At 73.4% G+C, this 53313-nt stretch carries 56 protein-coding genes, 1 tRNA gene, 1 other RNA gene and 2 pseudogenes (1 of these 60 only partly in view); 43 read left to right on the plus strand and 17 right to left on the minus strand.

Annotated features, from left to right (window positions below):
* The 10 genes from pruA to ACFY23_RS05730 all read left to right on the plus strand — a co-directional run.
* A protein-coding gene (pruA, locus tag ACFY23_RS05685) for an L-glutamate gamma-semialdehyde dehydrogenase (RefSeq protein WP_350685629.1) crosses the window boundary here: on the plus strand, positions 1-510 show its 3' end. Its footprint begins 1119 nt before the window's first position; 510 of the gene's 1629 nt are visible here — the last part of the coding sequence; the start codon falls outside the window, past its left edge; its stop codon occupies positions 508-510.
* 133 nt (positions 511-643) lie between these two features.
* Positions 644-1447: a tryptophan 2,3-dioxygenase family protein gene (locus ACFY23_RS05690; protein ID WP_350685628.1), complete on the plus strand. Its 804-nt coding sequence runs from the start codon at positions 644-646 to the stop codon at positions 1445-1447.
* 117 nt (positions 1448-1564) lie between these two features.
* The gene (locus ACFY23_RS05695) at positions 1565-2080 is read left to right on the plus strand and encodes a PadR family transcriptional regulator (RefSeq protein ID WP_350685626.1); all 516 of its coding nucleotides are present in this window, start codon (positions 1565-1567) and stop codon (positions 2078-2080) included.
* A 158-nt stretch (positions 2081-2238) separates the two neighbouring features.
* Entirely contained in the window at positions 2239-3360 is a 1122-nt protein-coding gene (gene prfB, locus ACFY23_RS05700; protein WP_350685624.1) for a peptide chain release factor 2, read from the plus strand.
* 117 nt (positions 3361-3477) lie between these two features.
* Positions 3478-4158 (plus strand): cell division ATP-binding protein FtsE, encoded by a 681-nt coding sequence (gene ftsE, locus ACFY23_RS05705; protein ID WP_091097362.1) that lies wholly within the window; start codon positions 3478-3480, stop codon positions 4156-4158.
* A 65-nt stretch (positions 4159-4223) separates the two neighbouring features.
* The gene (ftsX, locus tag ACFY23_RS05710) at positions 4224-5099 is read left to right on the plus strand and encodes a permease-like cell division protein FtsX (RefSeq protein ID WP_350685623.1); all 876 of its coding nucleotides are present in this window, start codon (positions 4224-4226) and stop codon (positions 5097-5099) included.
* A gap of 135 nt (positions 5100-5234) precedes the next feature.
* Positions 5235-5714, plus strand: coding sequence for an SsrA-binding protein SmpB (gene smpB, locus ACFY23_RS05715; protein WP_350685622.1), 480 nt, complete (start codon positions 5235-5237; stop codon positions 5712-5714).
* A gap of 104 nt (positions 5715-5818) precedes the next feature.
* Positions 5819-6194, plus strand: a transfer-messenger RNA (tmRNA) gene (gene ssrA / locus ACFY23_RS05720).
* A 223-nt stretch (positions 6195-6417) separates the two neighbouring features.
* Positions 6418-6888, plus strand: a complete 471-nt coding sequence (locus ACFY23_RS05725; RefSeq protein ID WP_350685621.1) for a hypothetical protein — start codon at positions 6418-6420, stop codon at positions 6886-6888.
* Positions 6889-6927: 39 nt separating this feature from the next.
* Positions 6928-7902 (plus strand): hypothetical protein, encoded by a 975-nt coding sequence (locus ACFY23_RS05730; RefSeq protein WP_350685620.1) that lies wholly within the window; start codon positions 6928-6930, stop codon positions 7900-7902.
* Between the two features lie 48 nt (positions 7903-7950).
* Here the strand turns inward: ACFY23_RS05730 and mdlC are convergent, their stop codons facing one another.
* Both mdlC and ACFY23_RS05740 read right to left on the minus strand, forming a co-directional pair.
* Positions 7951-9546, minus strand: coding sequence for a benzoylformate decarboxylase (gene mdlC, locus ACFY23_RS05735; protein ID WP_350684927.1), 1596 nt, complete (start codon positions 9544-9546; stop codon positions 7951-7953).
* 60 nt (positions 9547-9606) lie between these two features.
* A complete protein-coding gene (locus ACFY23_RS05740) occupies positions 9607-10410 on the minus strand; it encodes an S-methyl-5'-thioadenosine phosphorylase (protein WP_350684928.1) in 804 nt (267 codons plus the stop codon).
* 150 nt (positions 10411-10560) lie between these two features.
* Here ACFY23_RS05740 and ACFY23_RS05745 point away from each other — a divergent pair, with 150 nt between their 5' ends.
* From ACFY23_RS05745 to ACFY23_RS05770, 6 genes are all read left to right on the plus strand, one after another.
* A complete protein-coding gene (locus tag ACFY23_RS05745; RefSeq protein WP_350684929.1) occupies positions 10561-11151 on the plus strand; it encodes a YqgE/AlgH family protein in 591 nt (196 codons plus the stop codon).
* A 90-nt stretch (positions 11152-11241) separates the two neighbouring features.
* A tRNA-Ala gene (locus ACFY23_RS05750) sits at positions 11242-11314 on the plus strand.
* Positions 11315-11779: 465 nt separating this feature from the next.
* Positions 11780-12229, plus strand: a complete 450-nt coding sequence (locus ACFY23_RS05755; RefSeq protein WP_350684930.1) for a hypothetical protein — start codon at positions 11780-11782, stop codon at positions 12227-12229.
* Positions 12230-12463: 234 nt separating this feature from the next.
* On the plus strand, positions 12464-12682 hold the full coding sequence (locus ACFY23_RS05760) for a hypothetical protein (protein ID WP_350684931.1): 219 nt from the start codon (positions 12464-12466) through the stop codon (positions 12680-12682).
* 25 nt (positions 12683-12707) lie between these two features.
* Positions 12708-13256 (plus strand): GNAT family N-acetyltransferase, encoded by a 549-nt coding sequence (locus ACFY23_RS05765; protein WP_387035841.1) that lies wholly within the window; start codon positions 12708-12710, stop codon positions 13254-13256.
* 73 nt (positions 13257-13329) lie between these two features.
* The gene (locus tag ACFY23_RS05770; protein WP_350684932.1) at positions 13330-13551 is read left to right on the plus strand and encodes a hypothetical protein; all 222 of its coding nucleotides are present in this window, start codon (positions 13330-13332) and stop codon (positions 13549-13551) included.
* A 29-nt stretch (positions 13552-13580) separates the two neighbouring features.
* Here ACFY23_RS05770 and mgrA read toward each other — a convergent pair whose 3' ends face one another.
* The gene (gene mgrA, locus ACFY23_RS05775) at positions 13581-14576 is read right to left on the minus strand and encodes an L-glyceraldehyde 3-phosphate reductase (RefSeq protein ID WP_350684933.1); all 996 of its coding nucleotides are present in this window, start codon (positions 14574-14576) and stop codon (positions 13581-13583) included.
* Positions 14577-14697: 121 nt separating this feature from the next.
* Here mgrA and ACFY23_RS05780 point away from each other — a divergent pair, with 121 nt between their 5' ends.
* The 7 genes from ACFY23_RS05780 (at position 14698) to ACFY23_RS05810 (ending at position 22697) form a co-directional block, all read left to right on the plus strand.
* A complete protein-coding gene (locus ACFY23_RS05780; protein WP_350684934.1) occupies positions 14698-15195 on the plus strand; it encodes a hemerythrin domain-containing protein in 498 nt (165 codons plus the stop codon).
* 360 nt (positions 15196-15555) lie between these two features.
* A complete protein-coding gene (locus tag ACFY23_RS05785; RefSeq protein ID WP_350684935.1) occupies positions 15556-16800 on the plus strand; it encodes a histidine kinase in 1245 nt (414 codons plus the stop codon).
* Positions 16797-17465, plus strand: a complete 669-nt coding sequence (locus ACFY23_RS05790; RefSeq protein ID WP_350684936.1) for a response regulator transcription factor — start codon at positions 16797-16799, stop codon at positions 17463-17465. Before ACFY23_RS05785 ends, ACFY23_RS05790 begins: the two co-directional genes overlap by 4 nt.
* A gap of 77 nt (positions 17466-17542) precedes the next feature.
* A complete protein-coding gene (locus tag ACFY23_RS05795; protein WP_350684937.1) occupies positions 17543-18613 on the plus strand; it encodes a hypothetical protein in 1071 nt (356 codons plus the stop codon).
* Between the two features lie 69 nt (positions 18614-18682).
* Complete coding sequence (locus ACFY23_RS05800) at positions 18683-20137, plus strand: magnesium chelatase (RefSeq protein WP_350684938.1); 1455 nt, start codon at positions 18683-18685, stop codon at positions 20135-20137.
* Between the two features lie 2 nt (positions 20138-20139).
* Positions 20140-22095, plus strand: a complete 1956-nt coding sequence (locus ACFY23_RS05805; protein ID WP_350684939.1) for a VWA domain-containing protein — start codon at positions 20140-20142, stop codon at positions 22093-22095.
* A gap of 137 nt (positions 22096-22232) precedes the next feature.
* Positions 22233-22697, plus strand: coding sequence for a hypothetical protein (locus ACFY23_RS05810; protein WP_350684940.1), 465 nt, complete (start codon positions 22233-22235; stop codon positions 22695-22697).
* A 28-nt stretch (positions 22698-22725) separates the two neighbouring features.
* Here the strand turns inward: ACFY23_RS05810 and ACFY23_RS05815 are convergent, their stop codons facing one another.
* Positions 22726-23697: a GlxA family transcriptional regulator gene (locus ACFY23_RS05815; protein ID WP_387035176.1), complete on the minus strand. Its 972-nt coding sequence runs from the start codon at positions 23695-23697 to the stop codon at positions 22726-22728.
* Between the two features lie 82 nt (positions 23698-23779).
* Here ACFY23_RS05815 and ACFY23_RS05820 point away from each other — a divergent pair, with 82 nt between their 5' ends.
* Entirely contained in the window at positions 23780-25081 is a 1302-nt protein-coding gene (locus ACFY23_RS05820) for an MFS transporter (protein WP_350818937.1), read from the plus strand.
* Between the two features lie 40 nt (positions 25082-25121).
* Here ACFY23_RS05820 and ACFY23_RS05825 read toward each other — a convergent pair whose 3' ends face one another.
* The gene (locus ACFY23_RS05825) at positions 25122-25406 is read right to left on the minus strand and encodes a DUF427 domain-containing protein (RefSeq protein ID WP_350682980.1); all 285 of its coding nucleotides are present in this window, start codon (positions 25404-25406) and stop codon (positions 25122-25124) included.
* Positions 25407-25561: 155 nt separating this feature from the next.
* On the opposite strand from ACFY23_RS05825, the gene ACFY23_RS05830 reads away from it, so the two are divergent.
* From ACFY23_RS05830 to ACFY23_RS05875, 10 genes are all read left to right on the plus strand, one after another.
* Positions 25562-26962, plus strand: a complete 1401-nt coding sequence (locus tag ACFY23_RS05830; RefSeq protein WP_350682982.1) for an FAD-binding oxidoreductase — start codon at positions 25562-25564, stop codon at positions 26960-26962.
* On the plus strand, positions 26959-28302 hold the full coding sequence (locus ACFY23_RS05835; RefSeq protein WP_350682984.1) for a class I SAM-dependent methyltransferase: 1344 nt from the start codon (positions 26959-26961) through the stop codon (positions 28300-28302). Before ACFY23_RS05830 ends, ACFY23_RS05835 begins: the two co-directional genes overlap by 4 nt.
* Positions 28303-28391: 89 nt before the next feature.
* Positions 28392-28949, plus strand: a complete 558-nt coding sequence (locus ACFY23_RS05840; RefSeq protein WP_350682986.1) for a helix-turn-helix domain-containing protein — start codon at positions 28392-28394, stop codon at positions 28947-28949.
* Positions 28942-29820 (plus strand): SRPBCC family protein, encoded by an 879-nt coding sequence (locus tag ACFY23_RS05845; protein WP_350682988.1) that lies wholly within the window; start codon positions 28942-28944, stop codon positions 29818-29820. The genes ACFY23_RS05840 and ACFY23_RS05845 overlap by 8 nt, the downstream gene beginning before the upstream one ends.
* Before the next feature lie 309 nt (positions 29821-30129).
* Positions 30130-31092 carry a CHRD domain-containing protein gene (locus ACFY23_RS05850; RefSeq protein ID WP_350682990.1) on the plus strand — a complete coding sequence of 321 codons (963 nt, stop codon included), beginning with the start codon at positions 30130-30132 and terminating at the stop codon, positions 31090-31092.
* Positions 31093-31290: 198 nt separating this feature from the next.
* A complete protein-coding gene (locus tag ACFY23_RS05855) occupies positions 31291-32175 on the plus strand; it encodes a sugar phosphate isomerase/epimerase family protein (RefSeq protein ID WP_350682992.1) in 885 nt (294 codons plus the stop codon).
* Between the two features lie 48 nt (positions 32176-32223).
* Positions 32224-32457: a zinc-ribbon domain-containing protein gene (locus ACFY23_RS05860; protein ID WP_350682994.1), complete on the plus strand. Its 234-nt coding sequence runs from the start codon at positions 32224-32226 to the stop codon at positions 32455-32457.
* Positions 32458-32734: 277 nt separating this feature from the next.
* The gene (locus tag ACFY23_RS05865) at positions 32735-33217 is read left to right on the plus strand and encodes a hypothetical protein (protein WP_350682996.1); all 483 of its coding nucleotides are present in this window, start codon (positions 32735-32737) and stop codon (positions 33215-33217) included.
* Between the two features lie 184 nt (positions 33218-33401).
* On the plus strand, positions 33402-34514 hold the full coding sequence (locus ACFY23_RS05870) for a hypothetical protein (protein WP_350682998.1): 1113 nt from the start codon (positions 33402-33404) through the stop codon (positions 34512-34514).
* Positions 34511-36070, plus strand: a complete 1560-nt coding sequence (locus ACFY23_RS05875; protein WP_350682999.1) for a hypothetical protein — start codon at positions 34511-34513, stop codon at positions 36068-36070. Before ACFY23_RS05870 ends, ACFY23_RS05875 begins: the two co-directional genes overlap by 4 nt.
* Before the next feature lie 13 nt (positions 36071-36083).
* On the opposite strand, the gene ACFY23_RS05880 is transcribed toward ACFY23_RS05875, so the two are convergent.
* The gene (locus ACFY23_RS05880) at positions 36084-37013 is read right to left on the minus strand and encodes a S41 family peptidase (protein WP_350683001.1); all 930 of its coding nucleotides are present in this window, start codon (positions 37011-37013) and stop codon (positions 36084-36086) included.
* 241 nt (positions 37014-37254) lie between these two features.
* On the opposite strand from ACFY23_RS05880, the gene ACFY23_RS05885 reads away from it, so the two are divergent.
* The gene (locus tag ACFY23_RS05885; protein ID WP_350683003.1) at positions 37255-38013 is read left to right on the plus strand and encodes a MerR family transcriptional regulator; all 759 of its coding nucleotides are present in this window, start codon (positions 37255-37257) and stop codon (positions 38011-38013) included.
* A 34-nt stretch (positions 38014-38047) separates the two neighbouring features.
* Positions 38048-38332, plus strand: coding sequence for an antibiotic biosynthesis monooxygenase family protein (locus tag ACFY23_RS05890; RefSeq protein ID WP_350683005.1), 285 nt, complete (start codon positions 38048-38050; stop codon positions 38330-38332).
* Positions 38333-38392: 60 nt separating this feature from the next.
* Here ACFY23_RS05890 and ACFY23_RS05895 read toward each other — a convergent pair whose 3' ends face one another.
* Positions 38393-39643: a serine hydrolase gene (locus ACFY23_RS05895; protein WP_350683007.1), complete on the minus strand. Its 1251-nt coding sequence runs from the start codon at positions 39641-39643 to the stop codon at positions 38393-38395.
* 91 nt (positions 39644-39734) lie between these two features.
* Positions 39735-41270, minus strand: coding sequence for a gluconokinase (locus tag ACFY23_RS05900; protein WP_350683008.1), 1536 nt, complete (start codon positions 41268-41270; stop codon positions 39735-39737).
* Positions 41271-41586: 316 nt separating this feature from the next.
* Here ACFY23_RS05900 and ACFY23_RS05905 point away from each other — a divergent pair, with 316 nt between their 5' ends.
* Positions 41587-42726: a hypothetical protein gene (locus ACFY23_RS05905; RefSeq protein ID WP_350683010.1), complete on the plus strand. Its 1140-nt coding sequence runs from the start codon at positions 41587-41589 to the stop codon at positions 42724-42726.
* Between the two features lie 124 nt (positions 42727-42850).
* On the opposite strand, the gene ACFY23_RS05910 is transcribed toward ACFY23_RS05905, so the two are convergent.
* Positions 42851-43408 (minus strand): hypothetical protein, encoded by a 558-nt coding sequence (locus tag ACFY23_RS05910; protein WP_350683012.1) that lies wholly within the window; start codon positions 43406-43408, stop codon positions 42851-42853.
* A gap of 115 nt (positions 43409-43523) precedes the next feature.
* Here ACFY23_RS05910 and yidD point away from each other — a divergent pair, with 115 nt between their 5' ends.
* Positions 43524-43982: a membrane protein insertion efficiency factor YidD gene (gene yidD / locus ACFY23_RS05915; protein WP_350683034.1), complete on the plus strand. Its 459-nt coding sequence runs from the start codon at positions 43524-43526 to the stop codon at positions 43980-43982.
* A gap of 97 nt (positions 43983-44079) precedes the next feature.
* On the plus strand, positions 44080-44568 hold the full coding sequence (locus ACFY23_RS05920; RefSeq protein ID WP_350683014.1) for a hypothetical protein: 489 nt from the start codon (positions 44080-44082) through the stop codon (positions 44566-44568).
* An 80-nt stretch (positions 44569-44648) separates the two neighbouring features.
* On the opposite strand, the gene ACFY23_RS05925 is transcribed toward ACFY23_RS05920, so the two are convergent.
* The 5 genes and pseudogenes from ACFY23_RS05925 to ACFY23_RS05945 all read right to left on the minus strand — a co-directional run bounded on the left by ACFY23_RS05925 (position 44649) and on the right by ACFY23_RS05945 (position 47590).
* The gene (locus tag ACFY23_RS05925) at positions 44649-45101 is read right to left on the minus strand and encodes a SitI3 family protein (RefSeq protein WP_350683016.1); all 453 of its coding nucleotides are present in this window, start codon (positions 45099-45101) and stop codon (positions 44649-44651) included.
* 16 nt (positions 45102-45117) lie between these two features.
* Positions 45118-45540, minus strand: coding sequence for a hypothetical protein (locus ACFY23_RS05930; protein WP_350683036.1), 423 nt, complete (start codon positions 45538-45540; stop codon positions 45118-45120).
* 180 nt (positions 45541-45720) lie between these two features.
* Positions 45721-46245, minus strand: a pseudogene (locus ACFY23_RS05935) (DUF6244 family protein); the annotation flags it as partial.
* A gap of 73 nt (positions 46246-46318) precedes the next feature.
* On the minus strand, positions 46319-46828 hold the full coding sequence (locus ACFY23_RS05940) for a VOC family protein (RefSeq protein WP_350683018.1): 510 nt from the start codon (positions 46826-46828) through the stop codon (positions 46319-46321).
* 213 nt (positions 46829-47041) lie between these two features.
* Positions 47042-47590: a heme-binding protein gene (locus ACFY23_RS05945; RefSeq protein ID WP_350683020.1), complete on the minus strand. Its 549-nt coding sequence runs from the start codon at positions 47588-47590 to the stop codon at positions 47042-47044.
* 173 nt (positions 47591-47763) lie between these two features.
* On the opposite strand from ACFY23_RS05945, the gene ACFY23_RS05950 reads away from it, so the two are divergent.
* The 4 genes from ACFY23_RS05950 (at position 47764) to ACFY23_RS05965 (ending at position 51497) form a co-directional block, all read left to right on the plus strand.
* A complete protein-coding gene (locus tag ACFY23_RS05950; protein ID WP_350683022.1) occupies positions 47764-48894 on the plus strand; it encodes a sensor histidine kinase in 1131 nt (376 codons plus the stop codon).
* The gene (locus ACFY23_RS05955) at positions 48891-49523 is read left to right on the plus strand and encodes a response regulator transcription factor (protein WP_350683024.1); all 633 of its coding nucleotides are present in this window, start codon (positions 48891-48893) and stop codon (positions 49521-49523) included. The genes ACFY23_RS05950 and ACFY23_RS05955 overlap by 4 nt, the downstream gene beginning before the upstream one ends.
* Complete coding sequence (locus tag ACFY23_RS05960) at positions 49520-50197, plus strand: ankyrin repeat domain-containing protein (RefSeq protein WP_350683026.1); 678 nt, start codon at positions 49520-49522, stop codon at positions 50195-50197. The genes ACFY23_RS05955 and ACFY23_RS05960 overlap by 4 nt, the downstream gene beginning before the upstream one ends.
* A gap of 118 nt (positions 50198-50315) precedes the next feature.
* Positions 50316-51497, plus strand: a complete 1182-nt coding sequence (locus ACFY23_RS05965; RefSeq protein ID WP_350683028.1) for an aminoglycoside phosphotransferase family protein — start codon at positions 50316-50318, stop codon at positions 51495-51497.
* 36 nt (positions 51498-51533) lie between these two features.
* Here ACFY23_RS05965 and ACFY23_RS05970 read toward each other — a convergent pair whose 3' ends face one another.
* From ACFY23_RS05970 to ACFY23_RS05980, 3 genes and pseudogenes are all read right to left on the minus strand, one after another.
* The gene (locus ACFY23_RS05970) at positions 51534-52298 is read right to left on the minus strand and encodes a hypothetical protein (RefSeq protein WP_350683030.1); all 765 of its coding nucleotides are present in this window, start codon (positions 52296-52298) and stop codon (positions 51534-51536) included.
* Positions 52299-52397: 99 nt separating this feature from the next.
* Positions 52398-52793, minus strand: a complete 396-nt coding sequence (locus ACFY23_RS05975) for a hypothetical protein (protein ID WP_350683032.1) — start codon at positions 52791-52793, stop codon at positions 52398-52400.
* A gap of 94 nt (positions 52794-52887) precedes the next feature.
* Positions 52888-53115, minus strand: a pseudogene (locus tag ACFY23_RS05980) (restriction endonuclease); the annotation flags it as partial.
* Positions 53116-53313: the final 198 nt, after the last annotated feature.

Raw genomic sequence — 53313 nt, forward strand, 5'->3', positions numbered from 1 at the left:
AAGGCGTTCGACCGGCACACGGCCGCGCTGGAGCTGATCTCCGACGACGACGCGTGCCGCGTGCTCGCCGGCGGCACCGCCGACGACTCCGTCGGATACTTCGTCCGGCCGACGCTGTTCGAGTGCACCGACGCGGCGCACGAGACGTTCACCACCGAGTACTTCGGGCCGATCCTCGGCGTGCACGTCTTCGACGACGCCCGCTTCGACGACGTGGTCGGCCAGGCCGAGTCCATCGCGCCGTACGCGCTGACCGGCTCGATCTTCGCAACCGACCGCCGGGTGGTCGACGCGGTGGCCGAGAGGATGCGGTACGCGGCCGGCAACTTCTACATCAACGACAAGCCGACCGGCGCGGTGGTCGGGCAGCAGCCCTTCGGCGGCGCCCGGGCCAGCGGCACCAACGACAAGGCCGGTTCCTGGCACAACCTCGTCCGGTGGATGTCGCCCCGGACGATCAAGGAGACCTTCGTCGCGCCGACGGACCACACGTACCCGCACATGGGCTGAGGTGTAAGAAAGGGCACCTTCCTATCGCCTGGTGTATAGGAAGGTGCCCTTTCTTACCGGCACCCGCGGTGCATCGCCGGGGGCGTCCGCCGCCGGCGGGCGGGGGTGGGGCGGCGGCGGTACCGTGGCCGCTGTGACCCACCCCACCCCCGCGCACGACCCCCGCTTCGGCGAGCAGGGTGGCCTGCTCACCTACAGCGACTACCTGCGGCTGGCCGACCTGCTCGCGGCGCAGGTGCCGGAGTCCGACCCGGCCTCCCACGACGAGCTGCTCTTCATCACCATCCACCAGGTCTACGAGCTGTGGTTCAAGCTGCTGCTCGCCGAGCTGACCGACGCCCGGGACCGGATGCTGGCCGGCGAGACCTACCTGCCCCGGGTGCGGCTGGAACGCTGCCACGCGGTGGAGCGGGTGCTGATCGGCCAGGTCGACGTCATCGACACGATGACCCCGCAGGACTTCCTGGCCTTCCGCACCAAGCTCGCCCCGGCCTCGGGCTTCCAGTCCGCCCAGTTCCGGGAGATCGAGTTCCTCTCCGGCCTGAAGGACCCGGACTACCTGCGCCGGTTCCGGGGGCTGCCCGACGTCGAGCGGGAGCGGCTGGAGCGGCGGCTGGCCGAGCCGAGCCTCTGGGACGGCTTCCTGGCCGTGCTCGCCCGGGCCGGCTTCGACGTCTCCGAGACGGAGGCGCGCTTCACGGCGTACGCGACGATCGCCGCCGACCGGGAGCGGTTCGGGCCGCTGTGGGACCTCGCGGAGGCGCTGGTCGCGCACGACCAGGCGTTCTCGCTGTGGCGGGCCCGGCACGTGCTCATGGCCGAGCGGCAGATCGGCACCAAACCGGGCACCGGAGGCTCGGCCGGCGGAGCGTACCTGCGCTCCCGGGTGGAGAGCCGGTTCTACCCGGAGCTGTGGGAGCTGCGCAGCCGGCTCTGAGGCATCGACGGGCCGGCACCGACTGTCTCGCGCCGACAGTGCACATAGGAAGCCCTACCGGGTGGCGAAACCGTGAAATCCTGGACGCCACGTCAGCAAAGTGGCAGCGTGATGGGCATGGCGGATTCCGGAGTCAACCCCACGGCGGCGGCCCTGCTCGGGCTGCTCCATGAGGGCCCCATGACAGGTGGCCAGTTGATGGCCGCCGCCGAGCGCCGGCTGGCGCCGTACTGGTCGATGACCCGTAGCCAGGTCTACCGCGAGTTGCCGGTGCTGGCCGAGCGGGGTCTCGTCCGAATGGGCAAGCCCGGGCCGCGCTCCAGTCAGCCGTACGCGATCACCGCCGCTGGAAAACGGACATTCTCGCGCTGGTTGACGGAGGACCCGGGGCGGGACACCATCCGCAACCCGATCGCCCTGCGGATCGCCTTCGGCGACCTGCACTCCGCCAGCCAGCTCAAGAACCTCCAGGCCGCGGCCAACGAATACCACACCGAGGCGCTCGCCAAGGTCCGCGAGCAGGTCAAGAACGCCAAGAAGGAAGGCGAGACGTACGACGCCAGCGCGCTGGAGTTCGCCGTCGCCTACCACAAGGCGGCCCTGTCCTGGCTGAAGAGCGCCCCGGTCGGCTGACCGGAGCCCGCGGGACCACTCCTCGCACGAGCGGGTCATCTTTTCGCTCATGACTGCGGGGCTCGCAAGCTCACTCCTCGCACGAGCGGGTCATCTTTTCGCTCATGACTGCGGGGCTCGCAAGCTCACTCCTCGCACGAGCAGTACCCTTGTCTGTCGTGACCGCTGCCGATTACGCCGAACAGCTCAAGGACCTCGACGCCACCCTGCGCAACATCGAGTCGGTGCTCGACGTCGACCGCCTGCGCGAGGACAAGGCGCGCCTGGAGCAGGAGGCCTCCGCGCCCGACCTGTGGGACGACCAGGCCAAGGCGCAGCAGGTGACCTCCCAGCTGTCGTACGTCAACGGCGAGATCAACAAGCTCTCCAGCCTCCGCTCCCGCCTCGACGACGCCGGGGTGCTGCTGGAGCTGGCCGAGGCCGAGTCCGACCCCGGGGTGCTCACCGAGGTCGAGTCGGAGATCGCCGGGCTGACCAAGGCCATCCAGGAGATGGAGGTCCGCACCCTGCTGTCCGGCGAGTACGACTCCCGGGAGGCGCTGGTCGCCATCCGGGCCGGCGCCGGCGGCGTGGACGCGGCGGACTTCGCCGAGATGCTGCTGCGGATGTACCTGCGCTGGGCCGAGCGGCACGGCTACCCGACGGAGGTCTACGAGACCTCCTACGCCGAGGAGGCGGGCCTCAAGTCGGCCACCTTCACCGTGAAGGTGCCCTACGCCTACGGCACGCTCAGTGTCGAGTCGGGCACCCACCGGCTGGTGCGGATCAGCCCGTTCGACAACCAGGGCCGCCGGCAGACGAGCTTCGCCGGGGTCGAGGTGCTGCCGGTCGTGGAGCAGACCGACCACATCGACATCCCCGAGAACGAGATGCGGATCGACGTCTACCGCTCCTCCGGCCCGGGCGGGCAGAGCGTCAACACCACCGACTCCGCCGTCCGGATCACGCACATCCCGACCGGCATCGTGGTCACCTGCCAGAACGAGAAGTCCCAGCTGCAGAACAAGGCGTCCGCGCTGCGGGTGCTCCAGGCGCGGCTGCTGGAGGTCAAGCGCCAGGAGGAGCAGGCCAAGCTCCAGGGCCTGAAGAAGGAGACCACCGGCGCGTGGGGCGACCAGATGCGCTCGTACGTCCTGCACCCGTATCAGATGGTGAAGGATCTGCGGACGGAGCAGGAAACCGGCAACCCGTCCTCGGTCTTCGACGGCGACCTGGACAGCTTCATCGAGGCTGGGATCCGGTGGCGTAAGCAGCAGGAGCTCGCCGGCGACGCTGCGTGATCCGCTGCGGGCGGAGCGCGTCTTCGATCTCCGCGTAACCCCACAAATAGATGATGCGCCTCGCAACGGCGGGGCGTGGGCTTGGCTCTCCGGTTACACCGCGTAGACTCTCCACCCGTGATTCAGCTTGAGCAAGTGACGAAGACGTACCCGAAGGCGTCCCGGCCTTCGCTCGACAACGTGTCCGTCTCGATCGAGAAGGGCGAGTTCGTCTTCTTCATCGGTCCCTCCGGCTCCGGCAAGTCCACCATCATCAAGCTGCTGCTGCACGAGGTCTCGCCCAATAAGGGGCGGGTCATCGTCAACAGCAAGGACGTCACCTCGATGCGCTCGTGGAAGCGACCCCACTTCCGGCGCTCGATCGGCTGCGTCTTCCAGGACTTCCGGCTGCTGCCGAACCGCACCGCGTACGAGAACGTGGCGTTCGCCCTCGAGGTGATCGGCAAGACCAAGGCGGTCGCCCGCCGGGTCGTGCCGGAGGTGCTGGAGCTGGTCGGGCTCGGTGGCAAGGAGCACCGCTACCCGCACGAGCTCTCCGGTGGTGAGCAGCAGCGGGTGGCCGTCGCCCGAGCGTTCGTGAACCGTCCGCTGATCCTGCTCGCGGACGAGCCGACCGGAAACCTGGACCCGGACACCTCGATCGAGATCATGCGCCTGCTGGACCGGATCAACCGCACCGGCACGACCGTCGTGATGGTCACGCACGACTCCAACATCGTGAACCAGATGCGTCGCCGGGTCATCGAGATCGAGAGCGGCCGCATCGTGCGCGACCAGGCCCGCGGCGTCTACGGCTGAGCCGACGCCACCCCTGCGCAGCCTGACGACGAACACCTCATGCCGGAGACCCGGAGGAAATCCCGATGCGCGTGAAATACGTCCTGTCCGAGGTACTGGTCGGACTGTGGCGCAACGTGACCATGACCATCGCGATGATCATCACGATGGCGGTCTCGCTGACCATGCTCGGCGCCAGCGGTCTCATGTACCGCCAGGTCGACGACATGAAGGACCTCTACTACAAGAACATCCAGGTCTCGATCTTCCTCACTCAGGAGGTGACCCCGGAGCAGCGTGAGACGCTCGAGGCGAAGCTGAAGGGCGACCCGCTGGTCAAGGAGGTCGTCTACGTCAACAAGGACGAGGCGTACAAGCGCTTCCAGGAGATGTTCCAGGACGCTCCGGACCTGCTCAGCGCCGTCAAGGCGGACAGCCTGCCCGAGTCGTTCCGGATCAACCTGAACAACCCCGAGCAGTACAAGAGCATCTACGACCAGTACAAGGACACCGAGGGCGTCGACGAGATCGTCGACCAGAGCCAGTTGCTGGACAAGATCTTCGATATCCTCACCTCGATCCAGAACATCGCCCTGGCCGCCGCGATCGTGATGGCCGTCGCCGCGCTGCTCCTGGTCGCCAACACCATCCAGGTCGCCGCGTACAGCAAGCGTCGCGAGGTCGCGGTCATGAAGCTGGTCGGGGCGTCGAACTGGTTCATCCAGGCGCCGTTCGTGCTGGAGGCCGTGGTCGCCGGCCTGATCGGCTCGCTGCTCGGCCTGGGAGCCCTGATCGCGGCGAAGTACCTCCTCTTCGACGGGTCGTTGCAGGCGTTGCAGGGTCTGCTCTCTCCGGTGGGCTGGGGCGACATCCTGGTGATGTTCCCGCTGATGGCCGGCGTCGGTGGCCTGGTCAGCGCGGTCACCGCCTGGGTCACCCTTCGCTTCTACCTGCGGGTCTAACCTCCGTACGGCTCGACGGGCCCTTCCGCGCCAGGAATAAACGGCGCGGGAGGGTCCTTGTCGTTCGGGTAGCATGATCTCCGCCCCGCGGCCGGTCGCTCCGGGCGCGGATCACACGGAAAGGGGGTGGCGCCGATGCCACGGGAAAAGGGACGCAAGGTCGTCGCCTCCAACAGGAAGGCCCGGCACGACTACTCGATCCTCGACACGTACGAGGCGGGCATGGCGCTGACCGGCACCGAGGTCAAGTCGCTGCGGGCCGGGCGCGCGTCGCTGGTTGACGCGTTCGCCCAGGAGCGCAACGGCGAGCTCTACCTGCACGGGATGCACATCCCGGAGTACACGCAGGGCACCTGGACCAACCACGAGCCCCGGCGGACCCGCAAGCTGCTGCTCAAGCGGCTGGAGATCGACCGGCTGATCGGCAAGACCCGCGAGGGCGGCCTGACCATGGTGCCGTTGCAGGTCTACTTCTCCGACGGCTGGGCGAAGGTGGAGATCGCCCTGGCCAAGGGCAAGAAGGCGTACGACAAGCGGCAGGACCTCGCCAAGCGGGACGCGGACCGGGAGATCGCCCGGGTCTCCGGCCGGCGCGGCAAGGGGATGGATGACTGATATGACCGCTTTGTCCGGGTCGACGCGCCGAGCCGGGGCTCGGGATGAAACCCGTTGCGGCAGGCGTTAGGCTTGGTGGAGCCGCCACAAGGGCGGCCCGTCGAGGGGGTGACTGGTTTCGACTTCGTACGTTGCGGCAGGGGAAGCGAGCCGAGGAAGCCGACGTCGTCTCGAGAATCGTTCGTCGGAAACCAATAAGCGCCAAGAACAATCGCGCTGACTTCGCTCTCGCCGCCTGAGGCGAGTAGCAAGTCTGTCGGCCTGGGAGCGCCTTCGACCCAGTTAGCCGGCATCAGCTAGAAGGCTGGCCAACCGGACCCGGTCGCGGGGTCCGTGCGGCGAGATCAATCAGCGACTGGGCCCGTCACACCGACTCGCTCGCGTGATCGGAGGGGCCGAGTAGAGGCACAGCGAGCTGCGCTCGGAGAAGCCCTGACAAGGCGGCGAAGGACCCGGGTTCGATTCCCGGCACCTCCACCACCAGTCGATGCGCCCCGGTCCACCGGACCGGGGCGCATCGTCGTTTCCGGGCCCGGACGCGGGCCGCAGGGGCGGGGTCATCCGTGGGGCCGGTGGGGTCGCTGGGGTCTCTGGGGCTCTCGCGGCCAGCGGGGCGGATGAGGCTCCGCCGCCTCTGGACAGGGCAAACGCCCCGGGTCCACCATCGCTGTACGCGGTCAGACGCCACGCGGGAGGTGCGCCCATGGTCACCGGTCCGATCCAGCAGCCGTCCACCGTCTCCGGGGCGCTCCGGCCGCCCGCCGCCCGCCGGCCCCCGGCCACCCTGCTCGGGGACCTGCACGCGCTCACCCGGGCCCTGGCGGCCCCGCCGGCCGAGCCGTGCTGGCGGGAGCGGTTCCTGCTCCGGCTCGGGCCCGTGCGGCAGGGCTTCGCGGAGCACGTCCGGGTCACCGAGGGGCCCGCCGGGCTCTACGCCGAGCTGCTCGGCCAGGCGCCCCGGCTGGAGCACGGGGTGCGGCTGCTGGCCCGGGAGCACGCCGCGATCGCCGCCGCGCTGGCCGCCCTGCACCGGGCGGCGGAACTGCCGGAGGCGTCGGCCGACGACCTCCTCGGTCGGGCCGGGCACCTGGCGCGCGCCCTCGCCCGGCACCGGCAGCGCGGCGCGGACCTCATCTGGCAGGCGTACGAGACGGATCTCGGCGGGGAGACCTGAGCGCGGGAACCGGCGGCGCCGACCCGTCGTCCAACCGACATGCGCCGTACCGCCGCCCTGCTGGGCCTGCCACTGTTGATGATCGTCGCCGGGTGCGCCGCGGCCGGTTCCAAGCCGATCGAGCTCTCCGACGGCGATCCCCGCCGGATGGCGTTCACGTCCCGGGCCACCGAGGTCGCCGAGGCGTGGCGACCGACCCCGGCGTGGACGACCGGATACGTGCCGATGCAGGACCCGACGGTGCTGCTCGGCGATCCGGGCTTCACCGAGGACACCAAGCTGGCCTTCCTCAACGGCTGGTACCGCGACCAGGTCGCCCTGCCCGCGGAGAAGCCCGCCGACGGCGCCATCCGGTTCCCGGACGGCACGCTCACCGTGCCGCTGGTCAGCGCGGCCACGGCGTACGGGCAGCTCGACCAGGGCGACCCGCCGCCGTGCGGGGGCCGGCCCAAGGGCCCCGCCGGGCCGAAGTTCCCCGGCCGGCCCGGCACCGGCGGCCCCACCGTCGAGCCCGGCCCCGACGGCCCGGTCAGCAGCACCCCGCAGACCGCCTGCGTCCCGCTGACGGTCACCGCCGTGAAGCTGGGCACGGCACCCGTGCGCACCAGCCGCGGCGAGGCGCAGGTGCCGGCGTGGCTGTTCACCGTGGAGGAACTCTCCGCGCCGGTGGCCCGGGTCGCCGTGGCGCCCACGGCCGTCACCGCCGTACCCGAGCCGGCCGCGCCGTCGAGTCCTGCCCCGCAGGGCGTGGTGAGCGCCCAGGACCTGCGGTCCGTCGACGGCGCCACGCTGACCTGGCGGCTCGGCGTGGGCAGTTGCGACACCGGGATCACCCCGCTGGTGCAGGAGCACGACGACGTGGTGGTGGTCGGCGGCGTCGTCACCACCGCCACCGGCCCGTGCAACGCGATGCTGAAGCTCGAACCGGTCACCGCCACGCTGAAGGCGCCGCTCGGCGACCGGACGGTGCTCGACGTGGTCACCGGCGCGCCGCTGCGGCTCACGACGAGCTGACGGGGCGCCGGCTCGCGGGAGGCGGGCCGGCGCCGGCCGGGTGGCGGGTCACAGGAGCCGGGGCACCTCGGTGCTGACCGGCACCGGCAGCACCGTCGGGCCGTCCGCCCGCAGGCCGGCGGCCAGTGCGTCGCCGAGCTGGTCCGGGTGTGTCACGACGGTGGTTGTGCAGCCGTAGCCGCGGGCGATGGCGGTGACGTCCAGCCCCGGCAGGTCCAGTCCGGGCACCCCGGGGGTGTGCTTGAAGTCGGCGAACGACTTCAGGATGGCGTACTGCTGGTTGACCGGCACCACGACGACCAGCGGCAGGCGCAGCCGCGCGGCGGTCCAGAGGGCCTGCACCGAATAGTGGAACGAGCCGTCTCCGATGACCGCGACCACCGGCCGGCCCCGGCCGGTGTCGCGCTGCGCCAGCGCGATGCCGACGGCCGCCGGCAGGCCGTACCCGAGGCCGCCGCTGGCCATGGTGAAGTACGACCCGGGTCGGGTGCTGCGCAGCCGGCGGCGCAGCGCCGGCAGGTTGGACGGCGACTCCTGCACCAGCACCCCGTCGGCGGGCCAGTGCCGGGCCAGGGCCGCGAAGAGCGCGTCCGGTGCCGGTGGCAGCCCGTCCGGCGGCGGAGGCGGGTCGGGGCGCGGCGGCGGTGCCGGCCGGTCGGTCGCCGGCAGCAGGTCGACCAGGGCGGCCAGGGCAAGCCCCGCGTCGCCGAGCAGGCTGTCGCCAACCGGGGCGCGGGCCGCCTCGTCGGGGTCGTCGGTGACGTGCAACAGCCGGGTGCCGTCGGGCAGATGGTCGCCCGGCACGTGCGGGTAGTAGCGGAACACCGGCGCGCCGACGACCAGCACGGTGTCGCGGCCGTCCAGCGCCTCCGCCAGTGGCCCCATCGCGAAGGGCAGCACCCCGCGGAAGTGGGGGTGGTCCTCCGGGAAGGCGGCCCGCTCCGGGGCGGGGGCCGACCAGACGGGGGCGGCGAGCCGCTCCGCCAGCGCCACCGCGGCCGGCCACCCGCCGGCCCGGTCCACGGCAGCGCCGAGCACCAGCGCGGGCGCGCGGCTGGCGGCCAGCACGGCGGCGAACTCCCGCAGCCGCTGCGGGTCGGGCGCGAACCGGGTGGCCACCGTCCGCACGGGCGGGGGCGGGTCGGCGGGCTGCGCCCAGTCGTCGAGGGGCAGGGAGAGGAAGACCGGCCCGGCGGGCGGCTGCACCGCGGTCGCGTACGCCCGCATCAGCGCCGCCGGGACGTCCTGCGCGCGGACCGGCTCGTGGCTCCACTTCACGTACGGCTGGGGCAGCTCGGTGGCCCGCCTGCTGGTCAGCCGGGGCTCGAGCAGCAGCATCTCCCGGGTCTGCTGGCCGGCGGTGACGATCAGCGGGGTCCGGTTGTGCCACGCCGTGACGAGGTTGCCCATGCCGTTGCCCGTGCCGGGCGCGGTGTGCAGGTTGACGTGCGCCGGCCGGCCGGTGGCCTGGGCGTAGCCGTCCGCCATGCCGACCGCCGACGCCTCGTGCAGGGCGAGCACGTAGTGGAAGTCGTCCGGGAAGTCCCGCAGGAACGGCTCCTCGGTGGAGCCCGGGTTGCCGAAGACGGTGGTCATGCCGAGGGCACGGAGCAGGTCGTACGTGGTGTCGCGGACCGTTGCCATCGCCCCCCAATCTATCGGGGCGCCCCGGGCATCTCGGGCTTTTCGCCGCTCGCCCGCCCCTCAGGGAAGCGTGATGGGGAGCTTGATGCCGTCCAGTGCCCGCCCGCAGTCGCAGTCGCGTTCGGCGGGCAGCGTGGCGACCGCGTCCAGCAGGAGCCCCCGCAGCCGGTCGGTGTTCTCGCCGAAGACCCGGAACACCTCCTCCTGGGTCACGGCGCCGCCGCCCTCCACGCCCGCGTCGTGGTCGGTGACCAGGGCGATCGAGGAGTAGCAGAGGGCCAGCTCCCGGGCGAGGACGGCCTCCGGGTGCCCGGTCATGTTCACCACCGCGCCGCCCATCGAGGCGAACCAGCGCGACTCGGCGCGGGTGGAGAAGCGGGGGCCCTCGACCACCACCACCGTGCCGCCGTCCACCGCCGGGACGTCCCGCCGCGCCGCCGAGGCGAGCAGCGTACGCCGGCCGACCGGGCAGTACGGGTCGGCGAACGAGACGTGCACCGCGCCCCGGTCGTAGTAGGTCTGCGCCCGCCCGCTGGTGCGGTCGATGAGCTGGTCCGGCACCACGAACGTGCCCGGCCCGAGTTCCGGCCGCAGCCCGCCCACCGCGCACGGGGCGAGCACCTGGCGTACGCCGAGGGAACGCAGCGCCCACAGGTTGGCCCGGTAGGGGATCAGGTGCGGCGGGTGGCGGTGGTCCCGGCCGTGGCGGGGCAGGAAGGCCACCCGCCGGCCGCCCAGCTCGGCGATGGTGACGGCGTCGGACGGCGGCCCGTACGGCGTGTCCACCTCGTGCTCGGTCGCCCCGTCGAGCAGCGCGTAGAGCCCAGAGCCCCCGATCACCGCGAGTTCCGCCGTGACGCCCATCGGTCCTCCCTCATGTCTGTCGATCACCCGACCGTCAGACCTTAGCCACCGCCCCGGGGGCAGGCTATGGTGCCAGGCATGGCGTTGACAGCGCGGATGGCACCGGTGCCCCCTGGCGTCCCGGTGCGGTCGGTCTGACGGGGGTCCGACATGCAGGGAGAGGGGCAGGCGATCGGCGGGCGGGCTACGGGGTCGATGGCCGGGCGGCTGCTGGTCGCGACGCCGGCGCTGAAGGACCCGAACTTCGACCGTACGGTCGTGCTGCTCGTCGCGCACGAGCCCGGCGGCGCCCTCGGCGTGGTGCTCAACCGGGCGACCGAGGTGCCGGTCGCCGAGGTGCTGGGCGACTGGAGCGACCTGGCCCGCGATCCGGCGGTGCTCTTCGAGGGCGGGCCCGTCCAGCCCGATTCGGCGATCTGCCTGGCCCGGATGCGCCACCCCGTGCAGCGGCTCAGGGGCTTCCACCCGATCTCCGGCGCGGTCGGCACGCTCGACCTGTCGGTCGACCCCGGGCGGCTGCGGGAGGGCATCGGCGGCATCCGCGTCTTCGCCGGCTACTCCGGCTGGGGCTCGGGGCAGTTGGAGCAGGAGATCGAGGACGGCTCCTGGTTCGTGCTGGACGCGCTTCCCGGCGACGGCTTCGTGGACCGGCCCGACGACCTGTGGCCGATGGTGCTGCGCCGGCAGGGCGGCATGATGGCGGCGGTCGCCCATTTCCCGCCGGACCCGGCGCTCAACTGAGCCGCCGCCGGGTGGGGACCCCCGCGAGATGACCATGCGGCGGGGGCTGTGTATAGTTCTCTCGTGCCCGGGCGACCGGGACAACCGCAAGGGGCCGTGGCGCAGCTGGTAGCGCACCACACTGGCAGTGTGGGGGTCAGGGGTTCGAGTCCCCTCGGCTCCACCCTTGAAAACGCCCTGGTTGGGGGAAACCCCCGACCAGGGCGTTTTGTATTTCGGTGCTCGCAGGGCCGCTACGTGCCACTGCCGTGCCGGATGAGGCGGGCCCAGGTGCAGTCACCGCGAGCCGTTGCCCTGCGTCGAGGTCGATCCCATCGTGGTGACTGACATCGAGGTGGGCGAGGCGTACGAGCATCACCGGTGGCGTGACCGGGGGTCCGGAGCGCGACTGATACCGGACTCGTATCTGTCCGTGACCGGAATCTGACCGTGCGATACGTCATAGTCGACGGCTGTCGATGTAACGCCGCGCACTGCGCAGGTGACGAGCTTCGGGTGGCCTCCGGGAACATATCGACGCCCTTGTGGGTGTAGGGAAGCGCCATACGCGCCCGGGCGGCGGAATTGCCAATCTGGTCCGGCAACCAGATCGTTCGGACGAAGGGGAGGAAACGGGGTGTTCCGAGTGATGCGGAGGATCGCCGTCGCGCTGACGGCGGCGGCGGCTCTGATCGGGGTGGTGGCTGTCCCGGCGCAGGCGGCGGTCAACCCGTACACGCCGGAGGCGGTGTGCGGCGTCGGCTACACGCGGGTGGATCAGGACCCGATCCGCAAGGACACCGGCGAACAGCTGGGCACGATCCACCTGCTGCGCAACAACCTGACCGGTTACGTCTGCACCGTCACGCTCAAGTCCGCGTACGTGGGGGTGGCGACCCGCACGATGGCCTACGTCGACACGGACTACGCGCCGGCGGTGCAGGACGACGGGCTGAAGTTCTACTACGCCGGCCCGGCCAAGACGTACGTGGGCCCGAGCTGCGTGCTCTGGGGCGCGCTCATGGAGGACTCGGCCGGCAACGTCTGGTACCACGCGCGGGCCAACCCGGCCATCGGTGGCATCGTCACCTGCTTCTGACGGTCCACGACGAAACACCCTGCGGGGCCCGGGCGGGCCGGTGGAGCCACTCCACCGGCCCGCCCGCCGTTCTGCGTCCCGAGCGGCAGGACGTCCGAGATCCGTGGGGCGGCGGTGGCCGGGCGTACCGGCGGGGCCGGGAGTGCGGCGCGGTCGGCGGGGCTCCGGCGCGCGGTGGGGGCCACGGAATAGGGGTTCAACCCCCTAATCCGGTCGGAAGGGACGGTCGCCGAGTTGCAGCAGGCGGCCTCGGCGTGGGGCCTGGCCCACGAACTCGCCCCCGAGTCGGCGCAGGCCGAGTACCTCGGCGCCTTCAACCTGCACGGGGTGGCGCAGAACGTGTTCTGCCCGGCGCTCCTGGTCGCCGCGCTCGGCGCGACCGGATCGTGGGGGTGGGTGGCCGTCGCGGCGGCGGTACGGCATGTCGAGCCGGGCCCGGCTGCCGTACGGTGACCTGCCCGATCCCGAGACGGAGATCATGAACGTGCGGTACACACGCCTCATCACGCCCGACGACGCGGTCCCGCTGACCGAGCGGCTGCGGGAGAACCGCGACTTCCTCGCCCCCTGGGATCCCGCCCGCGACGACGCCTTCTTCACCCTCGACGCCCAGCGTGACGCCATCTCCCAGGCGCTGGAGGCCCACTCCCGGGGCGCGATGGTGCCACTGGCCATCGTCGACGGTGACGACCGGCTGATCGGCAGGATCAACGTCAACGGCATCACCCGGGGTGCGTTCCAGTCGGCGGCGATCGGCTACTGGGTGAGCCGGTCGCACAACGGCCGGGGCGTCGCGACCGGCGCGGTGGCGGAGGCCGCCCGGCTGGCCTTCGGCGAGCTGGGGCTGCACCGGCTCCAGGCCGAGACGCTCATCCACAACACGGCGTCCCAGCGGGTGCTGACCCGCAACGGCTTCGTCCCGTACGGCATCGCGCCGCAGTACCTGAAGATCGCCGGTGAGTGGCAGGACCACATCCTCTACCAGTTGCTGGCGCCGGCGCCGGCCGACGGGGAGCTGACGGCATGAGGCATCGGAATTTGGGCCGTAGCGGGCTGCGCGCCTTCGACGACCTGGCCCGGCAGGGCGCATCGCCGACGAGATGGGCCTCGACCGGATCGTGTCGAACCAGCCGCGGTACAACCTGCTCTGGCGGCCCGTGGAGGCCGAGGTGCTGCCGCTGTGCGTCCGGATCCTCTCGGTCGGGGTGGCCCGGGAGGAGCTGCGCGCGTACGGCACGGCCGCCCAGCACGCGATCGCGCACGGCCTGGACGTGACCGGCGTACGCCGTCGGCTCGACGCGTTCCTTCCGCCCGCCGGCTGACCCCGGGCCGGCCGGCGGGCCGGGCGGGATCAGCCGAGGTGGCGTTCGATCTCGGCCAGCTCCTCGGCGGTGAAGTCGAGGTTGTCCAGCGCGGCGATGTTCGCCTCCAGTTGGGGCACGCTGCTCGCCCCGATGATCAGGCTGGTCATCCGCGGGTCGCGCAGCGCCCAGGCGAGTGCTAGCTGGGCCAGGGACTGGCCGCGCCGCTCGGCGATCGCGCCGAGCGCCCGGATCGTGGCCATCTTCTTCTCGTCGAGGTCGCTCTCGTTGAGGAAGACGCTGGTGCGCACCCGGGAGTCCGCGGGGATCCCGCCGAGGTAGCGGTCGGTCAGCAGGCCCTGGGCGAGGGGGCTGTAGGCGATGCAGCCCGCGCCGACCCGCTCCAGCGTGTCGAGCAGGCCGTCGTCCTCCGTCCAGCGGTTGAGCATCGAGTAGGACGGTTGGTTGACCAGCAGCGGGGTGCCCAGGTCGCGCAGGATCGCGGCGGCCCGCTCGGTCTGCTCCGAGTCGTAGTTGGAGATGCCGACGTAGAGCGCCTTGCCGGAGCGGACGACGGCGTCGAGCGCGCCCATCGTCTCCTCCAGCGGGGTGTCCGGGTCGAACCGGTGCGAGTAGAAGATGTCGACGTAGTCGAGCCCGAGCCGGCGCAGCGACTGGTCCAGCGAGGAGACCAGGTACTTGCGGGAACCCCACTCGCCGTACGGGCCCGGCCACATCAGGTAGCCGGCCTTGCTGGAGATCACCAGCTCGTCCCGGTACGCCCTGAGGTCCGTGGCGAGCATCCGGCCGAAGTTCTCCTCGGCGGCGCCCGGGGGCGGCCCGTAGTTGTTCGCCAGGTCGAAGTGGGTCACGCCGAGGTCGAAGGCGCGGCGGACGATGTCCCGCTGCCGCTCGTACGGCCGGTCCGGGCCGAAGTTGTGCCACAGCCCGAGCGAGATCGCGGGCAGCCGCAGCCCGCTGCGCCCGCTGCGGCGGTAGGTCATCTGGTCGTAGCGCTCATCCGCGGCGAGGTAGGTCACGGTCACCGACCCTATCGCCGCTCACCCCGGCCGGCGCCGGCCGCCGTAAACGGGCCTGGCGCACCGGACACGGGGGTAGTTTCGGGACCGTCCGCTTCGTTCCGCGCCCGAACCGGAAGTGAGCCCGATGGACGACATCACCGCGATGATCCTCGACGACCACGCCGCCTTCCGGCGGGGATTCGCCCGCCTCGACGACGCCCGCGACGAGCACGAGCTGCTGGCGATCTGGGACGCGCTCGCCCTGCACCTCGACATCCACGCCGAGGCGGAGGAGGCGATCCTCTACCCGCACCTGGTGCGCCACGGCGACGACGGCGAGGCCGAGACGGTCGACGCGATCGGCGACCACAACAAGATCCGCGACGCGGTCGCCGAGTCCAAGCTGCACCCGGTGGGCTCCGAGCAGTGGTGGGCGGCGGTGTGGGCCGCCCGGCGGGAGAACAGCGAGCACCTGGCCGAGGAGGAGGACGAGGCGCTGCCGGACTTCCGCCGGCACGCGAGCGTCGAGCTGCGCGCCGAGCTGGGCCGCCGCTGGCTGACCTTCTACGGCGAGCACCGGAACGGCCGCGACCTGCCCTTCACCGACAAGGACCCGCAGCGCTACGTCGACGAGCACCGTTGACGCCCCGCCGCCTGCCGCTGCGGGCCTGCCGCTGCCTGCTGGCCTGCCGCTGCCTGCCGCCCGCCGCTGTCGGCCGGCCCTGTCGGGCTGATGTCGCAAACGATTCAGTTCGACAGGGCGGCAGGGGAAAGCGCCCGGGCTGGACCGGTCGACAGGGCGGCAGGGGAAAGCGCCCGGGCTGGACCGGTCGACAGGGCGGCAGGGGAAAGCGCCCGGGCCGGACCGGTCGACACGGCGGCAGGGGACAGCACCCCGGCCGGACCGGCCCCGCCGCGCACCGCGGTCCGGCCGCCGGCCGTGTCACCGATCTCCCCGACGCGGGGGAGTCGGGCCGGGTCGGGCCGGCGGCAGAATGGGCGGGTGAAGCCCCCCACGGTCCTCGCCCCGCTGGTGGCCGGCAGCACCTGGCGGCGCGGCGTTTTCCTGCTGCTCGGCGGGGTGCTCGTGCTGCCGTACGTGCTGCTGGCGGTGGCCTTCGCGCAGATGCTGACGCAGTCGGACGTGCCCCGGCCGCTGGTGCTGGGGCTGCTCGTCGTCGCGGCGACGATCGCGGCGGTCCCGGTCTTCCTCGACGGCCCCCGGGCGCTGGAGATCGCGGCCGCGCGGGCCCTGCTCGGCGTCGACCTGCCCGACCCGGCGCCCGGGCACGCCGCCGACCGGGAGACCCGGCTGCGCTCGGCGCTCTGGATCGGGCTCCACCTGGTCAGCGGCGGGCTGGTCGTGGCCGCCCTGTTCAGCGCCGTGCCGATGGCGCTGGCCTTCATCGGGCAGCAGTTCGGCCTCGACACCGGGATGACCAGCGGGGACCGGTTCGGGCCGTTCGACGGGCGGGACACCGGCTGGCTGACCGTCGCGGGCGTTGTGGTGCTGGTGGCGCTCGGCTACACCGTCGCCGGGCTGGGCGCGCTGGCCGTGTCGATGGCCCCGGTGCTGCTCGGTCCCGCGCAGGGGGAACGGATCGCGGCCCTGGAGGCCCGGGCCGCCCGCCTCGCCGAACGCAACCGGCTGGCCCGGGAGTTGCACGACTCGGTGGGGCACGCGCTCACCGTGGCCACCCTCCAGGCGGGGGTGGCCCGCGAACTGCTCGACCGGGACCCCGAGTTCGCCCGGCGCGCGCTGACCGCGATCGAGGAGGCCGGGCGTACGGCCATGGACGACCTGGACCACGTGCTCGGGCTGTTGCGCGAGACCGAGGGCGGGCGGTCCGCGCCGGCCCCGCAGCGTACGCTCGCCGACCTGGACCGGTTGGTGGCCGACACCCGCACGGCCGGCCTGCCCGTCGACGCGCGGTGCGCCGGCGACCTCGCCGACCTGCCCGCGGCCGTCTCCCGGGAGGGCTACCGGATCGTCCAGGAGGGGCTGACCAACGCCGCCCGGTACGGTCGGGGGCCGGTCACGCTGCGCCTCGACGTGCACGTTGACGCGCTGGAGTTGGAGTTGGACAACGCGATGGGCCGCCGACGCCGTGCCGACCCGGGCCGGGGCGGCCGGGGCCTGGACGGGATGCGGGAGCGGGTGCTGCTGCTCGGCGGCCGGCTGACCGTCGGGCCCGACGGTGACCGCTGGCGGATCCGGGTACGGCTGCCGTTGGAGGGGACCCGATGACCGACACCGCGACGACGACCACCGGCGTGCTGATCGTCGACGACGACGAGCTGATCCGGGTGGGGCTGCGGGCCATCCTCGACGCCCAGCCCGACCTGCGGGTGCTCGGCGAGGCCACCGACGGCGCGGAGGTGCCGCCGCTGGTCGCCCGGCTACGCCCCCAGGTGGTGCTGATGGACGTGCGGATGCCCGGCATCGACGGCATCCAGGCCACCCGGCGGCTGCTCGCCACCTCCGCCGACCCGCCCCGGGTGCTGGTGGTGACCACGTTCGCCAACGACGAGTACGTCTACGACGCGCTCCGCGCCGGGGCCAGCGGGTTCCTGCTCAAGCGGGCCCGGCCGGCGGAGGTGGTGGAGGCGGTACGGGTGGTCGCGCGGGGCGAGTCGCTGCTGTTCCCCGCCGCCATCCGCCGCCTCGCCGGGGCGTACGGGGGGCGGGGCGCCGACCGGCTGGCGGCCGCCCGGCTCACCGAACGGGAGGCCGAGGTGCTCCGGCTGATGACCACCGGCCTGTCCAATCCGGAGATCGCCGCGCACCTGATGGTCGGGGTGGAGACCGTGAAGACCCACGTCGGCAACGTGCTCGCCAAGCTCGGCGTGCGGGACCGCACCCAGGCGGTGATCGCCGCGTACGAGTCGGGGTTCGTTACCCCGTCCGGCTGAGGCGGTCCCTCCCGAGGGGGAGCCGGTTCACCGTCGCACGGGAGGAGTCGGGGGGCCCGTCGGCCGAGGCTGGAGGCATGACGACGACCCTTCCTCCCACCCGCCGGCCGGCCGTGCGCCGGTCGGATCGGCTCGCCCCGCTGGCCGCCGCCTGGCTCGGCCTGTGGGGCGTGCTCGCCCTCGTCTCCACCGTCACCGGCGTCGGCTACCCGTTCGGGGCGAACGACCCCGGCGGAGAGATCAACCTGTTGCGGCTGGTCCCGACCACCGTCGGGCCGCCGCTGTTCGCCGCGCTGCTGCTCGGCGCCGCCGTCGCCGCGCTCGCCATGACCGGCTCGACGCGGCGTCCGGGCCGGGCGCTGCGGACGCTGCTGTCGGCGTACGGGTGGACGGTCGCGGTCCTGCTGGCCGTCGTGGTGCCGGACGTGGGGGTGCTGACCATCCTCGGGTACGCCCCGATCCTGATCGTCGGCGCGCCGTTCGGCTGGCCGCCCGTGGACTACGCGGAGGTCTTCACCTGGGCGCTGTTCGCCCGGTTCGCGGCCGTCGCCGGCGGGGTGCTGCTCGCCGGGGCCGTGCTCAACTGGCAGCGGCGCACCGCCAGCGCCTGCCCGGGGTGCGGGCGCGACGGCACCGACCGCGGCTGGACCTCGCCCGCGGCGGCGGCCCGTTGGGGGCGCTGGGCGGCCTGGGTCGCGGCCACCATCCCGGCCCTGTACGCGGTCACCCGCCTCGCCTGGGCGGTCGGCATCCCGCTCGGCATCGACAAGGCGTTCCTCGACGAGATGCGGGACTCCGGGATGGTGTGGGCGGGCGCCGGGCTGGGCGGGTTCGCGCTGGTGGGGGCGATCCTCACCCTCGGGTTGGTGCAGCGCTGGGGCGAGCGGTTCCCGCGCTGGATGGTCGGCCTGGCCGGGCGCCCGGTGCCGGTGAGGCTGGCCGTGGTCCCGGCCACCCTGGTCGCGGTGGCGGTCACCGCGGCGACCCTCGGCCTGCTCGCCACCCCGGACTTCTGGGACTTCGGCGAGGCCAGCCTGGCCACCGCGCCGATGCTGCTCTGGCCGTTCTGGGGCGTCGCGCTCGGCGCCGCCACGTACGCGTACCACCTGCGCCGCCGGGGCGCCTGCGGGCGCTGCGGTCGTGGTTGAGCCGTACGACGGTGGGGGCGCCCGGTCGACGGACCGGGCGCCCCGTCTCCGTGAGCTAGCGTTGGTCGGGTGACTGCGCCTTCCCCGGTTACCCCGGTCCCACCGGCCGACCTGCCCGGCACGCTCGGCGCGCTGCGGGCGGCCGGCCACGCGTACCGCACGGTCAAGCAGGAACTCCGCGACAACCTCCTGGCCCGGATGCGCTCCGGCGCCGACCGTTTTCCCGGCATCGTCGGCTACGACGACACGGTGCTGCCCGAGGTCGAGCGGGCGTTGCTCGCCGGGCACGACATGGTGCTGCTCGGCGAGCGGGGCCAGGGCAAGACCCGGCTCATCCGTTCGCTGGTCGGGCTGCTCGACGAGTGGACCCCGGTGATCGCCGGCTCGGTGCTCAACGAGCACCCGCTGCACCCGCTCACCCCGGCCTCCCGGGCGCTGGTCGCCGAGGCCGGGGACGACCTGCCGGTCGCCTGGCTGCACCGCTCGATGCGGTACGGCGAGAAGCTGGCCACCCCGGACACCAGCGTCGGTGACCTGATCGGCGACGTCGACCCGATCCGGATCGCCCAGGGGCGCACCCTCGGCGACCCGGAGACCATCCACTTCGGTCTGGTGCCGCGCACCAACCGGGGCATCTTCGCGGTCAACGAGCTGCCCGACCTGGCGGAGCGGATCCAGGTGGCGCTGCTCAACGTGCTGGAGGAGCGCGACATCCAGGTCCGCGGCTACCAACTGCGGCTGCCGCTGGACCTGTTCCTGGTGGCCAGCGCCAACCCGGAGGACTACACCAACCGGGGCCGGATCATCACCCCGCTGAAGGACCGCTTCGGCGCCGAGGTCCGTACCCACTACCCGGTCGACCTCGACCTGGAGCTGGCCCTGATCCGGCAGGAGGCCGACCTGGTCGCCGAGGTGCCGGAGCACGTGTTGGAGGTGCTCGCGCGGTTCGCCCGCGCGGTGCGGGAGTCGCCGTCGGTGGACCCGCGCTCCGGGGTCTCCGCCCGGTTCGCGATCGCCGCCGCCGAGACGGTCGCCGCCGCCGCGCTGCGCCGCGCCGGCCTGCTCGCCGCCACGGAGACCGCCGACGGGGTACGCCCGGAGGCGCCGGTGGCCCGGGTGGGCGATGCGGTGTCGGTGACCTCCACCCTGCGGGGCAAGGTCGAGTTCGAGAGCGGCGAGGAGGGGCGGGAGGCCGAGATCCTCGGCCACCTGCTGCGGACCGCGACCGCCGAGACGTTCCGGGCCCGGCTGGCGGGGCTGGACCTGTCCGGTTTCACCGCCCTGGTCGACGAGGACGCGGTGATCGAGACCGGCGAGCTGGTCAGCTCCGCGGAACTGCTGCGCCAGGTGGGCACCGTCCCCGGGCTCGCCAAGGCGCTGGACCGGCTCGGCCTGGGCGACGCGCCCACCCCGGAGCAGGCCGCCGCCGGGGTCGAGTTCGTTCTGGAGGGGCTGCACCTGACCCGCCGGCTCGGCAAGGACGTCACGGACTCCGGCCGGACCCGCTACGGCGGCCGGGCCTGAGCATGGCCGGCAACCGGTTCCGGTACGGGCAGTGGCGCGGCGGCCCCGACCCGCTCGCGCCCCCGTACGACGTGCGGGGCGCGGTGGACGCCGTCGGCGCGGAGGTGCTGGCCGGCGGCAGCCTCCGGGAGGCGCTGCGCGACCTGTTGCGCCGGGGCCCGCACGGGCGCGGCGGCCTCGACGACCTGGCCGCCCGGGCGAGGCGGCTGCGCCGGGAGGCGCTGCGTCGGGGCAACCTGGACGGGGCGGTCACCCGGGCCCGGGCCCTGCTCGACCAGGCGCTCGCCGCCGAGCGGGACGAGCTGCGGGGGCGCGACGGCGACGCCGCGCGGTTCGCCGAGGCGGTGCTGGACAACCTGCCCCGCTCGACCGCCCGGGCAGTGGAGGAGCTGACGGGCTACCGGTGGGCCAGCGACGAGGCGCGCCGGACGTACCAGCGGATCCTGGACGGGCTCCGCGACGACTTGCTGGGCCAGCGCTTCGCCGGCCTGCGCGACGCCGTGCGCGCCTCGGCGGACCCGGCCGCCCAGCGGCGGCTGGCCGAGATGATGCGCGACCTGAACGACCTGCTGGCCCGGCACGCCCGGTCCGAGGACACCACCGACGCGTTCGCCGAGTTCATGCGCCGGCACGGCGAGTTCTTCCCGGAGCAGCCGGCCGATATTGACGAGCTGGTCGACGTGCTGGCCCGCCGGTCGGCCGCCGGGGAGCGGCTGCTGCGCTCGCTGTCCGACCGGCAGCGGGAGGAACTGGCCGGCCTGATGCGGCAGTCGCTCGGCGACCGCCTCGCCGGGGAGTTGGCCGCCCTGGACGCCAATCTCCGCGCGATCCGGCCCGACCTGGACGGGGGCCGCGGCGAGCGGGTGCGCGGCGAGCGGCCCCTCGGCTACGGCGAGGCCGCCGGCGCGCTCGGCGAGATCGCCGAACTGGACGGGCTGCTCGACCAGCTCGACCAGGAACACCCGGGAGCCACCCTGGACGACGTCGACGTCGACGCGGTGGTCCGGACGCTGGGCCGGGACGCCGCCGACGACGTACGCCGGCTGCGGGAGCTGGAGCGGGAACTGCGCCGGCAAGGATGGGTGAGCCGGGACGCCGACGGCCTGACGCTGAGCCCGAAGGCGCTGCGCCGGCTCGGTGGCACCGCGCTGCGGCGGGTCTTCGCCGACCTGACGGCCGGGCCGCGCGGCCAGCACGACCTGCGCTCGGCGGGCGCCGCCGGCGAGGTCAGCGGGGGCTCCCGCCCCTGGGAGTACGGCGACGAGCAGCCCCTGGACGTGGTGCGGACGCTGACCCGGGCCGTCCGTCGCGCCGGGACGGGCGTGCCGGTGCCACTGGCCGTCGAGGACTTCGAGGTGGTGGAGACCGAGCGGCGGGCGTCGGCGGCGGTGGCGCTCTGCGTCGACCTCTCCTACTCGATGATCTCGCAGGGCCGGTGGGGCCCGATGAAGCAGACCGCGCTGGCGCTGGCGCACCTGATGGCCACCCGGTTCCCGCAGGACGCGTTGCAGATCGTCGGCTTCGGCCGGGAGGCGCTGCCGCTGACCCAGCAGGAGCTGGCCGCCGTCGAGCCGGACATGCAGCAGGGCACGAACCTCCAGCACGCGCTCCGGCTGGCCGGCCGGCACCTGCGGCGGCACCCGGACGCCGAGCCGGTGGTGCTGGTGGTCACGGACGGGGAGCCGACCGCCCACCTGGACCCGGACGACGGGGAGGCGCTGTTCCACTGGCCGCCGCTGCCGGAGACGATCGCGGCGACCGTCCGCGAGGTGGACCGGCTGACCCGCTACGGCGCCACGCTCAATCTCTTCATGCTCGGCGACGATCCCGGCCTGCGCCGCTTCGTCGACGCCGTCGCCCGCCGTTCGAAGGGCCGCATGTTCACCCCCGACCTGGAGGATCTCGGCGAGTACGTCGTCTCCGACTACCTCCGCGCCCGCCAGCCCCGCCGCCGCTGACGCGGCTGGCCCGCCGTCCGCGGACCGCCGGCCCCGTGCCCGGTCCGGGTCGCGTTCACCGTCCGTCCGGCCCCGTCCGAGTGAACCACGTGCGGGAACGCCGGGGCGGACGGCGCGGGACGGGATTCACTGGGGGCATGGACAGCGGGGCGTTGCGAGGGGCGTACGAGGAGGTGCTCGCGGAGATCGACGCGGGCGGGTTCGGGCCGCCGCCGGCCGGGCAGCTCAGCGCCGAGCAGATCGTCGCCCACCTCGCCGCCAACGACGAGCTGATGACCGAGGCGACCGAGGCGGTCATCGCCGGTTCGCCGTTCGCGTACTACGACCTGGAGACCATCCACCGCCCGCAGGTGGACGCGCTGGTCGTCGAGTGCGGCGGGCTGGACGGGCTGGCCACCCTGCTGCGGGCCACCAGCCAGAAGCTGTGCGCGCTGACCGAGCGGCTCGGCCCGGCGGCGGAGACCCCGGTCGACACCCACCTGCGCGAGGGCTTCGACCTGGTCGTCGACGACACCCTGCCCTGGGGCCGCACCCTCGACCTGCACACCCGCGTCCACCTCCCGAAGCACCTGGCGCAACTCCGCATGCTCCGCACGCACTGACCCGCCGGGGCGGGCGCGAGGTGCGGGGTCAGGGGTGCCGGAAGGTGCGGCGGTAGGTCGACGGGGTCACGCCGACGCGCTGATGCAACTGCTGCCGGAGCGCTGCGGCGGTGCCGAAGCCGGAGCGGCGGGCGACCTGGTCGACGGTGAGGTCGGTCGTCTCCAGCAGCAGTCGGGCGTGGTCGGTGCGCTGCTGGAGCAGCCACTGCGCCGGGCTCATCCCGGTCTCGGAGCGGAAGCGCCGGGTGAAGGTGCGTACGCTCATCCGGGCCTGCCCGGCCAGGTCGCGCAGGCTGACCGGCTCGTGCAGCCGATGGCGGGCCCACTCCCGCGCCCCGGCCGTGCCCGCGTCCGCCGACTTCGGCACGGGGCGCTCGATGTACTGGGCCTGGCCGCCGTCGCGCCACGGCGGGACCACGCAGCGCCGGGCCGCCTGGTTGGCCACCTCGCTGCCGTGGTCGGTGCGGATGACGTGCAGGCAGAGGTCGATCCCGGCGGCCACCCCGGCCGAGGTGAGCAGCCGGTCGTCGGCGATGAAGAGCACGTCCGGGTCGAGGTCCACCGTCGGGTGCAGCCGCCGGAAGCGGTCGGCGTACGCCCAGTGGGTGGTGGCCCGGCGACCGTCGAGCAGCCCGGCGGCGGCCAGCACGAACGCCCCGGTGCAGATGGACATGATCCGGGCGCCCCGCGCGTACGCCCCGCGCAGCGCGTCCCCGACCGCCGGGTCGAGCGTCCCGTCGTGCATCGGCGGCCCGCCGTGGACGCCGGGGACGACCACCGTGTCGGCGGTCTCCAGCAGCTCCAGCCCGTGGTCGGGGAGCACCTGGTAGCCGGCGGTGCTGCGCACCGGGAGGGCGCCCGCGGTGCAGGTGTCGACCTGGTAGAGCGGCACACCGTCGGGGTCGCGGGCGGTGCCGAAGACCTGGGCGGGGGTGCCGAGGTCGAGGCCGACGACCTGGTCGGTGGCGAGCACGGCGATCCGGTGCGGGCGGACGGACATGGCCCGATTATTGCGCATGATGGCTTTCCGGCCACTCGTCGTCGGCCGGCCCGATCCGCAGACTCGACGCGTGACCCGAGCCGTGACCCGCCCCCGTCGCCTGCACCCGGCCTGGACCGTCGCCGCCGTCGCGTTCGTCGCGCTGGTCGGCGCGGCGGGCTTCCGCGCCACCCCCTCGGTGCTGCTGCACCCGCTGCACGCCGAGTTCCGCTGGCCGCTGGCCACCATCTCCGCCGCCGTCTCGGTCAACCTGCTGCTCTACGGGCTCACCGCGCCGTTCGCCGCCGCGCTGATGGACCGGTTCGGCATCCGGCGGGTCGTCACCGGCGCGCTGCTGACGGTCGCGGCGGGCAGCGGGCTGACCGTCTTCATGACCGCGAGCTGGCAGCTCGTCCTCTGCTGGGGCGTGCTGGTCGGGCTCGGCACCGGGTCGATGGCGCTGGCCTTCGTGGCGACCGTCACCGGGCGCTGGTTCGTGCGCCGCCGTGGCCTGGTCACCGGCGTGCTCACCGCCGGCGGCGCGGCCGGGCAGCTCGTCTTCCTCCCGCTGGTCGCGATGCTCGTCGACGCGTACGGCTGGCGGGCGGCGGCGCTCGTGGTCGCCGGGGCGGCGCTGGCGGTCGTACCGCTGGTGGTGTGGCTGCTGCGCGAGCACCCGGCGGATCTCGGCCTGCCCGCCTACGGCGCGACCGAGGTCGTGCCCCCGACGCCGCCGGCCGGCGGGGCGGCGGCGCGGGCGCTCGGCGCGCTGGGGCAGGCGGCCCGGACCCGGCCGTTCTGGCTGCTGGCCGGCGGCTTCGCGATCTGCGGCGCGACCACCAACGGGCTGGTCGGTACGCACTTCGTGCCGGCCGCGCACGACCACGGGATGCCGCAGACCACCGCCGCCGGGCTGCTGGCGCTGGTGGGGCTCTTCGACATCGTCGGCACGGTCGCCTCGGGGTGGCTGACCGACCGCGTGGACAGCCGACTGCTGCTGGGCGCCTACTACGCGCTGCGCGGCGGCTCGCTGCTGGTGCTGCCGGGGCTCTTCGCGGCCACGGCCGAGCCGAGCATGCTGGTCTTCATCGTCTTCTACGGGCTGGACTGGGTTGCCACGGTGCCGCCCACGGTGGCGCTGTGCCGGGAGTACTTCGGCGCGTCCGGCGCGGTGGTCTTCGGCTGGGTCTTCGCCGCGCACCAGGTCGGCGCGGCGCTCGCCGCCACCGGCGCGGGGCTGGTCCGGGACCGGCTCGGCGACTACGCGCCGGCCTGGTACGTGGCGGGGGCGCTGTCGATCGGGGCGGCCGTGCTGTCGCTGCTGCTGCGCCGCCGCGAGGCCCCGCCCGTGCCGGTCCCGGTCGTCGCCGCCGGGGGTCGGCGGGCGTGGACCTACCGGGGCTGACGGTCAGCCGCGCCGCCACGGCCGCTCCGGGCGGGGTGGCTCAGTCGACGACCCGGACGTCCTTCCAGAACGCGACCCGGTCGCGGACCATCTCCGCCTCCGCCTTCGGGTCGGGGTAGTACCAGACCGCGTCGGGGCTGGTCCGCCCGTCGTGGACGAGCGTGTAGTAGGAGGCGGTGCCCTTCCACGGGCAGACGGTGTGCGTGTCGGACTCCCGGATCAGGTCGTCGCGCAGGGCGGTACGCGGGAAGTAGTGGTTTCCCTCCACCAGCACGGTGTCGTCGCTCTCGGCCACGACCACGTCGTTCCACACAGCTTTCGGCATGACGCCCACGCTATGCCGACGGGAGCCGCGCGGCCACCGTGGTCGCCGGCCTGCCGGTCGGCCGCCCCCGTCGGACGGCGTCGCTGCCGTCGCGGCGCGAAACGGCCACCGTGGACATCCCACGGCGGGGAGCGGGGAGCGCGTACAGTGATCTCATGTGCGCGGTGCGTGTGGATCATCATTCGGTCGACCACGACGGCGCGGTGGCCCAGCTGCGACGGTCGTACGCGGCGGTGCCCGCGGGTGAACCGGTCCGGCTCGCCAAACGCACCTCCAACCTGTTCCGTCCCCGGTCCGCTCCCCGGGTGCCGGGGCTGGACGTCAGCGGGCTCACCGGCGTGCTCGATGTGGACCCGGTGGCCCGCACCGCCGACGTGCAGGGCATGTGCACCTACGAGGACCTGGTCGACGCGACCCTGCCGCACGGGCTGATGCCGCTGGTGGTGCCGCAGTTGCGCACCATCACCCTCGGCGGGGCGGTCACCGGGCTCGGCATCGAGTCGACCTCGTTCCGCAACGGGCTGCCGCACGAGTCGGTGGTCGAGCTGGACGTGCTCACCGGGGCCGGCGACCTCGTCACGGCCCGCCCGGAGGGCGAGCACGCCGGCCTCTTCGCGGCCTTCCCCAACTCGCTCGGCAGCCTCGGCTACGCCACCCGGCTGCGCATCGAGCTGCAGCCGGTACGCCGTTTCGTGGCCCTGCGCAACGTCCGGTTCACCCGGCTGGAGGCCCTCGCCGACGCGGTCGCCGAGGTCACCGCGACCCGCTCCTGGGCGGGCGAGACCGTGGACGCGATGGACGGGGTGATGTTCAGCCCCGGCGAGGCGTACCTGGTGCTCGGCACCTTCACCGACGACGCCCCGCACGCCAGCGACTACACGGGTCAGGACATCTACTACCGGTCGCTGCGCCGGCGCACGCGCGACGCCCTGACCACGTACGACTATCTCTGGCGCTGGGACACCGACTGGTTCTGGTGCTCGGCGGCGTTCGGCGTGCAGCGCCCCATGGTCCGGCGGATGTGGCCGGCGCGGTGGCGGCGCAGCGACGTCTACCACCGGCTGGTCCGGTTGGAGCACCGGCACGGCGTGGCCGCCCGGATCGACCGGCTGCGCGGCCAGCCGGCGCGCGAGCGGGTGGTGCAGGACGTGGAGATCCCGCTGGACCGGACGGCGGAGTTCCTGCGCTGGTTCGCCCGGGCTGTGGGGATGACCCCGGTCTGGCTGTGCCCGCTGCGGCTGCGCGAGCCGTCCGGCCCGGAGTCGGCCCGCGCCTGGCCGCTGTATCCCCTCCGGCCGGGGCAGGACTACGTGAACATCGGCTTCTGGGGGAGCGTGCCGATCGCGGCCGGCGCCGCCGACGGCGACGTCAACCGGGTGATCGAGCGAATGGTGTCGGAGCTGGGCGGGCACAAGTCGCTCTACTCCGACGCGTACTACGACCGGGAGTCCTTCGACCGGCTCTACGGCGGCGCGACGTGGCGCGCGGTGAAGGACCGCTACGACCCGGACCACCGGCTCACGGGACTGTACGAGAAGGCGGTAGCGCGAGAATGAGCCTGACCGATCGAGACCAGGGAGCGGCGAGCGCTCCCGCCTCCCCGCCGGCGGGGGGCCGGCGCACGGGTCCGCGCGTGGCGGACGTCGTCCGCGCGTTGACCAGCGGGGGCCTTCCGGTGCGGGTCACCGGGTACGACGGCAGCGCGGTGGGCCCGGCCGACGCCGGGATCACCCTGTCGATCCGTTCCGAGCGGGGCCTGACCTACCTGCTCACCGCCCCCGGCGACCTGGGCATGGCCCGGGCGTACGTCAGCGGTGACCTGGCGTTGCAGGGCGTGCACCCGGGCGACCCGTACGAGGCGCTGCGGGTGCTCAAGGACGAGTTGCGGCTGCGTACGCCCCCGCTGGCCGAGGCGCTGGCCCTGGTCCGGGGGCTGGGCTGGGAGCGGCTGATGCCGCCGCCGCCCCCGCCGCAGGAGGCGCAGCCGCGCTGGAAGCGGCTGGTGAACGGGCTGCGGCACTCCCGGATCCGGGACAGCACGGCGATCTCCCACCACTACGACGTCTCGAACGCCTTCTACGAGAAGGTGCTCGGCCCGTCGATGACGTACACCTGCGCGGTCTTCCGCTCGCCGGACGACACGCTGGAGCAGGCCCAGGCGGCCAAGTACGACCTGGTGGCGCAGAAGCTCGCGCTCAGGGCCGGGATGCGGCTGCTCGACGTGGGCTGCGGGTGGGGCGGCATGGTCCGGCACGCCGCCCGCGAGTACGGCGTCAAGGCGCTCGGGGTGACCCTGTCCCGGGCGCAGGCCGAGTGGGCCCGGGCAGCGATCGAGCGGGAGGGGCTGACCGGGCTGGCGGAGGTGCGCCACCTCGACTACCGGGACGCGCCGCGCGAGCAGTTCGACGCGATCTCCTCGATCGGGTTGACCGAGCACATCGGGGTGCGCAACTACCCGGCCTACTTCGCCGCGCTGCGCGACCGGCTGCGGCCGGACGGCCGGTTGCTCAACCACTGCATCACCCGGGCCGACAACCACGCGCCGCACCGCTCGGGCGCGTTCATCGACCGGTACGTCTTCCCGGACGGTGAGCTGGCCGGCCCGGGGCGGGTGGTCAGCGAGATCCACGACGTCGGGCTGGAGGTGCAGCACGAGGAGAACCTGCGCCGGCACTACGCCCTGACGCTGGCCGGCTGGGGCCGCAACCTCGTGGAGCACTGGGACTTTTGCGTCGCCGAGGTGGGGCCGGGCACGGCCCGGGTGTGGGGCCTCTACATGGCCGGCTCCCGGCTGGCGTTCGAGCGCAACGGCATCCAACTGCACCAGGTGCTCGCCACCCGCAACGGCCCGGAGGGGGCGACGGGCTACCCGCTGCGCCCCGACTGGCTGCCCTGACCCGCGTCGAAAGCCGCGCCGCCCGGCCGGCGCGGCTTTCGACGAACCCATTGACAAACAAATTTTGTACGTACAAACTGATTTTTGCCATGAGAGATGTCCTGTACCTGGAACGGATTGAGCAGGCCGAGGTCCTGCTCAAGCCGCAGCGCGTCGAGGTGCTGCGGCAACTGGCCGAGCCGCGCACCTGCACCGAGGTCGCCGCCCGGCTGGAGCAGACCCCGCAGCGCGTCTACTACCACGTCAAGCAGCTCGTCGCCGCCGGCCTGGTCGAGCAGGTCAGCGAGCGCAAGGTCCGCGGCATCACGGAAGGCATCTACCAGGCCGCCGCCCGGTCCTACTGGCTGTCGCCCCGGCTCGTCGGCCGGATCGGCCTGCGGCGGGCCCGCGACGAGCTGAGCCTCGGCTACCTGTTGGACCTGATGGAGGAGGTCCAGGCCGACATCGCCGGGCTGGACCGCGCCGCCCCCGAGCTTCCCTCGGTGGGGGTGGCCGGCGAGATCCGGGTGCCGGCGGAGCAACGTCAGCAGTTCCTGCACGACCTGCAGGCGACCCTGCAGGACCTTTTCACGCGCTACGGGGGCGCCGAGGGCGACGCCTTCAAGCTCGCCGTGGCCTGTTATCCGAAGGGGAAAGACCGTGAGTGAACCGATGAAGGTGCCCGTCCGCCTCGCCGCGCCGGTCGCGACCGTCCGCCGCGCCCTGACCGACCCGGCCGAGCTGCGCGTCTGGCTCGCCGAGCACGTCGAGGTCGAGCTGCCGCACCGGTACGAGTTCTGGGGCCGGCACACCCCCGAGGGCGACGCGCCGCACCAGCGGCTGCTGCACGTCGACGACGACACCCTGCGCTTCGCCTGGCTGCTCGACGGGGTCGAGACGACCACCGAGTTCGCCCTGCGCGCCGAGGGGCCCGACAGCACGGTCCTGACGCTGACCCAGAGCCACTTCGACTTCGCCGAGGCGATGAGCGGCAGCAGCATCCGCGGCGTGCTGCAGACCTTCTGGAGCCTGTCGCTCGCCAACCTGGCCGCCCACCTGGAGGGCGACCCGCTGCTGCCGAAGGTCGACTTCACCTCCGCCGAGATGCGCGGCGAGGTGCTGATCGACGCGCCGGCGGCCAAGGTGTACGAGTCGCTGACCGATTCCGCGCAGGCCAGCGCCTGGTTCGGCTACCCGATCGGCATCGAGCCCTGGGTCGGCGGCCGCTACGCCATGGGTGGCTTCGAGTCCGGTCACGCCGCCAAGGTCGTCGACCTGGAGCCCGGCCGGAAGCTCTCGGTCGACTGGGGCCCGATCGGCGTCAGCACCTGGGAGCTGGCCGAGTCGCAGGGCAAGACGAAGCTGACCTTCGTGCAGTCCGGCTTCGACGAGCAGAACCCCCCGTACGCGGGCTGGGCCGGGTCGCTCTCGGGGCTGTTCGAGCTGCGCCGCTTCCACGAGATGAAGGACTGGCAGCCGATCTGGCTGCCGGCCGAGGTGCCCGGCCTGGAGCCGGAGGCCGTTCAGGCGACGAGCTGACCTCGGGAGCGAGAGCCCCCTGTCACCCCATCGGGGGACAGGGGGCTCTCGCGTGTCCAAGTGCCGCAGGGCCGGCGCAGGCGGTCCACAGGTCGCGAAAGTCTCTCACGGTCGGTTCGGGGAAGAGGCAACGGCATATGGGGAATATGGGACAATTTCATCATAGAGGGCGCCTGCTCCAGCCTGAGTGCCGTAGCGCATCGTGTCTCCGTTCTCGGCTGAACGGCGCCTTCCGCCTGTGCCTCCGACGGATGGTCGACGGCCGTCCGTGAGCGTGGGCCAGGCCTCGTCTAGGAAGGAGCAGCAGTGATGATGGGACGTACTCGCCTGTGGGCGGTTGCGATGGCGGCCGGCGCGGCGGTGGCGGCGGTCGCCGTCGGAAACGCCGCCATGGGCGACGGACGGGACGACTCGCGGGACCGGCAGGAGTCGCGCGAGTCGCACAGCTCGTGGGACTGGGACGACTCGCGGCGCGGTGGGGACACCGTGCGGGCGAAGCTCAGCGGCTACGAGGAGGACCCGCTCACGATCTCCACGCCCGGTTCGGGCAAGTTCGAGGCGCACATCGACGAACGGAACAAGGAGATCAAGTGGCGGCTGAGCTACGACGACCTGAAGGACGTCGAGCAGGCGCACATCCACTTCGGGGGGAGGCACCAGAGCGGCGGCATCGCCGCGTTCCTCTGCTCGAACCTCAAGGACGCGAAGGGTGGCGCGCCGAAGGGCGTCCAGCCCTGCCCCGCCTCCCCGGCCAAGATCGAGGGGACCATCAAGCCCGCTGACGTGGTGGGCCCCGCCGACCAGGGCATCGAGCCCGGGGAGTTCGACGAGTTGGTCGACGCGATCGAGGCCGGCGTCACGTACGTCAACGTGCACACCAAGAAGTACCCGAACGGCGAGATCCGGGGCCAGATCAAGAGCGACGAGCGGGACCGGGACAAGCGCGACGACAGGAGTGGCGACTGGGGCGACGAGGAGCGCGCCGGCCGCGACCAGGACAAGGGCGGTGACTGGGGCTGGGAGAAGCGCGACGACTCCGGCGACGACTGGGGCCAGGACAAGGGCGACGACCGGGGCCGGGACAAGGGCGGCGACTGGAGCCAGGACAAGGGCGGCGACTGGAGCGACGAGAAGCGCGACGAGTCCGGCGACGAGAAGCGCGACGAGAAGCGTGATGAGAAGCGCGACGAGAAGCGCGACGAGTCCGGCGAGGAGAAGGGCGGCGACTGGAGCCAGGACAAGGGCGGCGACCGGGAGCCACGAGAAGGGTGACCACTCGGGCCGGCGAATGAGCGGCGACTGACAGCGACGAACTCATCCGTCGGCCAGTGGTGACCGTGCGAGCCTGCCGTACCGGCAGGCGGGCCACGGCTAGACCGGGGCACCCGCTCACTTCCGACGAGCGGGTGCCCCGGCGTCGGCCGGCCATGGCGCCTTCGTGATCCTCTACAGTCGACGGATCTCATCGACGTGGAGGGCGAGAGGGCAGCGATGAAGATCGGCATCAACACGTGGGCGTGGGTCGCGCCGCTGACCGACGACGCGCTCGCCCGGCTCGCCCCACGGCTCAAGGCGTGGGGCTTCGACGCCGTCGAGCTGCCCATCCAGGCGCCGGGCGACTGGGATCCCGTGTCGACCGGGGAGTTGCTCGCCGGGCTGGACCTGGCCCCCGCCGTCTGCGCCGGCCTGCTGCCCGACCACGACCTGCTCGCCGACGACGACGAGGTCGTGCGGCGTACGACCGACTTCGTGCGGCACTGCCTGTGGGCCGCGGGCCAGGCGGGGGCCGCCGTGGTGGCCGGCCCGCTCTACGCGCCGGCCGGGCGGACCTGGCTGCTCGACGCGGACGCGCGACGCGCCACCACCGCGCGCCTCGTGGACCGGCTCCGGCCGCTGGCCGCCGAGGCCGCCGAGCGGGGCGTGACGATCGCCCTCGAACCGCTCAACCGGTTCGAGACCAGCCTGCTCAACACCGTCGAGCAGGCGCTGGAGGTGGTCGACGGGATCGACGGCCTCGGGCTCGCGCTGGACACCTTCCACATGAACATCGAGGAACGCGACCTGCCGGCCGCCATCCGGGCGGCCGGAGACCGGCTCGCCCACGTGCAGGTGTGCGGCAACGACCGCGGCGTGCCCGGCGGGGACCACCTCGACTGGCCGGCGATGCTGGCCGCCCTCGCGGAGGTCGACTACTCCGGTCAGCTGAGCATCGAGTCGTTCACGGCGCCGGCCCTGGCCGTGCCGATGTCGGTGTGGCGGCCGCTCGCCACCGACCCCGACGTGCTCGCCGTCGAGGGGTTGGCCTTCCTGCGCGGGCTGTCGGCCGTGCCGTCCGCCGGGAATTCCCGCTCCTGACCCCGCCCTGGTGGTGATTGCGGGCCCGACAGTGGGTACTGCCGGGCGATGTTCTTCATCTTCGGGCTCCGCACCAAGGTCAGCCGGTCGGGCGTGGTGCAGCAGGTCTGCCGCAACTGCGGCAACCACGCCGCACAGGTGATCACCCGCCGGTCGACGAAGTTCAGCCTGTTCTTCGTCCCGATCATCCCGATCCGCACCCGCTACGTGCAGCAGTGCACCTTCTGCGGCGCCCAGTACGACATCTCCCGGTCCGAGGCCGAGCGCCTCGCGGTCGGCTGAGCCCACCGATGGCCCGCTTCCTCTGCTGGCTGATCGGCCGGCAGCCTGCCGCGCCCGCCCCCGCGCCCGTGCACACCGTCTCCCGGCCGCCCTGCACCCCGGGGCGGCGCCGGCGTCGCCGTGACCGCCGCCCGACGGCCGGCACCGCCCTGCCCCGCTCGCCCTGGAACCGCTCCTCCGGCCGCTGACCGCCGCGTGCCCCGTGGGGCCCGGCCGTCCGCCGCCCCGACAGCGCGCGCGGCCCGGTCCGCGTGCCGGGGCGTGCCAGGATGTGGCGATGTATCCCCCTCACCCGTCGTACCCGCCAGGGCCGGGCGCGGTCACCCCGCTGGTCGCCTACCCCCACCCGATCCCGCCGCCCCCGGGCCATGCCGTGCTGGCCGTCTCGGTCAACCGCGGGCCGTACCTCGTCCCCGCCCCTTCGACCAGCAAGTTCAAGGTCGACGGCCAGGTCGTGCCGATCCCCGGCGAGGGCATCTGGCACGTGGCCGTCCCGGCGGGCCCGCACGACGTCCGCTACACCGATTTCATGGGCATTCCCGCGATGACCACCGCGCTCGTCGCCCATCCCGGCGCGGTGCACCACCTGTCGTTCCGCTTCGGCGGGTGGCGCAACCGCGTCCACGACGGGCACGGCACCGACGTGACGAAGTTCGGGATGTGGTCGAACTACAGCATCCTGCTGGTCACGTTCGGCGTGCTCGGCGTGGTCTGCTGCGGCGGTTCCGTGCTCCTGGCCGGTCTCTCCGGCTCGGCCTGACCGGTCGTTCCGGCGTGGCCTGACCGGTCGTTCCGGCTCGGCCTGACCGGGCTCTCTCCGGCACGGGGCTGAGCGGGCTCTCTCCGCTCGGGCTGACCGGGCAGGCGCGCCGGGTGGCGTCCCGGGCCCTGTCGCCGGGGCGTCGCCCGGCGCGGCCGGCGGGGACCGCCTATCGTGGCGGATCGTGACGAGCAGCGAGGAGCGACTGGCGGCGATCCGCGGCGGCGTGCCACCCAGGCGGCACAACGCCCGCACCATCGCCGCGCTGACCGGCAACCCGGGCTGCACCCGGCGGGCCGTGCTGGACGGCGCCGGGGTGGACAAGCCGAAGCTGGCCGAGCGGATCGGCTTCCCCGCCCGGTTCGGGCAGTCCCGCTTCGCCATCACCCGCGGCAACGCCTTCGAGGCGCAGGTCAAGGCCGACGGCGGGGCCGAGCTGCTGCGGCTGGTCGCCGAGCGGTTGGGCGTACCGGTGCCGGCGGCGGCGACCTGGACGGACCTCGGCGACGGCGTCGAGGACGACACGGCCGCCCGGCACCGGCGCTCCGCCGAGCTGCTGACCGGCGCCACGCCCGGCGACGGGACGGGCGACGCCGCCGCGCTGTTCGACCATCCCCTGCTCGGCCTGGACGTCGCCGGCCGCCGGGTGCACCTGGAGCCGGACCTGGTCGCCGCGCGGCTCGCCGGCCGGTTCCACGTGGTCGAGATCAAGTCGTTCCCGGTGGTCGACGGCCAGGCCGACGCGGCCAAGGTGTCCGCCGCCGCGACCCAGGCCGCCGTCTACGTGCTGGCCCTGCGCGAGCTGCTCGCCGCCGCCGGCCACGACCCGGAGCTGGTGTCGCACGACGTGGTGCTGGTCTGCCCGCGGGACTTCGCCAACCAGCCGGTCGCCAGCCTGGTCGACGTGCGCAAGCAGCTGCTGGTGCTGCGCCGCCAGCTCGACCGGATGGCCCGGCTCGACGCGCTGCTGGCCGCCGTTCCCGAGGACTTCACCGCCGACCTGGCCGCCGAGCCCGCGGCGCTGCTCGCCGCGCTGTCCCGGGTGGAGGCCCGCTACGCGCCGGACTGCCTGGCGGCCTGCGAGCTGGCGTACTTCTGCCGGCACGAGGCGCGTGGCCAGACCGGGTCGCTGGGCCGGCCGGTCCGGGAGGCGCTGGGCGGGATCGCGGACGTCGACGCGGTGCTGGCGCTGGCCGCCGACGAGCGCACGCCGGAGCCGGGGCAGGAGGAGGCCGCCGCGCTGCTGCGGGCCGCCGCCCGGTTGCGCGCCGACGCCCTCGCCGGGACCCCCGCATGAGTACGCTCCGCGCGCTCGCCCGGGCGCAGGCGCTCGCCGCCGGGGTGGCCCAGCCGGTGGCGACCGTCCGGCACCTGCACCTGGCCGAGCGCCCGCTGGTGCTGGTGCCGCTGGCGATGGCCGGCGAGGCGAACGCCCCGCTGGCGGCGCTGGTCGGCGACGCCCCCGACGCGGGGCGGCTGCTGATCGTGCCGCAGCCCCGCAACCGCGACCAGCGGTACCGGTTCACCGCCGAGCTGGCCGCGACCGTGCTGCCGTACCTGGACGGGTTCCGGGGGGTCTCCGAGGCGGTGCCGATCGACCGGGGCAAGGACGTGCGGTACCGGTACGTCGACGCCCCGCAGTTGCTGGTGCCGAACCCGGCCGGGGTCACCTTCCTGCGGCTGCTCGGCCGCTCCACCCGCTTCCGCCGTCCAGACGGGGAACACCCGGTGCACCCGTCGGTGCCGGTGCTCGGGCGGTGGCTGACCTTCTTCGCCGAGCGGGCCGAGCATCCCGGCTCGTCGGCGCTGGTGGCGATGACCGACGCGCTGACCCTGCACTGGGCCACCGGGCAGAGCGTGGTGGAGGACCTGCACCTGCCGGCGCTGCTCGGCTGGATCGACCCGCCGGCCGGGCTCACCGGGGCCGAGGCGGCGGCCCGGGCCGAGGACCCCGCCGTCTGCCCGCCCGCCGGGCCGGCCACCGACCCCGACTTCGACAACCACCGTCTCGCCCCGGCCATCGCCGCGTACGCCGCCGCCGAGGACGACCCGGAGGCGCGCGCCGGGGCGTACGCGGAGCTGGAACGGCTGCTGCGCGACCAGCTCGCGCCCACCTGGGAGCTGATGTGGCGTGGCGTGGGGTTGCTGCGCGGCCTGCCGCCGGGCGCCCGGGTGGCCGGCCGGTGGGACGGCGACAAGGACGCCTTCACCGGCTACGCCGAGCACGTCGACGCGGGCGGCGCGCCGCAGCCCCGCCGCGACGGGGCGGTGGCCGCCGCCCAGCGGCTGCACCGGCTGGAACGCGCCCTGACCTCGTACGCCGTCCAGCGCGCCTACGACGACCCGCTGGTGATGGCGGAGCACCGGCTGACCGGCGAGGCGTTCGTCGGCGAGGTGACCCTGGCCGACCCGAAGCGGGTGGACGACACCGGCAAGCGGCCCGTGCTGCGCCCCCGCGTCCAGGTCGTCACCACCGAGCCGGTGCCGATGCCGGTCGGCGCCACGCTGTTCTCGCCGACCCGGCCGGCGCAGAAGGCCAAGGTGGTCTTCGTGACCCCGGCGGCGGACGGCAAGACCGAGGTGGTGCTGGAGCTCTCCGGCGGGATGGGCCGGGGGCTGACGGCCCCGCCGGGCAGCGTGCCCGAGGTGGGGGAGCGGCTCTGCTACACCACCCTGTCGGACTCCTTCATGCCGGCGGGGATCTTCCCTGCCGTCGAGGAGACGCCGTGGACGCACGGTGGCCCACCGGTCCCCGCGCCCGCACCGCCCGACCCCGGGCCCGGCGCCACCGACCGCGCGGCCGCGGCCTCCCCGTCCGACGTGGACGGCGATCCCGACGAGGAGTGGGCCTGACGCGGCTGACCGTTCACGCTGAGTGGTGGGACGGCTTGCGCAGGACGGCCCGGTGGGCGACGTCGAGCGCTTCGGCCGCCGGCACCTCGACGTCCGGAACGACGCCCGTGCCCTCCCAGTTGGTGCCGGAGACGGGGTTGACCGGGCTGGCGACCGGCACCGAGAGGTGCAGGTGGGGGTGGACGGGGAACCCCGTCCTGGGGTGGGCGCCGCCCCCGGTCCGCTCGCCGACGACCGTGGCCCGGCCGTGCTGCTGGAGGGCGTAGGCGAGCGACTCGCCGCCGGAGAAGGTCGTCGCGCTGGTCAGGACGGCCAGCGGCCGTTCGCCGCCGAAGCGGGCTCCGGCCAGCGGCGCGGGGCTCCAGAACTGGCGGTCGGGCAGGTGGCGTTGGCGCATGGTGTAGAGGTGCGTCGGTCGGTCGAAGAGGTGCCCGCAGACCAGCGCCTCCATCTCCGGGTCGCCGCCGATCGTCCCGCGCAGGTCGAGGATCAGGGCGTCGGCGTCGGCGACCACCCGCAGCGCGGCGGTCATCGCCGCCCCGGCCAGGGTGGGGGAGAACAGCGCGGGTTCGATCCGCACCAGGCCGACGTTGTCGGGCAGCCGCTCCACCCGGTGGATGCCGCCCAGGCTGGCCCGGGCCATCGAGGGCAGCGCGTCGGCCAGCGGGTCCCCGCCGTCGTCAGGCAGCGGCCGGTCGTGGAACTTCACCCCCAGGTGGCGGTCGCCGTTGAGTGACTGGAGCGTCCGGGTGAGCGAGCCGGCGAGTGCCGACCAGGATGCCGCCTGCCGGTGCTGGTCCGTCTCCGCCCGCAGCAGCCCGGCGAGCCGGGCCGCGACGTCGGCGAATACGTAGTGCTCGTCGACCAGCCAGGCCGTGTGCTCGACGACCTTGGCGATCTCGAGCTGCGATGCGGGCTGTTCCCGCGTGTCGAGGGTTGTCATGCCCGCAGTAGAGCAGCGCGTCGAAAAAGCGTCAATACATGTGTACGCTTTCGGTGTGACGCCCACGCCCGCGGCGCAGCAGTGCTGCCGACGCATTGCGCGGCGCCCGGCCACGCCGCCGCGATGCTCGGGGCGGTCGCCCAGGAGGTCTGCGGCGGGCCGCCGCCCGCCGGTCCAGAATTGGGGCTTGACCCTCACGTAACGGCAGGCGGGAGCCTCGTTGACGGAAGGGAGGGAAACCATGGCGTACACGGTGGGACAGGTGGCGAAGGCGGCCGGGGTGACCGTGCGGACGCTGCACCACTACGACGAGATCGGGTTGCTCTCGCCCAGTGGCCGCAGCAGCACCGGCTACCGGCGCTACGACGACGCCGACCTGGAGCGGTTGCAGCACATCCGCTACTACCGGGAGCTGGGGTTCCCGCTGGAGGAGATCGCCGCGATCCTCGACGACCCGGCGAGTGACCCGGCGGCGCACCTGCGCCGCCAGCACGAGCTGCTGACCGTACGGATCAAGAGGCTCCAGGAGATGGTCACGGCGATCGAGTTCGCGATGGAGGCGAGCAAGTTGAACATCCAACTGACCCCGCAGGAGCGGTTCGAGGTCTTCGGCGACTTCGACGCGGACGCGTACGTCGAGGAGGCCGAGCAGCGGTGGGGTGGCAGCGAGGCGTACCGGGAGTCGAACCGGCGCGTGTCCCGCTACACGAAGGACGACTGGCTGCGGAACAAGGCCGAGAACGAGGACTGGGGGCGGCGGTTCGTCGAGGTGATGTCCTCCGGCGCGCCGGCGGACAGCCCGGCGGCGATGGAGCTGGCCGAGGAGCACCGGCAGCTCATCAGCCGCTGGTTCTACGAGTGCTCGTACGAGGTCCACACCGGGCTGGCCGACATGTACGTGGCGGACGAGCGGTTCACCGCGTACTTCGAGAAAATCAGGCCGGGGATGGCGGCGTACCTGAGCGAGGCCATCCACGCCAACGCGGTCAGCCGCGTCTGATCGCGCGGTCCGTCCGCTCGCACGGAGGTCACCAGTGCTCATCGTCGCCGGCAGTCTCTACGTCGACCCGGACCAGCGGGACGCCTACCTCGCCGACTGCGTCGAGGTCGTCCGGCAGGCGCGGTCCGCGCCGGGCTGCGTCGACTTCGCGATCAGCGCCGACCTCGTCGAGCCGGGCCGGATCAACGTCTACGAGCGCTGGGAGTCCGACACGCAGTTGCTGGCCTTCCGGGGCGCGGGGCCGGCCGGGGAGCAGGCGGTGGCGATCCGCGGCGCCGAGGTGCACAGGTACCGCATCTCGGGCGTCGAGGCGCCCTGACCGGGACGGCCGGACGCAGCCGCGTCCGGCCGTCCCAGGGTCGGCCGGCCGGAGTGGGGCTCACCGCCCCTGGGCGACGTAGTCGTAGACGGTGCGGGCGAGGCGGCGGACCACCTCGTCGCCGGTGGCGATGGGGCCGGAGGTGAGGAACGCGACCGCGACCTCGGAGCCGGGGATGAGGTAGTAGCCCACGTCGTGGGAGGCGTCCGGCAGGTCGCCGGTCTTGTGGGCGACCGGCACGCCGGGCGGCAGCGCGGCGGGGATCTTGGTGTTCAGGGTCTGCCGCCGCATGAAGCCGATCAGCAGGTCGCGGGAGCGGGGCGTGAGGATCTGCGCGTCCCAGACCGCGCCGAGCAGCGAGACGACGTCGTCCGGGCTGGTGTAGTTCTCCTCGCCCCGCCGGGCGGCGTCCTCGTCGAGGAACTTGCGCATCAGGATGGTCTGCCACTGGTTCATCGAGTCGGCCAGCGCGTTGACCGGGCCGAACCCGCGCAGGTAGCGGATCAGCACGTTTCCGGCCGTGTTGTCGCTGTAGACGATCGTGTACTCCGCGAGCCGGCGCAGGCTCACCACCTGCGGGAACGTCTCGTGCTGGAGTTCGCCCGTGCCGTCGACCACGTCGGCCGGGGTGACCAGCACGCCCTCGTCCAGCGACACCTGGCCGCAGTCGGCCCGGCGCAGCAGCTCCACGAGGATCCACAGCTTGATCACGCTGGCCGCCTTCGGGCGGAACGTGCCGTTCACCGCGACCTGCTGGTCGCCGTACCGGCCGGAGAGGTCGCGGACCGCGACGCCGGCCGGGTTGGTGCCGGCCGTGGCGTCGACCACCTGCCGGAGCCGGTCGGTCAGCGGCAGCAGCCGGCGCCCGGCGACCGGATCGGTGGGCGGTGGGGAATCGGTGACCACCGGGCCGGTCAGCCGCTGCGGCCGGCTGCCGGGGCGGGCCACCTCCAGGGTGCCCCATCGGCGGCCGACGAGCGGTACGTCGTAGGCGTAGGTCGTACCGTCGAGGGTCAGCGTGCCGCGCGCGGCCCGGCCGGTGACCCGCATGCCCGGGTCGGCGGCGCGGCCGGTGTCGCCGTCGCAGGCCCGGTAGCGCACGGTGCGCGTGCCGGTGTCCACCGAGAACACCCCGCCGGGGAAGGGCAGCCAGGCCGCCGTGCTGGCCGGCGGGCGCCCGGGCCCGGGCGCCGATCCGCCGCCGTCCGCCGCCGCCGGCCCCGTCGCCAGCGCGAGCAGGGTGACGACCGCCAGCGGTACGCGCACCGCGCCCCGCCAGGAAGATGAGCGCTTCTTGTCGGCTTTCCTCACATTTGTACGATATGGAGCCGGACCGGGCGGCCGGTGGCACGCCCGGCGGCGTCACCCGTCCGGGCGGACGCGTCCGGGGTGCGGGCGGCGGCTACCGCGGCGACGGTTCCGGCGGCAGGCCCGGGGCGAGCCGGCGCAGCGAGGTGAACGTGGGGACCAGCGCGTTGTACAGCTCGGAGAACAGCGGCAGCAGGGTGGCGTACGTGGCGGCGGCGGCCGGGTCGGGGCGGACGGTCTCCTCGATGTGCACCAGGTCGGCGGCGACGTCGATGGAGGCGACGAGCCCCAGCGCCTCCATGCCGAGCAGCGCCGCCCCGAAGCTGGAGCCCTCGCGCTCGACGGGGAAGCGCACCGGCATGCCGAGCACGTCGGCGAGCATCTGCCGCCACAGCCGGCTGCGGGCGAACCCTCCGCTGGCCCGGATCTCCCGCACCTCGTTGCCGGCGGCCCGCACCGAGGCCAGCACCAGCGCCAACTGCTGGCAGACCCCCTCCAGCCCGGCCCGCACCAGGTGCGCGCGGCGGTGCCCGTGGGTCAGCCCCACGTACGCGCCGCGCGGCAGCGCGCTCCAGTGCGGGGCCCGCTCGCTCAGCAGGTACGGCAGCATGATCAAACCGCCGGAGCCGACCGGGGCCTCGGCGGCCATCGCCAGCAGTTCCCTCTCCGCGTGCTCGCCCAGCTCCGGGGCGAGCGCGTCGCCGACCCAGTCGAGCACGATGCCGCCGTTGTTGATGGCGCCCCCGACCACCCAGCGCTGCTCGGTCAGCGCATAGCAGAAGACCCCGCCGAGCGGGTCCACGCCGGGGCGTTCCACCATCACCCGCATCGCGCCGCTGGTGCCGATCGAGCAGGCCATGACGCCCGGCGCGACCGCGCCGAGCCCGAGGTTGGCCAGCGGGCCGTCCCCCGCGCCGACGACCACCCTCGTGTCCGCCGGCAGCCCCGTCGCGGTGGCCGCCTCGACGGTGAGCCCCGGCAGCACGGTGGTGGTGGGCACCAGCTCGGGCAGTTGCGCCTCGGTGATCCCGGCGACGCCGAGCGCCTCGGAGTCCCACGAGAGCTGGTGGATGTCCATCAGGCCGGTGGCGGAGGCGACCGAGTGGTCGGTCACCAGCGCATCGCACAGCCGCAGCAGCACCCAGTCCTTGATCCCCACCCAGTACGCCACCCGCCCGAACAGCTGTGGATCCTGCTCGGCGATCCAGAGCAGCTTGGGCAGCGGCGCCATGGGGTGGACCGGGGTGCCGGTGCGGCGGTGCAGCGCCAGCCCGGACGGGACGGCCCGCAGCCGCTCGGCCTGCTGGCTGGCCCGGGAGTCGGCCCAGGTGAGCGACGGGGTGAGCGGGTTGCCGTCGGCGTCCAGCCCGATCAGGCTGTGCATCGCCGTGCTGAACGCCAGGCCAGCGATCGGCCGGCCCAGCTCCGCCACGGCCGTGCGGATCGACTCCAGCACCGCCGCGTGGATGCGGCGCGGATCCTGCTCGGCCCAGCCGGGGTGCGGCTCGTCGAACGGGTAGCCGGCCGAGTGGTGCAGGAGCTGCCTGCCGTCGGCGTCGTACGCGACCGCCTTGGTGCTGGTGGTGCCGATGTCGACGCCGATCACGACGGCGGGGAGCGGGTCCCTCACCAACTCCACCCCCTCGCCGCCGCACACGATGACACCCGGCTGCCGCTGAGGTTACCGAGCGTGCCGGTGCCTCGTACGGCGAACAACCCGCGTGCGGACCGGCCCTCCCGGGGTGGCCCGCGACGTCGGGTGGGGCGGGCGCGCCCGCCCGGCGACACGCCCGACGGGTGCGGTTCGGCCCGGCGAAACCCGCCTATCGTCCGATTTGGTCCGCCGATCGGCCATTTTGCCCCGTTGCGTCGTGTCCCTGTCGGCCGTTGTCACCGTTGACACCGGTGACACCCCGGTTGGTGGCCTGCGCGGCGAAGGAGTCGGCGTGGCAAGGACTGATTCGACGGGTTCCACGTGGCGGTACCGGTGGGCGCACCGGCAGAACGAACGGCGGCGGCGCGAGTTCCGCCGAGCCGAGCAGGAATGGCGACGACGCGACGACGAACTGCGCCGCCTGCGTACCCTCGCCGAGGAGTTCCACGGCTCGGCCGCCGCGGGCGAGGGGCTGCCCCTGGAGCTGGCCCCCGACGAGGTGGTCTTCTGGGTGCTGCCGGCCGCGCAACTGGTGGAGGTCCGGCACACCACCGTGCTGCCCGCGCCGGACCTGACGGTGGCCCCGGAGCCCGCCCCGCTGCGCGCCCGCAGGCCCGACGGCGTCCGCGTCGCCGACGCCGGGGTCGCGGTGATCACCAACCGCCGGCTGGTGCTGCTCGGCGGTCGCGGCCGGCGCGACTGGGCGTACGGGAAGATGACCGGCCTGACCCACGACCCGCACGCGCCGGTCACCCTCATGCAGGTGCTGAACCGGCGGCGCACCTCCGGGCTGATGCTCCCCGCCGACGTCGCCGCCGACTTCCGGTTCAAGCTCACGCTGGCCTTCGCCGACGCCATCGAGCAGCGCGGCGCGGTGCTCGACCAGCTCGACGAGGCGATCGCCGAGCACGCGCAGCTCAAGCCGTTCCGGCCGGTGATCGCCACCCCGGGTCAGGCCCGGCCCCTCGCGTTCGTGCCCGGCGGCCGGCGCACCGTGGCCGTCGCCGCCGGCATCGCCCTGCTGGTGCCCGCCGCGCTGCTCGACACCGACCCCTCCGACCCGACCGGGTCCGAGGTCGCGGTCGCGGCCACCCCCGCGCCCAGCGTCACCGCCGTCCCGAAGATCGTGCCGCCCGCCACGCCGCCGAAGGCCGCGCCCGCGCCGCGACGCGACGCCACGTCGCCCTCGCCGACGCCGGTCCGGGAGCGGCGGTGCGGCGCCCCCGCCAACCCGATGGGGTACGACTTCTGCGGCGGCAACCGCATCCGCAAGCCGGCGGCGGAGATCTGCGACTGGTTCGACTGCGCGCCCGAGTTCTGGGCCGGCCGGGGCTACCTCGTGCAGTGCCGCGACGGCTCGGTCAGCCTCACCGGCGGGCGACGCGACGCCTGCGCCGACCACGACGGGGTGCGCCGCACGGTCTGGAGCTGACCCCTCGGGGGGTGTGCCGCGGCACGCGCGGTAGGCCGTTCGGCGCGGGCGTCGGGGGGAACCGGCCGTGCCGGAAGGTTGCTCGGCGCGGGCGTTGCGGGGAAACCGCCGTGCCGGAAGGTGCTCAGCGCAGGCGTTGCAGGGGGAGCAGGCCGGCGAGGATCACGGCGGCGGCGAGGGGCAGCAGGTCCAGGTCCGCGGCGATCCCCGCGAACCCGAGCAGCACCGGCACCGGCACCCACGCCGGCAGCAGCCGGGGGCGCGTGGTCCCCGCCTGCACCAGCAGGGTGAGGATGCCGACCTGGAACAGCAGCGGCCCCAGCACCATGGCCGGATCGGGCAGCGCGGCGGCGTCGGCCAGCCCGGGGAACAGGTCGCCGAGAATCACCCACACGAAGGCGGCCACCCCGACCAGCCCCGACACGGTCGCGGCCTCGGTGAGCATCCGTCGCCGGGGCGCGACGGCCAGCAGCAGCCGGCGCAGCCCGACGACCAGCGCGCCGAACAGCAGGAACGCGACGAGGAAGAAGGTGTGGCCGACGTCCCAGGCCCAGCCGTCGCCCCGGTCGCCGTCAAGGCCGTCGACCAGGCGGAGCAGGCCGTAGAGCAGCAGGAGCGCCGGCCCGCCGACGGCGGCCGCCGGCACGAGTCTCGACGTCGTCCGCGCGTCGGTGTCAGTCATCCACCCAGCCTCGCCGCCCGACCGGCCGTGCTCCATCCGGGACTTCCCGCATCGGCCCCCGACCGGCCACCCCGAGCGCCATCCGAGGGGCCCGGGGTGGCGCGGCGGTCGCATGATGTCTCCCGTGATCAACCACAAGCACGACCGGCACCGCAAGAAGAAGAAGCGCGACTACTGCGACGGGTGCAACTGCGACGTGCCCAACTGCGACGTGCCCGGCTGCAACCTGGGGCTCTTCTCCACCCTGCTCACCCTCGGCGCGCTGCTCGCCCGGCTCGTCGCGCCCGGCCGGGCGTCGGCGCCGACGACCGCCCCCGCCGGGCGGGCGCCGCTGGCCGCTGCCCCCGGGCGGGCGCCGCTGGTGGACCGGGTCGGCCGCGCCGCGATCCTCGGCTACCGGCGCTGGCTGTCGCACCGCTGGCCGGGCCAGTGCCGCTACACCCCCACGTGCAGCGCGTACGGGCTGGCCGCCGTGGAGCGCTACGGGCTGGCCGTCGGCGGGCGGATGGCCGCCGAGCGGTTGCGCCGTTGCCGTCCCGGCGTGCCGCGCGGCACCCACGACCCGGTGCGCTGACCGGCCTTGACCCGCCTACCCTGACCTGTTCCGTCCCATATACTCCTAACTGGCCGGATCCGCCCGCCGGTGCTGTCGGATCGGCCATGATGGCGTCATGGAGATCCGCTCCGACGACGGCGCGCGGGTGAGGATCCGGCCGGTGGGCTACCAGCCGGGCGTCGAGCCGCCGGACGACCCGGACGAGATGACGGACTGGGACGACTGGCTGCTCGTCGAGACCGACGCCCGCACCGCCGATGGCCAGGCGTGGTCGCACTTCGCGCCCTGCCTGACGGTGTCCGAGGCGTACGCGCTGGCGGGCTGGCTGCGGCAGCAGGCCGAGACGACCGGCGACCCGGCGGAACCCTTGGCGGTGGCGCGCTTCACGGAGCCGAACCTGGCCTTCCGCGCCCGGGTGCTGCGTCGCCGCCGGCTGGCGCTGACCGTCGAGTTCTCGTACGAGTCGCTGCCCCCGTGGATGCGGCGGCAGCCGCTCAGCGCGGTCTACCCGCTGACGCTCACCGTCTCCGCCGACGCCCTCGCGATCGCCGCGGAGCAGTGGGCGCGGGAGACCGAGGCGTACCCCCGCCGCGCCACCTGCTGACTGTCGCCGACACGGCCGTGACCGTGCCCGTGCTGTCCCCGGTGGTGTGGGCCGCCCACCCCTCTGCCCGGTTGCGGCGGCTACGGCCGGACGATCTCATCGGCCGCCTCATGGTGGCTCCACCACGTCGGCCTGTGTTTGCTCAAGCTCCCCGCGACCCGGGTCAGCAACAGCAGGTTGTGGTTGAACACCAGTGCCGCGTCCTCGCTTCGTTCGTTCAGGACCCGCGCAGTGGTCGCCAGCACGTTATGTATCCCCTTGTCGGCCAGGACGTCCTTGCGCATGTAGAAGTTGATGTCGACGTACGTTTCCGGCTCCCACACCCACAGAGAGCCGTCGTCGTCTTCGGCGTCGTAGTAGCCGTGGCTGCCCGACGTGATGTCGACGACGAAGCCGCATTCCTCGTTGAGCGCAGAGGTGAGCATGCGGTTGCCGGACAAGGTGCGCGTCTCGACGGCGTTCGGTGCGGCGAGTTCAGCCACCTCGTCGAGGGAGATCTCGCCTGCCAACGTCAACCGGAACTCAACAGCCATCCTCGCAGTCACTCCCTCAGTTCCGCCGTACGATTTGCACGATCACACCGCTCCGCTGCACCGCTACGAGTTCCTTCAGCCCGGGCACAGGCCAGTCGTCGAATTGCTTCTGTAGGGCGGCGAGGTCCCCGTTCCAGTCCTCCAGGTTCAGCACCACGCGTTGAGTCTGCCCTTTCTCGACTTTCTCGGAGACCGCGGCCCAGATGCCGCGTACCGCCTTGGGAGGAGTGGGAGCGTAACAATCGAAGACGTGGCCTTCGATGAGGTAATCAGGGGTCTTCTCCGGATCGCCCGTGTCGCCAGCGTTGAGCCTGGCTGCCGCGATCTCCCGCTTGGTGGGGTTCTGGTGGACCCGATAACCCCGATCGGCGACCGTGTCGGCGCACTCGTTCTCAAGTTCTAGTGAACGCCGTACCTCATCATCCTCCTTGGGGGGAATCCTGGTCCGTGGTCCCGTCGGCGATCCGCCGACAACGCCGGTGGGTTGCCTGGTCCAGGGGGAAGCCGGGCCATGCCCAGCGAAGGCGGAGGCCCCACCGGTCGCGGCTGTCGACGGTGGGTCGCCGGCGGCGCCAGGCACGGGATTGGTCGGTGCGGGGCCGCCAATCTCGATCATCTTTCCGGCGACCCCGAACCGGCGCACTTCGACGATCGCTGTTTCGACGAACTGGCGAGCGGTGTTGGTGCGCTGCACCACCGGTAGCAGGACCCGCTTGATGCTCTCCAGAGCGTGAAGCAGCGGCCCCGGCTGGCCGCCGTGAAGGATCACGGCGACGACCTGTTGCGCCCGTCCGATCCGGGCGATGGCCTCGACCGCCGCGTCGCGGGCCCTGTCAACCGCGCTCAGTACGGTTTCCAGAACGGCAACCGCTTCCTCGGGTGTGGCGGTGTGGGGCGCGGTGGCGGTGGTGGCCTTCGTCGCCACGGTGATGGAGTCGGCGAAAACTGCCAGCGCCCCCTGGAGTTCCCTGATCGCGTCGCGCACGCGAGTGGTGCCTGCTGCCACGGCGGTGAAGCCGGCACCCGCGGCCCGGCGGCCGACTTCCTGTGCCCTGCTGTCGGCGGCGGCTGCCAACCCTCGCGCTTGCTCTACGCCGGCCAGCAGAATACGGAATTCACCGGCGAGCTTCTCGGCGTGCGACATACGGCCGGTACCCCCGATCGAAGGCGGTCAAGGTCCGGGAGGCGGGGCCACGAAGCAGCCCGTGCCGCCTGAGTCACTCCGGGCCGCCGCCGGTCTCCACGTCGTCGGCACCCCGGCCGAAGTCGGGGATGGTCAGCGAGCCGTCGTCGGCGAGGGGGAAGCCCGGGTTGCAGGCGATCTCCCAGACGTGGCCGTCGGGGTCGGCGAAGCAGCCGGCGTAGCCGCCGTAGAAGGTCTCCCGCGCCGGCCGGGTCACCTCCGCCCCGGCGTCGGCGGCCGCCGCCAGCAGCTCGTCGACCTCGTCCCGGGACCGGACGTTCTGCGCCAGCGTCATCCCGCCGAACCCGCTCCCGTCGGCCACGCCGGCGTCCGCGGCCAACTTGTCACGGCCCCACAGCACCAGCGCCAGCCCGCCGGCCTGGAAGAAGACGGTCTCCTCGACCTCTTGGCCGCGCCAGCCGAGCCGCTCGTAGAAGGCGCGGGCGCGGGCCACGTCGGCGACGCCGAGGGTGACCAGGCTGATCCGCTGCTCCATTGCCCCGCCCCGCGGGGCGTCGCGCGGGTCGTGGACGTCGTCGATCATCGCGGGAACCTCCAGGAGACGACCGGCATCGCCGTCACGGTAACGCGGGCTCACGACAGGCCGGGGCGGTGGCACGCGGACGGATGGTGCCGCCGCCGGGGCCGGCCTCCTGCCGGGCACCGTGGATCCGACGCCGCAGGGGCGGGCCTCCGGTCAGCAGTCCCGGAGGCCCGCCCCTGGCGGGTCACAGCATTCAGCGCAGGGTGGCCGTGCTCAGCGCAGGGTGGCCGCGCCGGCGTCGGCGTACTGCTCGTCGAGGTCGCCGGAGGGCGCGCCGCCGACGCCGATGGCGCCGACCACCTGCCCGTCGACGCTCACCGGCACGCCACCGCCGAGGAACAGCGTCCCCGGGATGTCGCGCAGGGTGGCGCCCGCCCCGGTCACCCGGCCGGCCAGCGCGGAGGTGGGCTGGCCGAAGGAGACGGCGGTGAACGCCTTGCGGTGCGCGGACTCGGCCGTCTGGGGGCCGGCGCCGTCGCCCTTGAGCTGCACCTGCACGGTGCCCGAACGGTCGAGGACGACCACGGTGACCCGGTGCCCGCCCTTCTCGGCGGCCTTCACGGTCGCCTCGGCCGCGCGCAGCGCCGCGTCGAGGTCGAGCGACGGGTTCGCCACGACGTTGCTCTTCGCGACCGTCGCGGTCTGCGGCTTCGCCACCGGCTCGGCGGCGGAGGCGGTGACGGCGACGCCGGTGACGGCGGCCACGGCCACGGCGCCGGCGCCCAGGCCGAGCGCCATCCGGCGGCGGAAGTTGTGGATCATCACGATGCTCCCTGAGGTCTTCGGATCGAGGTGACGGTCCTCAGCCTGGCCGCCGCGCGCGGTGCGGTCATGGCGCGCCGGATGCAACCGCGTTACATCGAATGGTTGAACCGGCCGCCCCGTTCCTGCCGTACGCTGGACAGTTGTCAAGATCAATTGATCGGAGGTGGGCGGTGGTACGGCAGGACCGGCTGCGCCCGGCGATGCGGTGGGGCTTCCTGCTCCTGCTCGCCGCCGCCGCCTCCCGCTACGTCGTACGCCACGACTGGGGCGCCCACACCGGCGTCGTGCTGGCGCTGGCCGGGCTGCTGCTGGCCGCGTACGCGATCAACGAGCTGGGGCGGCGCGCGCCCGGCGCGCGCTTCGCGGCGGTGCTCGTCGCCTTCCTCGCGCTCGTGCTCGCCGCGCCGAGCTTCGCCCTGGTGGCGATCCCGCTGTTCTTCGTCGGCCTGCGCCAGCTCCCGCGCCGCGCGGTCTGGCCGCTGGTCGGGCTGCTGACCGGCGCGGTCGTCGTCGCGCAGATCCGGCTGGCCGACCGGCTCGACCCCAGCCTGGTGCTCGGGCCGGTGGGCGTCGCCGCCATCACCACCGTCGTCTTCCTCGAACTCGACCGGCAGAACCGGGCCCGGCAGCACGCCCTCGACGACCTCCTGGCCGCCCGCGACGAGCTGGACCGCAGCCAGCGCGAGGCCGGGGCGCTGGCCGAACGGGCGCGGCTGTCCCGGGAGATCCACGACACCCTCGCCCAGGGCCTGTCCAGCATGAACCTGCTGCTCCAGGCGGCCGACCAGGAATGGGGCACCGAGCCCGCGCAGGCCCGCGCGCACGTACGACAGGCTGCGGCGACCGCCCGGGAGAACCTGGCCGAGGCGCGCCGCTTCGTCCGCGGCCTGGCCTCCCCGGCGCTCGACGGCGCCTCGCTGACCGACGCCCTGGCGCGGCTGTGCGCGGCGACCGAGCGCGACACCGGGATCCCCGTCCGGTTCGCCGTCGTGGGGACCGTCGCGCCGCTCGGCGTCGACGACGAGGTGGCCCTGCTGCGGGTCGCCCAGGGCGCCCTGGCCAACGTGCGCCAGCACGCCCACGCGCGGCGGACCGCCGTGACCCTGACCTACGGCGACCAGGAGGTGACGCTCGACGTGTACGACGACGGGACCGGCTTCGACCCCGCGGCCGTCACCGGATTCGGGCTGACCGGCATCCGGGAGCGGATCACGCAGCTCGGCGGCACCGTCGCCGTCGAGAGCGCACCCGGCGAGGGCACCGCGATCGCCGTCAGCCTGCCGCTGCGGGAGGCGCGATGAGCACACCGCTGCGGCTGATCCTGGTCGACGACCACCCGGTGGTCCGCGCCGGACTGCGGGCCCTGCTCGGCGGCCGGCCGGACATGACCGTGGTCGCCGAGGCGGCCACCGCCGGGGAGGCGCTCCGGCAGGCCGCCGCGCTGCGCCCCGACGTGGTGCTGATGGACCTGCAACTCGGCGACGGCGTCGACGGCGCGGCGGCCACCGCCAACCTGCTCGCCCTGCCGGAACCGCCGCGCGTGCTGATCCTGACCACGTACGACAGCGACGAGGACATCATGCGCGCCGTCGAGGCCGGCGCGACCGGCTACCTGCTCAAGGACTGTCCGCCCGAGGAACTCTTCCGCGCCGTGCACGCCGCCGCGGCCGGGCAGACCGTGCTCTCCCCGCCGGTCGCCGCCCGGCTGATGGGCCGGATGCGCGGCCCCCAGCCCACCCTCAGCGCCCGCGAGGTGGAGATCCTCACGCTGCTCGCCCGCGGCCTCGCCAACAAGGAGATCAGCCGTCAACTCTTCATCAGCGAGGCCACCGTCAAGACCCACCTCGTCCGCATCTACGCCAAGCTCGGCGTCGACTCGCGGACCGCGGCGGTACACGCCGCCGTCGAGCGGAAGCTGATCCGACGATGAAGCGCCGCGCCCTGCTCGCCCTCACCCTCGCCACGGTCGCCGGCTGCACCCGGCCCGCCCCGACACCACCCCGGGAGGAACCCATGCCCCGCCCCGCCGACCAGGACCTGCTCGCCGCCGCCGACGCCGGGGACGCCACGGCGGTACGCGCCGCGCTGGCCGCCGGCGCCGACGTCGAGACCCGCGACGCCCGCCGGCGTACGCCGCTGCTGCTGGCCGCCGCGAACGACCACGTCGAGGCCGCCCGGATCCTGGTCGAGGCGGGAGCCGACCCGGACGCGCTCGACGACCAGCACGACACCCCGTGGCTGGTGACCGGGGTGACCGGCAGCGTGGCGATGCTGGAGGTGCTGCTCACCGCCGACCCGGACCTGACGATCGTGAACCGCTACGGCGGTATCTCCGTCATCCCCGCCAGCGAACGCGGCCACGTCGAGTACGTCCGGCGGGTGGTCCGCACCGGCATCGACGTCAACCACGTCAACAACCTCGGCTGGACCGCGCTGCTGGAGTGCGTGATCCTCGGCGACGGCAGCCGGCCGTACCAGCAGATCGCGGAGATCCTCGTGGGCGCCGGGGCACGCGTGGACGTGCCCGACCGGGACGGCGTCGACGCGCGGGAACACGCCCGCCGGCGCGGGTACGCCGAGATCGTCGCGATCCTGTCGCGCTGAGCGATGGTATTTCCCAGCCGCAGGCTCGACCGCTCGCGGAGGCTCGGCGACTGGGGGCGCTTCCGGCCGCCGGGTTAAGCAGTCGCGAGGGTTTGTCGGCCGGCGGTAGCGTGCCGGCGTGTCCCGGACCGTGACCCTCGCCCTGCTCGACGCCGCCGGCACGCCGCTGGGCGCCCTGCCGCCGTTCGACGTGTCGTCGCCCTGGTGGCAGGACGTCGCCCCCGTCGTGGCCGAGGCCCGTCGGCGGTACGGCGTCGAGGTGGCCGTCCTGCGCCTGCTCGGCGGGGAGGACACCGGCACCATCGGCGGCGCGGTGACGTACCTCGGACAGGTCAGCGACCCGCCCGTCACCCCGTTGCTTCCGACGGACGTGCAACTGACGGCGGACCCGCTGCGCGCCCCCTACGCCGAGCCCGGCGGCCCGGCGCGCAGCCTAGCCTGGGCGACGGGGGAGCTGTGGCGGCTCGGGCGGCCGGCGGAAACCGTCGCCCAGCAGCGCACCTGGAACCTCTCGGCGGTCTGGCGGCTCGACGGACCGGGCGGGACGGCCTGGCTGAAGCACGTGCCGGCGTTCTTCCGGCACGAGGCCGCCGTGTTGCGCTGGCTCGGGCGGGCGGTGCCGGGGAAGACCACGACGCTGCTCGCCGACGACGGCGAGGGACGGATGCTGCTCGACCACGTGCCGGGCGAGGACCGCTACGGGGCGCCCATCGAGGAGCGGCTGGCGATGGCCGCCGAGTTCCACCCGGCGCAGGTGCGGTCAATCCCGGACGTGGCGGAGCTGGTGGCGGCCGGCGTGCCGGACCTGCGTGCCCCTCATCTCGCCGGCTGGATCCGCGACCGGCTTTCCGGTCACGACACGTCTTCGGTGGAGTCCTTGCTGGCCGGGCTGGAGGGGCGGCTCGCCGAGGTGGGCCGGTGCGGGCTGCCGGAGACGCTGGTGCACGGAGACCTGCACCCCGGCAACGTCCGCGCCTGCGCCGGGAAGCATGCCGTCATCGACTGGGGCGACGCCTTCGTCGGGCACCCGGCGTTCGACGTGCTGCGGTTGGCGGAAGGGCTCGACGCCGCCTCTGCGCGGTCGGTCTACGAGCAGTGGTGCGCGCGGTGGCGGGCCGACGTGCCGGGGTGCGAGCCGGAGCGGGCCGTCGAGCTGCTGTGGCCGGTCGCGGCGCTGCGGATGGCGGCCGTGTACGCGATGTTCCTCGACGGGATCGAGGCCAGCGAGCGGGTGTACCACGCGACGGACGTCGACGCCTACCTGCAACAGGCGCTCGGGGCCGCGACCGCGCCGGCGTGACACGCATGTCCGGTCGGACCCGCCGGACGGGGACACTCACTCGGGCTTGGCGCCCTCGTCATCCCACCGTGCCAGCGCGGCCGACAGCTCTTCCAGAAACGCGTCGACCTGTCCGGTGTAATAGCCGCGCATGGCAACGGGCAGGGTGGCGCGCGCCTTGTCGAGCTCGGCCTTGGCCGCGTAGCGCTGCGACGTCACGCCCGAGATCAGCGCGTCCTGGCCCCGCCGGATCAGCTCGTCCACCCGCGCCGGGTCGTACCCTCGCAGGGCGATGGTGAAGTCGGGCGAGTCAAACCGGTCTCGGCGTAGTTGCCGGACATCGGTGAAGCGGCCTCCTCCGAAGCGGGCCAGGGCGGCTGCCACCTCGTCTGCCGACTGTCGAACGTTGTCGAGGTCGAGGAGGACCAGGGCGTCTCGACCATCGAGCGGGCTCCGGCCGGTTCGCGGGTGATCGATGGTCGACCCGGCGGCCGGCACCAGCAAGAGCGACGGAGAAGCCGACTTCTTGCCACCAGGCGTCGGTATCGGTTCATCGAGAATGATGGAGTCGATCTCCGCCCACGGCACGAGCCGGTTGAGCCCGGCCAGCCGCAGGGTCAGGCCGTCGGCCCCGATGTGGAACCTGAACGGCTTGAGCTCGCCGACGACGAACGCGCCACCCATCAGCGCCGCGATCCCACCGAGCAGCCACGTGACGATGGAGGGGGACGAACTGCCTGCTGCAGCGCACAGCAGGAGTACGCCGAACGCCAAGAACACGATGCCAGCCACCAGCAAGCGCCGGCTCTTGCGCAGCTCCATGCCCATACCTCGATCTCGTCAGGCCGCCGTGGAGAGCATGGCAGGTTCACACAAACGATCGGCTGGCAGTTGTCTGCGTTCCGAGGCGGGAGGCCGCGGTCAGTCCCGGTAGTAGGCGGCGTACACGGCGGACCGGCCGGCGACCGAGAACCCTTCGAAGTCGCCAGTCTCCTCGCAGCCCAGCAGCCACTCCAGCGCGTCGGCCGCCTCTGGCGACGGGTGCGCCGCGAGGTAGGCCTTCGTCTCGGTCAGACCGGTGCCGCAGAGCAACTGCACGTCGATCGAGCAGTGCGCGTCGAAGCTCGACACCTTCGCGTCCCAGATGCGCAACACGTCGTCGAGGTGCCCGGCGTTGAAGAGTTGGATGCAGCAGAGCCGCATCAGGAGCGTGTCGGCTTCCCAGTCCTGCTCGCTCAGCTCGGCCAGCAACTCGCGTACCGGACCGAGGTCGGCGGGGTGCAGGCCGTGGCGGCGGAACCACTCGTCCTCATCCACTGCCCGCATGTTACGGGTGGGGCAGGTTCGCTCCGAACGCCGACGCCGCCTGAGCGCCCTCTCCCCGGGCCGGGTGGACTGTCCGAGGTCGTTCCTAGGCCGCGAGGGATTCGCCCTTGAACACCTCGCGGCGGTGCCAGGAGATGTGTTCGACAGCGGGGACCGGGGTTCCGGGACGAGGCCGCAACACCCTGCTGTGCAGGTCATAGGTCGACCGGCCGGCCGGCGTACGAGCTGTGAAGGCAGCTGACACCTCGATGCGCAGGTCGCTGTCGAGGCCCAGCGCGCCGAAGTCGAACAGCTTGTGGTGCAGCACGCAGAGCGGCGACTACCGTCGGTGCGGGTGCGGGTGCGGGTGCGGGTGCGGGTGCGGGTGGCCATGACGACGAGGTTGCCCCAGCGCCCGTGCACGTGCCGCTCGGCGTCTAAGGCGTGTTTCAGAAGTGGGAGGGTCTGATCGAGGTCACGGCGTGGCGGTGATCGACAACTGAAGAGGTCTCCGGTAACTGGTTCTGCGACC

It is taken from the genome of Micromonospora sp. NPDC000121 (assembly GCF_042899165.1).
Lineage (GTDB): Bacteria > Actinomycetota > Actinomycetes > Mycobacteriales > Micromonosporaceae > Micromonospora.

Coding starts and splice junctions, on each gene's coding strand:
- ACFY23_RS05875 (WP_350682999.1), top strand. CDS start 34,511: ATGAGTACGCTCCGCGCGCTCGCCCGGGCGCAGGCGCTCGCCGCCGGG.
- ACFY23_RS05755 (WP_350684930.1), top strand. CDS start 11,780: ATGCGGAGGATCGCCGTCGCGCTGACGGCGGCGGCGGCTCTGATCGGG.
- ACFY23_RS05850 (WP_350682990.1), top strand. CDS start 30,130: ATGATGGGACGTACTCGCCTGTGGGCGGTTGCGATGGCGGCCGGCGCG.
- ACFY23_RS05790 (WP_350684936.1), top strand. CDS start 16,797: ATGACCGACACCGCGACGACGACCACCGGCGTGCTGATCGTCGACGAC.
- ACFY23_RS05830 (WP_350682982.1), top strand. CDS start 25,562: ATGTGCGCGGTGCGTGTGGATCATCATTCGGTCGACCACGACGGCGCG.
- ACFY23_RS05765 (WP_387035841.1), top strand. CDS start 12,708: ATGAACGTGCGGTACACACGCCTCATCACGCCCGACGACGCGGTCCCG.
- ACFY23_RS05910 (WP_350683012.1), bottom strand. CDS start 43,408: ATGACTGACACCGACGCGCGGACGACGTCGAGACTCGTGCCGGCGGCC.
- ACFY23_RS05970 (WP_350683030.1), bottom strand. CDS start 52,298: ATGGAGCTGCGCAAGAGCCGGCGCTTGCTGGTGGCTGGCATCGTGTTC.
- ACFY23_RS05865 (WP_350682996.1), top strand. CDS start 32,735: ATGTATCCCCCTCACCCGTCGTACCCGCCAGGGCCGGGCGCGGTCACC.
- ACFY23_RS05770 (WP_350684932.1), top strand. CDS start 13,330: ATGGGCCTCGACCGGATCGTGTCGAACCAGCCGCGGTACAACCTGCTC.
- ACFY23_RS05925 (WP_350683016.1), bottom strand. CDS start 45,101: ATGGCTGTTGAGTTCCGGTTGACGTTGGCAGGCGAGATCTCCCTCGAC.
- ACFY23_RS05745 (WP_350684929.1), top strand. CDS start 10,561: ATGCAGGGAGAGGGGCAGGCGATCGGCGGGCGGGCTACGGGGTCGATG.
- ACFY23_RS05840 (WP_350682986.1), top strand. CDS start 28,392: ATGAGAGATGTCCTGTACCTGGAACGGATTGAGCAGGCCGAGGTCCTG.
- ACFY23_RS05945 (WP_350683020.1), bottom strand. CDS start 47,590: ATGATCCACAACTTCCGCCGCCGGATGGCGCTCGGCCTGGGCGCCGGC.
- ACFY23_RS05805 (WP_350684939.1), top strand. CDS start 20,140: ATGGCCGGCAACCGGTTCCGGTACGGGCAGTGGCGCGGCGGCCCCGAC.
- ACFY23_RS05920 (WP_350683014.1), top strand. CDS start 44,080: ATGGAGATCCGCTCCGACGACGGCGCGCGGGTGAGGATCCGGCCGGTG.
- ACFY23_RS05815 (WP_387035176.1), bottom strand. CDS start 23,697: ATGTCCGTCCGCCCGCACCGGATCGCCGTGCTCGCCACCGACCAGGTC.
- ACFY23_RS05880 (WP_350683001.1), bottom strand. CDS start 37,013: ATGACAACCCTCGACACGCGGGAACAGCCCGCATCGCAGCTCGAGATC.
- mdlC (WP_350684927.1), bottom strand. CDS start 9,546: ATGGCAACGGTCCGCGACACCACGTACGACCTGCTCCGTGCCCTCGGC.
- ACFY23_RS05725 (WP_350685621.1), top strand. CDS start 6,418: ATGGTCACCGGTCCGATCCAGCAGCCGTCCACCGTCTCCGGGGCGCTC.
- ACFY23_RS05960 (WP_350683026.1), top strand. CDS start 49,520: ATGAAGCGCCGCGCCCTGCTCGCCCTCACCCTCGCCACGGTCGCCGGC.
- ACFY23_RS05940 (WP_350683018.1), bottom strand. CDS start 46,828: ATGATCGACGACGTCCACGACCCGCGCGACGCCCCGCGGGGCGGGGCA.
- ACFY23_RS05780 (WP_350684934.1), top strand. CDS start 14,698: ATGGACGACATCACCGCGATGATCCTCGACGACCACGCCGCCTTCCGG.
- ftsX (WP_350685623.1), top strand. CDS start 4,224: ATGCGCGTGAAATACGTCCTGTCCGAGGTACTGGTCGGACTGTGGCGC.
- ACFY23_RS05825 (WP_350682980.1), bottom strand. CDS start 25,406: ATGCCGAAAGCTGTGTGGAACGACGTGGTCGTGGCCGAGAGCGACGAC.
- ACFY23_RS05795 (WP_350684937.1), top strand. CDS start 17,543: ATGACGACGACCCTTCCTCCCACCCGCCGGCCGGCCGTGCGCCGGTCG.
- smpB (WP_350685622.1), top strand. CDS start 5,235: ATGCCACGGGAAAAGGGACGCAAGGTCGTCGCCTCCAACAGGAAGGCC.
- ACFY23_RS05695 (WP_350685626.1), top strand. CDS start 1,565: ATGGCGGATTCCGGAGTCAACCCCACGGCGGCGGCCCTGCTCGGGCTG.
- ACFY23_RS05835 (WP_350682984.1), top strand. CDS start 26,959: ATGAGCCTGACCGATCGAGACCAGGGAGCGGCGAGCGCTCCCGCCTCC.
- ACFY23_RS05740 (WP_350684928.1), bottom strand. CDS start 10,410: ATGGGCGTCACGGCGGAACTCGCGGTGATCGGGGGCTCTGGGCTCTAC.
- ACFY23_RS05860 (WP_350682994.1), top strand. CDS start 32,224: ATGTTCTTCATCTTCGGGCTCCGCACCAAGGTCAGCCGGTCGGGCGTG.
- yidD (WP_350683034.1), top strand. CDS start 43,524: ATGTCTCCCGTGATCAACCACAAGCACGACCGGCACCGCAAGAAGAAG.
- ACFY23_RS05885 (WP_350683003.1), top strand. CDS start 37,255: ATGGCGTACACGGTGGGACAGGTGGCGAAGGCGGCCGGGGTGACCGTG.
- ACFY23_RS05810 (WP_350684940.1), top strand. CDS start 22,233: ATGGACAGCGGGGCGTTGCGAGGGGCGTACGAGGAGGTGCTCGCGGAG.
- ACFY23_RS05730 (WP_350685620.1), top strand. CDS start 6,928: ATGCGCCGTACCGCCGCCCTGCTGGGCCTGCCACTGTTGATGATCGTC.
- ACFY23_RS05955 (WP_350683024.1), top strand. CDS start 48,891: ATGAGCACACCGCTGCGGCTGATCCTGGTCGACGACCACCCGGTGGTC.